General features: G+C 61.7%; 56 protein-coding genes. 34 read left to right on the top strand and 22 right to left on the bottom strand.

Going from position 1 to position 52,701, the window contains the following annotated elements:
• Positions 1-135 precede the first annotated feature (135 nt).
• The 5 genes from JZ00_RS27005 to JZ00_RS26985 form a co-directional block, all read right to left on the bottom strand.
• Positions 136-834, bottom strand: a complete 699-nt coding sequence (locus JZ00_RS27005) for an OmpW/AlkL family protein (RefSeq protein WP_039594278.1) — start codon at positions 832-834, stop codon at positions 136-138.
• Positions 835-1,018: 184 nt separating this feature from the next.
• Positions 1,019-1,537 carry a DUF3299 domain-containing protein gene (locus tag JZ00_RS27000; protein WP_039594277.1) on the bottom strand — a complete coding sequence of 173 codons (519 nt, stop codon included), beginning with the start codon at positions 1,535-1,537 and terminating at the stop codon, positions 1,019-1,021.
• An 11-nt stretch (positions 1,538-1,548) separates the two neighbouring features.
• Positions 1,549-2,814, bottom strand: a complete 1,266-nt coding sequence (locus tag JZ00_RS26995) for an ABC transporter permease (RefSeq protein WP_039594276.1) — start codon at positions 2,812-2,814, stop codon at positions 1,549-1,551.
• A 1-nt stretch (position 2,815) separates the two neighbouring features.
• Positions 2,816-3,526: an ABC transporter ATP-binding protein gene (locus JZ00_RS26990; RefSeq protein ID WP_039594275.1), complete on the bottom strand. Its 711-nt coding sequence runs from the start codon at positions 3,524-3,526 to the stop codon at positions 2,816-2,818.
• Between the two features lie 77 nt (positions 3,527-3,603).
• Positions 3,604-4,197 carry a DUF2796 domain-containing protein gene (locus JZ00_RS26985; protein ID WP_039594274.1) on the bottom strand — a complete coding sequence of 198 codons (594 nt, stop codon included), beginning with the start codon at positions 4,195-4,197 and terminating at the stop codon, positions 3,604-3,606.
• A gap of 120 nt (positions 4,198-4,317) precedes the next feature.
• Between JZ00_RS26985 and JZ00_RS26980 the strand changes: the two genes are divergently transcribed.
• Positions 4,318-4,665 (top strand): hypothetical protein, encoded by a 348-nt coding sequence (locus tag JZ00_RS26980; protein ID WP_039594273.1) that lies wholly within the window; start codon positions 4,318-4,320, stop codon positions 4,663-4,665.
• Here JZ00_RS26980 and trxA read toward each other — a convergent pair.
• From trxA to JZ00_RS26965, 3 genes are all read right to left on the bottom strand, one after another.
• The gene (gene trxA / locus JZ00_RS26975) at positions 4,659-5,531 is read right to left on the bottom strand and encodes a thioredoxin (protein WP_039594272.1); all 873 of its coding nucleotides are present in this window, start codon (positions 5,529-5,531) and stop codon (positions 4,659-4,661) included. The two genes, JZ00_RS26980 and trxA, sit on opposite strands and share 7 nt — an antisense overlap.
• A 115-nt stretch (positions 5,532-5,646) precedes the next feature.
• Entirely contained in the window at positions 5,647-6,303 is a 657-nt protein-coding gene (locus JZ00_RS26970) for a class I SAM-dependent methyltransferase (protein ID WP_039594271.1), read from the bottom strand.
• Positions 6,300-6,764, bottom strand: a complete 465-nt coding sequence (locus JZ00_RS26965; RefSeq protein WP_039594270.1) for a YbaY family lipoprotein — start codon at positions 6,762-6,764, stop codon at positions 6,300-6,302. The genes JZ00_RS26970 and JZ00_RS26965 overlap by 4 nt, the downstream gene beginning before the upstream one ends.
• A 127-nt stretch (positions 6,765-6,891) precedes the next feature.
• Here JZ00_RS26965 and nrdR point away from each other — a divergent pair, with 127 nt between their 5' ends.
• The 12 genes from nrdR to JZ00_RS26905 all read left to right on the top strand — a co-directional run bounded on the left by nrdR (position 6,892) and on the right by JZ00_RS26905 (position 15,718).
• Positions 6,892-7,356 carry a transcriptional regulator NrdR gene (gene nrdR / locus JZ00_RS26960; RefSeq protein ID WP_013694316.1) on the top strand — a complete coding sequence of 155 codons (465 nt, stop codon included), beginning with the start codon at positions 6,892-6,894 and terminating at the stop codon, positions 7,354-7,356.
• On the top strand, positions 7,353-8,486 hold the full coding sequence (ribD, locus tag JZ00_RS26955) for a bifunctional diaminohydroxyphosphoribosylaminopyrimidine deaminase/5-amino-6-(5-phosphoribosylamino)uracil reductase RibD (RefSeq protein WP_039594269.1): 1,134 nt from the start codon (positions 7,353-7,355) through the stop codon (positions 8,484-8,486). Before nrdR ends, ribD begins: the two co-directional genes overlap by 4 nt.
• A gap of 46 nt (positions 8,487-8,532) precedes the next feature.
• Complete coding sequence (locus JZ00_RS26950) at positions 8,533-9,207, top strand: riboflavin synthase (RefSeq protein WP_039594268.1); 675 nt, start codon at positions 8,533-8,535, stop codon at positions 9,205-9,207.
• A 16-nt stretch (positions 9,208-9,223) separates the two neighbouring features.
• Positions 9,224-10,315 (top strand): bifunctional 3,4-dihydroxy-2-butanone-4-phosphate synthase/GTP cyclohydrolase II, encoded by a 1,092-nt coding sequence (ribBA, locus tag JZ00_RS26945; protein ID WP_039594267.1) that lies wholly within the window; start codon positions 9,224-9,226, stop codon positions 10,313-10,315.
• Positions 10,316-10,558: 243 nt separating this feature from the next.
• Positions 10,559-11,035, top strand: a complete 477-nt coding sequence (gene ribH, locus JZ00_RS26940) for a 6,7-dimethyl-8-ribityllumazine synthase (protein WP_039594266.1) — start codon at positions 10,559-10,561, stop codon at positions 11,033-11,035.
• The gene (gene nusB / locus JZ00_RS26935; protein WP_039594265.1) at positions 11,032-11,532 is read left to right on the top strand and encodes a transcription antitermination factor NusB; all 501 of its coding nucleotides are present in this window, start codon (positions 11,032-11,034) and stop codon (positions 11,530-11,532) included. The genes ribH and nusB overlap by 4 nt, the downstream gene beginning before the upstream one ends.
• 22 nt (positions 11,533-11,554) lie before the next feature.
• Complete coding sequence (thiL, locus tag JZ00_RS26930) at positions 11,555-12,520, top strand: thiamine-phosphate kinase (RefSeq protein WP_039594264.1); 966 nt, start codon at positions 11,555-11,557, stop codon at positions 12,518-12,520.
• A complete protein-coding gene (locus JZ00_RS26925; RefSeq protein ID WP_039594263.1) occupies positions 12,517-13,020 on the top strand; it encodes a phosphatidylglycerophosphatase A family protein in 504 nt (167 codons plus the stop codon). Before thiL ends, JZ00_RS26925 begins: the two co-directional genes overlap by 4 nt.
• Positions 13,021-13,031: 11 nt before the next feature.
• On the top strand, positions 13,032-13,790 hold the full coding sequence (locus JZ00_RS26920) for a substrate-binding periplasmic protein (RefSeq protein WP_039594262.1): 759 nt from the start codon (positions 13,032-13,034) through the stop codon (positions 13,788-13,790).
• Between the two features lie 109 nt (positions 13,791-13,899).
• Positions 13,900-14,517, top strand: coding sequence for a GTP cyclohydrolase II (gene ribA / locus JZ00_RS26915; RefSeq protein ID WP_030140454.1), 618 nt, complete (start codon positions 13,900-13,902; stop codon positions 14,515-14,517).
• Positions 14,514-14,933, top strand: coding sequence for a hypothetical protein (locus JZ00_RS26910; RefSeq protein WP_039594261.1), 420 nt, complete (start codon positions 14,514-14,516; stop codon positions 14,931-14,933). Before ribA ends, JZ00_RS26910 begins: the two co-directional genes overlap by 4 nt.
• Complete coding sequence (locus JZ00_RS26905) at positions 14,933-15,718, top strand: cobalamin-binding protein (RefSeq protein ID WP_039594260.1); 786 nt, start codon at positions 14,933-14,935, stop codon at positions 15,716-15,718. Before JZ00_RS26910 ends, JZ00_RS26905 begins: the two co-directional genes overlap by 1 nt.
• Before the next feature lie 39 nt (positions 15,719-15,757).
• On the opposite strand, the gene JZ00_RS26900 is transcribed toward JZ00_RS26905, so the two are convergent.
• The 5 genes from JZ00_RS26900 to JZ00_RS26880 form a co-directional block, all read right to left on the bottom strand.
• Positions 15,758-17,638, bottom strand: a complete 1,881-nt coding sequence (locus tag JZ00_RS26900; protein ID WP_039594259.1) for a TonB-dependent receptor domain-containing protein — start codon at positions 17,636-17,638, stop codon at positions 15,758-15,760.
• Between the two features lie 81 nt (positions 17,639-17,719).
• The gene (gene dxs, locus JZ00_RS26895; protein ID WP_039594258.1) at positions 17,720-19,618 is read right to left on the bottom strand and encodes a 1-deoxy-D-xylulose-5-phosphate synthase; all 1,899 of its coding nucleotides are present in this window, start codon (positions 19,616-19,618) and stop codon (positions 17,720-17,722) included.
• A gap of 112 nt (positions 19,619-19,730) precedes the next feature.
• Positions 19,731-20,618 carry a (2E,6E)-farnesyl diphosphate synthase gene (gene ispA, locus JZ00_RS26890; protein ID WP_039594257.1) on the bottom strand — a complete coding sequence of 296 codons (888 nt, stop codon included), beginning with the start codon at positions 20,616-20,618 and terminating at the stop codon, positions 19,731-19,733.
• Positions 20,615-20,857, bottom strand: coding sequence for an exodeoxyribonuclease VII small subunit (locus tag JZ00_RS26885; protein WP_039594256.1), 243 nt, complete (start codon positions 20,855-20,857; stop codon positions 20,615-20,617). The genes ispA and JZ00_RS26885 overlap by 4 nt, the downstream gene beginning before the upstream one ends.
• Before the next feature lie 146 nt (positions 20,858-21,003).
• Entirely contained in the window at positions 21,004-21,681 is a 678-nt protein-coding gene (locus JZ00_RS26880) for a Fic family protein (protein WP_268794931.1), read from the bottom strand.
• 194 nt (positions 21,682-21,875) lie between these two features.
• Here JZ00_RS26880 and JZ00_RS26875 point away from each other — a divergent pair, with 194 nt between their 5' ends.
• From JZ00_RS26875 to cyoD, 19 genes are all read left to right on the top strand, one after another.
• On the top strand, positions 21,876-22,664 hold the full coding sequence (locus JZ00_RS26875) for a YfaP family protein (RefSeq protein ID WP_039594255.1): 789 nt from the start codon (positions 21,876-21,878) through the stop codon (positions 22,662-22,664).
• A gap of 36 nt (positions 22,665-22,700) precedes the next feature.
• Positions 22,701-24,410 (top strand): DUF2138 domain-containing protein, encoded by a 1,710-nt coding sequence (locus JZ00_RS26870; RefSeq protein ID WP_039594254.1) that lies wholly within the window; start codon positions 22,701-22,703, stop codon positions 24,408-24,410.
• Positions 24,395-25,054, top strand: coding sequence for a DUF1175 domain-containing protein (locus JZ00_RS26865; protein WP_039594253.1), 660 nt, complete (start codon positions 24,395-24,397; stop codon positions 25,052-25,054). The genes JZ00_RS26870 and JZ00_RS26865 overlap by 16 nt, the downstream gene beginning before the upstream one ends.
• Positions 25,051-29,619: an alpha-2-macroglobulin family protein gene (locus tag JZ00_RS26860; protein ID WP_082112133.1), complete on the top strand. Its 4,569-nt coding sequence runs from the start codon at positions 25,051-25,053 to the stop codon at positions 29,617-29,619. The genes JZ00_RS26865 and JZ00_RS26860 overlap by 4 nt, the downstream gene beginning before the upstream one ends.
• Before the next feature lies 1 nt (position 29,620).
• Positions 29,621-31,240 (top strand): DUF2300 domain-containing protein, encoded by a 1,620-nt coding sequence (locus JZ00_RS26855; protein ID WP_039594252.1) that lies wholly within the window; start codon positions 29,621-29,623, stop codon positions 31,238-31,240.
• Positions 31,241-31,243: 3 nt separating this feature from the next.
• Complete coding sequence (locus JZ00_RS26850) at positions 31,244-32,086, top strand: YfaP family protein (RefSeq protein ID WP_039594251.1); 843 nt, start codon at positions 31,244-31,246, stop codon at positions 32,084-32,086.
• Between the two features lie 222 nt (positions 32,087-32,308).
• The gene (locus JZ00_RS26845) at positions 32,309-32,890 is read left to right on the top strand and encodes a YjfI family protein (protein WP_152668475.1); all 582 of its coding nucleotides are present in this window, start codon (positions 32,309-32,311) and stop codon (positions 32,888-32,890) included.
• 22 nt (positions 32,891-32,912) lie between these two features.
• Positions 32,913-33,611 (top strand): PspA/IM30 family protein, encoded by a 699-nt coding sequence (locus JZ00_RS26840; protein ID WP_039594249.1) that lies wholly within the window; start codon positions 32,913-32,915, stop codon positions 33,609-33,611.
• Positions 33,612-33,822: 211 nt separating this feature from the next.
• Positions 33,823-34,857: an ion channel gene (locus JZ00_RS26835; RefSeq protein WP_039594248.1), complete on the top strand. Its 1,035-nt coding sequence runs from the start codon at positions 33,823-33,825 to the stop codon at positions 34,855-34,857.
• Complete coding sequence (locus JZ00_RS26830; RefSeq protein WP_039594247.1) at positions 34,844-35,506, top strand: DUF2491 family protein; 663 nt, start codon at positions 34,844-34,846, stop codon at positions 35,504-35,506. Before JZ00_RS26835 ends, JZ00_RS26830 begins: the two co-directional genes overlap by 14 nt.
• Positions 35,507-35,521: 15 nt before the next feature.
• The gene (locus JZ00_RS26825) at positions 35,522-35,950 is read left to right on the top strand and encodes a DUF350 domain-containing protein (RefSeq protein ID WP_039594246.1); all 429 of its coding nucleotides are present in this window, start codon (positions 35,522-35,524) and stop codon (positions 35,948-35,950) included.
• A 19-nt stretch (positions 35,951-35,969) separates the two neighbouring features.
• Positions 35,970-36,671, top strand: coding sequence for a DUF1190 domain-containing protein (locus JZ00_RS26820; protein ID WP_039594245.1), 702 nt, complete (start codon positions 35,970-35,972; stop codon positions 36,669-36,671).
• Positions 36,672-36,683: 12 nt separating this feature from the next.
• A complete protein-coding gene (locus tag JZ00_RS26815) occupies positions 36,684-37,841 on the top strand; it encodes a glutathionylspermidine synthase family protein (RefSeq protein WP_039594244.1) in 1,158 nt (385 codons plus the stop codon).
• Between the two features lie 163 nt (positions 37,842-38,004).
• A complete protein-coding gene (locus tag JZ00_RS26810; protein ID WP_039594243.1) occupies positions 38,005-38,892 on the top strand; it encodes an MBL fold metallo-hydrolase in 888 nt (295 codons plus the stop codon).
• Positions 38,893-39,053: 161 nt separating this feature from the next.
• A complete protein-coding gene (locus tag JZ00_RS26805) occupies positions 39,054-39,296 on the top strand; it encodes a YdcH family protein (protein ID WP_039594242.1) in 243 nt (80 codons plus the stop codon).
• Between the two features lie 14 nt (positions 39,297-39,310).
• Positions 39,311-40,243: a ubiquinol oxidase subunit II gene (gene cyoA / locus JZ00_RS26800; RefSeq protein WP_039594241.1), complete on the top strand. Its 933-nt coding sequence runs from the start codon at positions 39,311-39,313 to the stop codon at positions 40,241-40,243.
• Positions 40,244-40,246: 3 nt separating this feature from the next.
• A complete protein-coding gene (cyoB, locus tag JZ00_RS26795) occupies positions 40,247-42,220 on the top strand; it encodes a cytochrome o ubiquinol oxidase subunit I (protein ID WP_039594240.1) in 1,974 nt (657 codons plus the stop codon).
• 2 nt (positions 42,221-42,222) lie between these two features.
• Positions 42,223-42,837 carry a cytochrome o ubiquinol oxidase subunit III gene (cyoC, locus tag JZ00_RS26790; protein WP_039594239.1) on the top strand — a complete coding sequence of 205 codons (615 nt, stop codon included), beginning with the start codon at positions 42,223-42,225 and terminating at the stop codon, positions 42,835-42,837.
• The gene (gene cyoD / locus JZ00_RS26785) at positions 42,837-43,166 is read left to right on the top strand and encodes a cytochrome o ubiquinol oxidase subunit IV (protein WP_039594238.1); all 330 of its coding nucleotides are present in this window, start codon (positions 42,837-42,839) and stop codon (positions 43,164-43,166) included. Before cyoC ends, cyoD begins: the two co-directional genes overlap by 1 nt.
• Positions 43,167-43,237: 71 nt before the next feature.
• Here cyoD and JZ00_RS26780 read toward each other — a convergent pair whose 3' ends face one another.
• The 6 genes from JZ00_RS26780 to JZ00_RS26755 form a co-directional block, all read right to left on the bottom strand.
• Positions 43,238-44,170, bottom strand: coding sequence for a phosphatidate cytidylyltransferase (locus JZ00_RS26780; protein ID WP_039594237.1), 933 nt, complete (start codon positions 44,168-44,170; stop codon positions 43,238-43,240).
• A gap of 1 nt (position 44,171) precedes the next feature.
• Complete coding sequence (locus JZ00_RS26775) at positions 44,172-44,792, bottom strand: lysophospholipid acyltransferase family protein (RefSeq protein WP_039594236.1); 621 nt, start codon at positions 44,790-44,792, stop codon at positions 44,172-44,174.
• 197 nt (positions 44,793-44,989) lie between these two features.
• A complete protein-coding gene (locus JZ00_RS26770; protein ID WP_039594235.1) occupies positions 44,990-45,454 on the bottom strand; it encodes a hypothetical protein in 465 nt (154 codons plus the stop codon).
• Positions 45,451-46,788: a phosphatase PAP2/dual specificity phosphatase family protein gene (locus JZ00_RS26765; RefSeq protein WP_039594234.1), complete on the bottom strand. Its 1,338-nt coding sequence runs from the start codon at positions 46,786-46,788 to the stop codon at positions 45,451-45,453. The genes JZ00_RS26770 and JZ00_RS26765 overlap by 4 nt, the downstream gene beginning before the upstream one ends.
• Positions 46,788-48,545 (bottom strand): bifunctional alpha/beta hydrolase/class I SAM-dependent methyltransferase, encoded by a 1,758-nt coding sequence (locus JZ00_RS26760; RefSeq protein WP_039594233.1) that lies wholly within the window; start codon positions 48,543-48,545, stop codon positions 46,788-46,790. Before JZ00_RS26760 ends, JZ00_RS26765 begins: the two co-directional genes overlap by 1 nt.
• A gap of 10 nt (positions 48,546-48,555) precedes the next feature.
• A complete protein-coding gene (locus tag JZ00_RS26755) occupies positions 48,556-49,179 on the bottom strand; it encodes a CDP-alcohol phosphatidyltransferase family protein (protein WP_039594232.1) in 624 nt (207 codons plus the stop codon).
• 157 nt (positions 49,180-49,336) lie between these two features.
• On the opposite strand from JZ00_RS26755, the gene JZ00_RS26750 reads away from it, so the two are divergent.
• Complete coding sequence (locus JZ00_RS26750; RefSeq protein ID WP_039594231.1) at positions 49,337-49,795, top strand: GNAT family N-acetyltransferase; 459 nt, start codon at positions 49,337-49,339, stop codon at positions 49,793-49,795.
• A gap of 15 nt (positions 49,796-49,810) precedes the next feature.
• Here JZ00_RS26750 and JZ00_RS26745 read toward each other — a convergent pair whose 3' ends face one another.
• On the bottom strand, positions 49,811-50,047 hold the full coding sequence (locus JZ00_RS26745; RefSeq protein WP_039594230.1) for a hypothetical protein: 237 nt from the start codon (positions 50,045-50,047) through the stop codon (positions 49,811-49,813).
• A 416-nt stretch (positions 50,048-50,463) separates the two neighbouring features.
• Between JZ00_RS26745 and JZ00_RS26740 the strand changes: the two genes are divergently transcribed.
• Positions 50,464-50,823 (top strand): DUF6124 family protein, encoded by a 360-nt coding sequence (locus JZ00_RS26740; RefSeq protein ID WP_039594229.1) that lies wholly within the window; start codon positions 50,464-50,466, stop codon positions 50,821-50,823.
• Positions 50,824-52,033: 1,210 nt separating this feature from the next.
• Here JZ00_RS26740 and JZ00_RS32115 read toward each other — a convergent pair.
• Positions 52,034-52,210, bottom strand: a complete 177-nt coding sequence (locus JZ00_RS32115; RefSeq protein WP_160300884.1) for a contact-dependent growth inhibition system immunity protein — start codon at positions 52,208-52,210, stop codon at positions 52,034-52,036.
• Positions 52,200-52,701 (bottom strand): RNase A-like domain-containing protein (locus JZ00_RS31115; RefSeq protein ID WP_327184576.1); only part of this gene is annotated, 502 nt, incomplete at its 5' end. The genes JZ00_RS31115 and JZ00_RS32115, both read right to left, overlap by 11 nt.

Here is a 52,701-nt window from a genome sequence, read left to right as displayed (position 1 = left end):
GCCTCGACATAAAAAGGCGCCTTTCGGGGCGCCTTTTTATGAGTCATGCATCGCTTTTGCGGCAAGTGAAACCTGTGGCAAGGGAGCTTGCTCCCTCGCCACGGGGTGTGTAGTCATCTCACTATCGTGCAGGGCTTAGAACTTGTAACCCAACCCCACCATATAGACGAACGGATCAACATCGACATCCACCTTGGCGCGGGTACCGGCGGCCACGGCGTTGTTGTCGACATAGGCCGTGGTGTCGATGTCGATGTAGCGGATCTGGCCGTTGATCATGATGTTGTCGGTCAGCATGTAGTCGGCGCCGACTTGCCACGCCATGCCCCAGCTGTTCTTCGCGCGGAAGTTGCTGAAACCGTTGGCGCTGGCTTCACTGCCGACATGCTCGTCATAGATCCAGGTGTAGTTGATGCCCGCGCCGACATAAGGCTGGAAAGCCGATTTGGCGTCGAGCGGGTAGTAGACCACGCTCAGGGTTGGCGGCAGGTGCTTGAGGGTGCCGAGCTTGTTGTTCGCGGCGCCGAGGGCGGTGCCTTTGATTTTTACGTCATGCTCGAACGGCGAGGCCGCCAGCAGCTCGATCCCCCAGTTGTTGGTGAGCATGTAGGCGAAGTTCAGGCCCAGCTGGGTGTCGCTGCTCATGGTCGCCTTGCCGCCCAGGTCGGCGCCGGCCAGTGGGCCACGGTCGACCTTGACGCTGGAACTGTCGGCGTCCGGGTTGACGGTGATGGCGCCAGCGCGAACGATGATGTCGCCAGCTGTGTGGGCCTGGGCGAGTGGGGCGGCGAGTGCGAGCGCGATAAGGGAAGCGCTGAGCAAGGACTTGTTCATAGGGGCTCCAGAGGGCATCGAAAATTGATGTCCCATGGTACGAAGCCGTCTGGTCCGGTCTTTTGACTCAGCTCAATGAGTCAGGGGGTGTTTAATTGACTCAGCTCAATGAAATGATGATGAGCAAACCTTGAGGGGCCCTTCGCGAGCAAGCTATCTAACAGGCAATACCTAATAGCCGGATTCACTCCGGCAGTTCATACACATAAATCTTCTGCGCCTCCATCTGATACCCGGCATCGGCCAGTTCACTGGTGGACGGCCTGACCTGCATCGGCCCTTCGACCCAGTACGGTTGGTACAGCTCGTCGAGCTTGACCCCGAGTTCGCTTTTTACATGCACGATCTGGTTCGACGGCGGTGGCGGCACATGGATGCAGGCGCCGAAATACGGCACCAGCAGGAAATCCGTGGTGCGGCCTTCCTCGCTGACTTCCAGCGGCACGATATAACCGGGCAAGCGAATCTGCTGGCCGTCGAGGGCCTTGACCACCGGGGCGTTGGGCATGTCCTGCTTGGCCGCAGGGGCGGATTCTGCGGCCAGGGCATCGCTCATCTTCGACAGGTCGTGCAGTGGCGTCATGTTCGGCACTTCCGGCGGCGCGTCCGGCGGGATCATTTCCGACCAGGCCAGGTCCCTCGGCTCGGCGGCCCACAGCGGCAGGGCGACCATCATCAGCAGTGCAAGCAGGGCGCGGGGCATCTTCAAGGTCCTCATAGACGGATCGACAGGCCGTCGGCCAACGATTGGCGATAGGCGCGCCAGGCCGGCACGCTGCCCATCAGCAGGGCGGCGACCAGAATGCCAGCCAGCAGCGTCCATTCATATTCGCTTGGCCAGCCCAGCGGCAAATACAAGCCATAGGCGGACTGCACATACCCCTGTGCGGCGGCGATGCCGATGTACAGCAAGGCCAGCCCGGCGGTGACGCCGGCCAGCGCCAGGGCGAAAGCTTCAAGCACCAGCAGGCTTGCGATATGCCACGGCCGCGCGCCCACCGAACGCAGGATCGCCATCTCTCGGCGGCGTTCGTTGAGGCTGGTGAGAATGGCCGTGAGCATGCCGATCAATCCGGTCAACACGACGAACAGCGAAATCACGAACAAGGCTTTCTCCGCCGTGCCCATCAGGCTCCACAGTTCCTGCAGCGCCACCCCCGGCAGGATCGCCAGCAGCGGCTCGCCACGGAACTCGTTGATCTCGCGTTGCAAGGCGAAGGTCGAGATCTTGCTGTTGAGGCCAAGCATGAACGCGGTGATCGCTTTCGGCGTAAGGTCCATGTTGCGCGCCTGGTCAGCGCTGATACGGCCGTTGCCCTGGGCCGGCACACCATTCTTCCAATCGATATGGATGGCTTCCATGCCGCCGAGGCTGATGTGCAACGTGCGGTCCACCGGCGTGCCGGTGCGCTTGAGAATCCCGACCACGGTAAAAGGCTTGTCGTCATGCTTGACCAGGCTGATCGCTGCCACGCCGTGGGCCAGCACCAGCTTTTCCCCCAGCTTGTAATGCAGCGCCTCGGCCACTTCCGCGCCAAGCACCACTTCGAACGGATCGGTGGCGAACGCCCGGCCATCGGCCAATTCCAGATGTTGCTGGCGGCCGTACTGGTAATGCTCGAAATAGGCTTCGGTGGTGCCCATCACCCGATAACCACGATGGGAATCGCCGAGGGACATGGGAATCGCCCATTTCACTTTCGGGTTGTTGGCGAACTGCTCGAAGCTGTCCCAGCGAATGTTGTTGGTCGCGTTGCCGATGCGAAACACCGAGTACAGCAGCAGGTTCACGGAACCGGAGCGGGCGCCGACGATCAGGTCGGTGCCGCTGATGGTACTGGCGAAACTGGCCCGCGCTTCGGTGCGCACCCGTTCTACCGCCAGCAGCAGGCAGACCGACAGCGCGATGGCAAACGCGGTGAGGATGGCGGTAAAGCGGCGGTTCGCCAGGCTGGCCATGGCTAGACGGAACAAATACATCTCAGACCTCGAGGTGCGTGGCGGCGCGATTGAGATCGGCCAGCGAGAGGTGGCGGTCGAACAGTGGGGCCAGGCTCTGGTCATGACTGACGAACAACAGGCTCGACCCGGCTTCGCGACATTCGGCGAACAACAGCCGCAAGAAGTTTTCCCGGGCGTCGTGGTCCAGCGCCGAGGTGGGTTCGTCGGCGATGACCAGTTCCGGTTGGCCGATCAAGGCGCGGGCGGCGGCGACCCGTTGTTGCTGGCCGATGGACAATGCATCGGCGCGACGCTCCAACAGGCTTGGATCGGTCAGGCCGAGGTGGGCCAGCAGCGTGGCCGCGGCTTGATCGACACTGCCGTGGCGCTGGATGGCCCGTTGCGCGCGCAGTTTGGAGAAATGGCAGGGCAGTTCGACGTTTTCGCGCACCGAGAGAAACGGCAGCAGGTTGAACTGCTGGAAGATGTAGCCGGTGTGGTCCACGCGAAAACGGTCGCGGCTGCCCGCGCCCAATTCGGTGAGCTCCTGGCCAAGCAGGCGAATGCTGCCGCGATCCGGCGTTTGCACCCCACCTAGAAGCCCCAGCAAGGTGGTCTTGCCGCTGCCGCTCGGCCCCTTGAGGAACAAGGTTTCCCCGGCCTCCAGGCGAAACGCCGGGATATCCAGCAGTGGCGGATGGCCGGGCCAGCTGAAGCCCAGGTCGGCCAATTCGATGAGTGCTTGGGTCATAGCGCCGATTTTTCAGGTTAACGGGAATTCCTGTGGGAGCGAGCAGGCCCGCTCCCACATTTGGGTCTTGCGCAGAATCAGAATTTCAGGGCTGGCGCCTTGGCCGTCACTTCCACGCCTTGCTGGCCACTCGGGCTGATCAGTTGTACCTGAATTTTCTGGGTGGCTGGGAAGGTTTTGAACAGAGTCGCCAGATCCAGGTTCTTCAGTGCACCCGGGGCGGCGCAGGTGAGTTGGTAGTGGGCATGGATCTCGCTGTGCTCGCCGTTGTGCTCGTCGCCATCGGCGTCTTCGTCATGGTCGTGATCGTGGTCCGGTTCATCACCAAACAACGGGCTTTCCAGCTCTTGCTGCGCCACGGTGCATTTGGCAGCGGCGGGCAGATTGAACAACGCCAGGGGCTTTTCAAGCTGCGCCCGTACGGCAGCGACCTTGGCCTTGTCGGCATCGCTGGTGGCGGCGTGTTCGAAGCCCACCAGGTTCATCGCCGGGCTTTGCAGCTCCAGTTCCAGGGTCTGGGCGTCCAGTGCCGCGTTCAACCGGGCGACGCCGTGTTCATGGGCGCCCAGGCTGCCGTGCTCGTGATCATGATCGTGGTCATGCTCCGCCGCCGCATGGGCGACAGCCAACGGTAGCAGGGCGAACGGCAAGGCAAGCAGCAAACGACGCATGACGAATCTCCGGAAAGGTTATGTAATCTTATAACGAAAACGCGGAGAGTTTGACCGTCTGCTTGGCGTCGCGCAAGGCCCATGGGAGCATGGGCAGATGAAATCTTCAGGAGCACGCTGATGTTGCGGATACGCGGGACGGTCGGTGAGTGGCCGGTGGACTTGACGATCGAGATGGATGAAGGCGACTGGGCGCAGCTCGGCGCACAGTTGCAAGTCGCCAAAACAGAGGGGGCGACGACGGCTCCCGCCAAATCGACGAATCAGGACGACGCCCAGTGGCAGATCGCCCGGGAGCTGCTGCGCAAGGCCGGGCAGTTGAGCGGCCCGGACTTGCTGGAACAACTCGAAGGCCTGACCGGTAGCGCCTCGTCAGGCAAGCGCCTGTTGGTGCGCCTGCGCCATAGCGCCGAGGTCAAGGTATTGAGCGGCGGGGATACGCCGCTCTACAGCTGGGTCGGTCAGTAAAGCGCGGCGAACAGCTTGCGACGGTAGGTCGTCACCAGCGGATGGTCGTTGCCCAGCAGTTCGAACACTTGCAGCAGCGTCTTGTGGGGCAGGCCTTCGCTGTAGCTGCGATTGCGGATGAACAGCTTGAGCAGCGCCTCGAGCGCCGGTTCGTACTGCTGGCGCGCCAGTTGCTGGATCGCCAGTTGGTACACCGCCTCATTGTCCTGTGGATCTTTCGCCAGACGCGCCTTGAGGTCGGCGGCGTCCGGTAGATCCTTGGCCAGGCCGAGGAACTGGATCTGCGCCTTGGCGCCGGCCAGCGCGGCCTTGTGTTCATCGCTTTTCACCGCGTCGAGCACCGTCTGCGCCTCGCCCAGCTCGCCGCGCTCGGTCAGGCAACGCGCATAGAGAATCAGCGCCTTGGCGTTGGTGTTGTCTTCGCCCAGCAGCACCGTTAGCACGGCCTCGGCGTCGGCGAAACGGCCGTCATCGAACAGCGCCTGGGCCTGTTCGAACGGATCGGCGGCGGCGGGAGGCGGCATCTGCACATGGGGTTCGAGCATCGCCCGCACCGCGGATTCCGGCTGGGCCCCGGCAAAACCGTCGACCGGCTGACCATCCTTGAACAGCACCACCGTCGGCAGGCTGCGAATGCCGAAGCGGGCAACGATGTCTTGCTCGATGTCGCAGTTGACCTTGGCCAGCAGCAGTTCACCCCGATAACTCTCGGCGATGCCTTGCAACATTGGCATCAGCGCCTTGCAGGGCGCGCACCACTCGGCCCAGAAGTCCACCAGCACCGGTTTGTGGAAAGAGTTGGCGATCACCGACTGGTCGAAATCGGCCGTGGTGGCGTCGAAGATGTAAGGCGTGTCCTGGGTCATGGGGAGTCTCGTAGAACGCTTGAATGGGGCAACTATACGGCTTGGTGGGGGGTGGCCGAAAGTCAGGGCTTGCGGCGCATGGTAGGCTGCGTTCGCGAGCCGGCGCGTGAGGCTTTTAGCCACGCCGCGCGTGGTACAGGCTTACATGCCGAAACTCCTCCGGCTCGGCCAGGTCCGGCAGGGTCATGGCCTCGAGCATTTCGATGCGCCGATACAGCGGATGCTGGAAATCCCGCACCCGGGAGTCGGCCACCAGCGCTTCACGGCCACGGCTGAGGAATTGATCGAGCAGCGGCAGGTTGGCCCGGTCATAAAGCACATCGGCAACCAGGATCAGATCGAAGCGATCTGCCTCGGCGAAAAAATCCGTCGAATAGCTCAACGTTACGCCATTAAGCAATGCATTCGCCTGGCACGCGGCAATCGCCAGCGGATCCAGATCGCAAGCCACCACTTCCAGCGCCCCTGCCTTGATCGCCGCGATCCCCGCCACGCCGGAGCCGGCGCCGAAGTCCAGCACTCGCTTGCCCTCGACCCACTGTGGCTGTTCGACCAGGTAACGGGCCATCGCCAGGCCGCTGGCCCAGCAAAAACTCCAATAGGGCGGCTCGTGGAGGATGCGTCGGGTTTCCTCCGGGCTGAAGGCGCGGTCCATGTTGTCGCCGTCGATCAGCCACAACTTCAGGTCAGTGCCGGGCAACGGACATGTCACCAGGCGCGCATCACCAAGCAACTCGCCCAACGCATCCTGCAGGTGCTGCGGTGCCTTCATGGGGCTTTGACAAATTGCAGGTCGCCCAGCGCCTGGGTGGTCGGCTGTGCAATGCGTTGTTCCGGCAAGTGCAGGATCAGTTGCCCCGACTGGCTGGCGCGGCCGCGCAGTTCCACACGGGCGCCGACCGGGAACGCTTCGGGGTTGAAGCGCAGGTGGAAGGGCAGGGCACGGTTGTTGCCGATCAGGCTGGAACTGGCGAGCAGTTGCTGCGGACGATCCTTGTCATCGATCACCAACAGCGCCAGCTCGACCTCGGCCCCGGCCGGAACGCCTTGCAACGTGCCGCTCAACTCGCGTTGGTGCGCCGGCAGCGGGCCCAGCTCCGTGGCCTGCCGAGCCTTTTCCTGGGCCTGCTTCGGCGCGGGCGCCGGGGCTGGCGGGGTGGGCTTGGGGGCGTCGCTGCTGCACGCCATCAGCAGGCTGAAAAGACTGAGCAAAACAATGGATCGTAGCGGCATGGGTAGCTCCAGCAAGGTGAATTCCATGGATCTGGCGATAAGCCCGTCTGTATACCGTAAACCCTATGGCTTGTCTTGCCAGTGGGATGCGCTACCATGGCCCTCCCTTTTTTTGTTGCCTGCCACCATGCACTGTCCCTTCTGCGGTGCCAACGACACCAAAGTCATCGATTCGCGACTGGTCGCCGAGGGCGAACAAGTCCGCCGCCGCCGCGAATGCCTGGCCTGCGGCGAGCGCTTCACGACGTTCGAGACCGCTGAACTGGTGTTGCCGCGCCTGATCAAGACCGACGGCAGTCGCCAGCCGTTCGATGAAGAAAAACTGCGCGCCGGCATGCAGCGCGCCCTGGAAAAACGCCCGGTGAGCGTCGAGCGCCTGGAAGCGGCGCTGGTGCACATCAAGCACAAGCTGCGGGCCACCGGTGAACGCGAGGTCAAGTCCCTCGTCGTCGGCGAGCTGGTGATGGCCGAGTTGCAAAAGCTCGATGAAGTGGCCTACATCCGCTTCGCCTCGGTATACCGGCGCTTTCAGGATCTCAACGAGTTCCGCGAGGAAATCGACCGCCTGGCCCGCGAGCCGGTAAAAGAATGACCGCCTCGGCGCAGCAGGCCATCCTCGACGCCCACTACATGGCTCGCGCCCTGGAGTTGGCGCGGCGCGGTCACTACACCACCCACCCCAATCCCCGGGTCGGTTGCGTGATCGTGCGGGACGGCGAGGTCGTCGGCGAAGGCTGGCACATCCGCGCCGGCGAGCCCCACGCCGAAGTCCATGCCCTGCGCGCCGCCGGCGACAATGCCCGGGGCGCCACGGCCTACGTGACCCTCGAACCGTGCAGCCACCATGGGCGTACGCCGCCGTGCGCCGATGCGTTGGTCAATGCCGGCGTGGCGCGGGTGGTGGCCGCGATGCAGGACCCCAATCCCGAAGTCGCCGGGCGCGGCTTGCAGCGGTTGGCCCAGGCCGGCATCGCCACCGAAAGCGGTGTGCTGGAAGGCGAAGCGCGCAAGCTCAACGAAGGTTTTCTCAAGCGCATGGAGCACGGCCTGCCGTTCGTGCGGGTCAAGCTCGCCATGAGCCTCGATGGCCGCACCGCCATGGAAAGCGGTGAGAGCCAATGGATCACCGGCCCCGCCGCACGCGCGGCAGTCCAGCGCCTGCGCGCCCAGGCCAGCGTGGTGCTGACCGGCGCCGATACGGTGCTGGCGGACAACGCCCGGCTGACCGTGCGCGCCGATGAGTTGGGGCTCGATGCCGAGCAGACCGCGTTGGTCATGAGCCGTCCGCCATTGCGGGTGCTGGTGGACGGGCGCCTGCGGGTGCCGCTGGATGCGCCGTTCTTCAAGGCCGGCCCGGCGCTCGTCGCTACTTGCATGGCGGTGGAAGAACAGTACGCCAACGGTCCCGAATGCATGATCGTGGCGGATGAAGACGGTCAGGTCGATCTGCGGCGCCTGTTGGTTGAATTGGCGGCCCGAGGCGTGAACGAAGTGCTGGTGGAGGCCGGCCCGCGCCTGGCGGGAGCCTTTGCCCGGCAAGGCCTGGTGGATGAGTTCCAGATCTTTGTTGCCGGCAAGTTCCTCGGCTCTTCAGCGCGACCGCTGCTGGACTGGCCACTGGCGCACATGAAGGACGCGCCACAGCTGAAAATCATCGACATTCGCGCCGTGGGCGATGACTGGCGAGTCATTGCCGTCCCCGTTGCGCTGGCGAGCGTATAATTTCCGGCTTTCGCTCAAGCGGCGGCCCGTTCTCGAGGAGGACTCCATGTTTACCGGCATCATCGAATCCATCGGCAGCATTCGCGCACTCACCCCCAAGGGTGGGGATGTGCGGGTCCATGTCGAAACCGGCAAGCTCGACCTGAGCGACGTCAAGTTGGGCGACAGCATCGCCGTGAATGGCGTCTGCCTGACCGCCGTCGAGCTGCCGGGCAACGGTTTCCTGGCGGATGTCAGCCGCGAAACCCTCGACTGCACCGCGATGAACGACCTCAAGAGTGGCAGCCCGGTCAACCTGGAAAAAGCCCTCACGCCCACTACGCGCCTGGGCGGGCACCTGGTCAGCGGCCACGTCGACGGTGTCGGTGAAGTGGTCTCGCGTACCGATAATGCCCGGGCCGTCGAGTTTCGCATTCGCGCCCCGAAAGAACTTGCCAAATACATCGCCCATAAAGGCTCGATCACCGTCGACGGCACCAGCCTGACGGTCAACGCGGTGGATGGCGCCGAGTTCATGCTGACGATCATTCCGCACACGCTGAGCGAAACCATCATGGCTTCGTACCGGCCAGGTCGCCGGGTCAACCTGGAAGTCGACCTGCTGGCCCGTTACCTGGAGCGCCTGTTGTTGGGCGATAAGGCCGCAGAGCCTGGCTCCCCACAAAAGCCGGGTAACATCACTGAAAGTTTTCTGGCCGCCAATGGCTACCTCAAATCCTGACGCAAGGGGGTGCCGCGTGGCGCTCAATAACATCGAAGAACTGGTTGAAGACATCCGCCAAGGCAAGATGGTCATCCTCATGGATGACGAAGACCGCGAGAATGAAGGCGACCTGATCATGGCCGCCGAATGCTGCAAGGCCGAACACATCAATTTCATGGCCAAGCACGCCCGCGGGCTGATCTGCATGCCGATGACCCGCGAGCGCTGCGAGCTGCTGAAGCTGCCGCTGATGGCGCCGCGCAACGGCTCGGGCTTCGGCACCAAGTTCACCGTGTCGATTGAGGCTGCCGAGGGCGTGACCACCGGTATCTCCGCCGCTGACCGCGCGCGCACCGTGCAAGCTGCTGCGGCCGCCGACGCCAAGGCCGAAGACATCGTCAGCCCCGGCCACATCTTCCCGCTGATGGCCCAGGCCGGCGGCACCCTGGCCCGCGCCGGCCACACCGAAGCGGCGTGCGACCTGGCGCGCATGGCCGGTTTCGAGCCCGCCGGGGTCATCTGCGAGGTGATGAACGACGACGGCACCATGTCCCGTCGCGCCGAGCTGGAAGCTTTCGCTGCCGAACACGACATCAAGATCGGCACCATCGCCGACCTGATCCACTACCGGATGATCCACGAACGTACCGTTCAGCGGATTGCCGAGCAACCGCTGGACAGCGAGCTGGGCCAGTTCAACCTGGTGACCTACCGTGATTCGGTGGAAGGCGACGTGCACATGGCGCTGACCCTGGGCACTGTTTGCGCTGAAGAACCGACCCTGGTTCGCGTGCATAACATGGACCCGCTGCGCGACCTGCTGATGGTCAAGCAGCCGGGCCGCTGGAGCCTGCGCGCCGCCATGGCCGCGGTGGCCGAGGCTGGCAGCGGCGTGGTGCTGCTGCTCGGACACCCGCTCGATGGCGACGTGCTGCTGGCGCATATCCGCGAAACCACCGAGCAACAACCGGTGAAAAAACCGACCACCTACAGCATTGTCGGTGCCGGTTCGCAGATCCTGCGTGACCTGGGCGTACGCAAGATGCGCCTGATGAGCGCGCCGATGAAGTTCAATGCGATATCCGGTTTCGATCTGGAAGTTGTAGAATACGTGCCCTCCGAATAATGGCCCGTGATTTCGGCATTATCGTTAAGGCTTGTTAGATCCATCTGTGGCGAGGGAGCTTGCTCCCGCTGGGCTGCGTAGCGGCCCCATTGTGGGGGTTGCACACCCAAGCGGGAGCAAGCTCCCTCGCCACAGAAGGTGTGCAAGTGAACGAGATGACGGGATCCACAGCCCTGTATTCGTGGCTAATATCATTGAGGAGCGCGTATAGAACGTGCTCCGGCTCTTTAAGAGATCTGACGAATGACCCTGAAGACCATCGAAGGTACCTTCATCGCCCCCAAGGGCCGCTACGCGCTGGTAGTCGGCCGTTTCAACAGCTTTGTGGTTGAAAGCCTGGTCGACGGCGCGGTCGATGCCCTGGTTCGCCATGGCGTGAGCGAAGGCGACATCACCATCATCCGTGCGCCTGGCGCCTTCGAAATTCCGCTGGTTGCGCAAAAAGTCGCGCAAAAGGGCGAGTTTGCGGCGATCATCGCCTTGGGCGCGGTCATTCGTGGCGGTACTCCGCACTTCGAATACGTAGCTGGCGAATGCACCAAGGGCCTGGCCCAAGTGTCCATGGAATTCGGCGTGCCGGTTGCCTTCGGCGTACTGACCGTCGATTCCATCGAGCAAGCCATCGAACGTTCCGGCACCAAGGCCGGTAACAAAGGTGCCGAAGCTGCCCTGTCCGCCCTGGAAATGGTCAGCCTGCTGGCACAGTTGGAGGCCAAGTGATTAGCGACGAAAGTGATCGTTTCAACCCGCGCGATCCAAAGCCCGCGGACGCCGGCAAGCCTTCGAAGAGCGTCAAGCGCCGCGAAGCGCGTCAGCTGGCGACCCAGGCCCTGTACCAATGGCACATGGCCAAGCAATCGCTGAACGAGATCGAAGCGCAGTTTCGGGTCGATAACGATTTCAGTGATGTCGATGGCGCGTACTTCCGCGAAATCCTGCACGGCGTCCCGGCCCACAAGACCGAAATCGACAACGCCCTGGCACCTTGCCTGGACCTGACCATCGATGAGCTGGATCCGGTCGAGCTGGCGGTGTTGCGCCTGTCCACCTGGGAACTGATGCAGCGTGTCGACGTACCGTACCGCGTGGTGATCAACGAAGGGATCGAGTTGGCGAAAGTCTTCGGTTCCACCGATGGTCACAAGTTCGTCAACGGTGTGCTCGACAAGCTCGCCCCGCGCCTGCGTGAAGCTGAAGTGAAGGCGTTCAAGCGCTGACTGGCGCTTGTAACGACTGACTATGGGCGAGTTTGAGCTGATCCGTAACTACTTCGCTGCCGCGCCTTGCGCGCAGGGCGGCGAGGGCGTTGCGCTCGGGATCGGTGATGACTGCGCCTTGCTGGCCGTTCCTCCCGGGGAACAGCTGGCGGTGTCCACCGACACGCTGGTCGCCGGTGTGCATTTCCCGGATCCCTGCGATCCGTTCCTGCTCGGCCAGCGCTCGCTGGCCGTGGCGGTCAGTGACTTGGCCGCCATGGGTGCCAGCCCTTTCGCCTTTACCCTTGCCCTGACCCTGCCGACGGTAACCGCCGATTGGCTACAGGCGTATGCCCACGGGTTGAGCGAGATGGCCCGGGCATGCGGCGTGGCGTTGGTGGGGGGCGATACCACCCGGGGCCCGCTGAGCCTGACCTTGACCGTGTTCGGCCACGTGCCGTGCGGCCAGGCCTTGACCCGCAGCGGCGCGCAGCCCGGCGATCTGCTCTGTGTCGGCGGTGAACTGGGTAATGCCGCAGGTGCGTTACCGCTGGTGCTCGGCCAGCGCAGCGCCGAACCTGCGGTGGCCGAGCCGTTGTTGGCGCATTACTGGTCACCGCGACCGCAAATCGGCCTCGGCTTGGCACTGCGGGGCAAGGCCAGCGCGGCGATGGACATTTCCGATGGCCTGCTGGCGGATTGTGGGCATATTGCCCTGGCGTCCGGCGTCGCGTTGAGGGTTGAACGTGACCGGCTGCCGTTGTCCAACGCTCTGCTGGCGTTGCTTGGCGAGTCTGACGCGCAACACGCCGCCCTGAGCGGCGGGGACGACTACGTATTGCTGTTCACCGTGCCGTCGGTCCGATTGTCGGCGCTTCTGGCCGAAGGCTGGCCGATCCATGTGGTCGGCAATGTCACGGCGGGGCAGGGCGTCATGCTGGTCGACAGCCTTGGACGCGACATCACCCCGCAGATACGGGGCTATCAACATTTTCGGGAGACACCGTGACAGATCATCCCAACCAGGTTCCGGCGGAATTCGTTCCGCCCTCGGTCTGGCGCAATCCCTGGCATTTTTTGGCGTTTGGCTTCGGTTCGGGCACCTTGCCCAAGGCTCCGGGCACCTGGGGCTCACTGGTTGCGCTACCCTTTATACCGTTGTGGCAGATGTTACCGGATTGGGGCTACTGGCTGATGCTGGGCATCACCATGCTGTTTGGCTTCTGGCTGTGCGGCAAAGTGGCGGATGACCTGCGGGTCCATGACCATGAAGGTATCGTCTGGGACGAAATGGTCGGCATGTGGATCACCTTGTGGCTGGTGCCTGAAGGCTGGCACTGGTTGTTGATGGGTTTCCTGGTGTTCCGCTTCTTCGATATCCTCAAGCCATGGCCGATCCGCTGGATCGACCGGAAGGTACACGGGGGTGTCGGCATCATGCTCGACGACGTGCTGGCCGGCGTTTTTGCCTGGCTTGCAATGCAAGGGTTGGTGTGGTGTTTCACCTGAGGGAACCAGGCATGGGCGTAAGCCGCGCATTTTTGCTATTGCTGTGTATCGGAGTGTTGTTCGGCGTGCGTGTGGCCGAGTCTGCGCCGCTGCCCGGCAAGATTCGCGCCGCCAGTGAAGAATGGGCCGATTACACCCAGGCCGACGGGCAGGGCATGGCGTGGGACATACTGCGTGAAGTGTTCGAGCCCGAGGGCGTCCAGCTGGAAACCCGTAGCGTGCCCTATACCCGTTCGATCGGGTTGGTGCAGCGTGGCGAAGTCGACGCCCAGGTGGGCGCCTATCGCGATGAATCCGAAGGCGTGCTTTATCCTCATTGGCACTACGACATTGATCACATCTATGCCTTGGGGCTCGCCTCCAAGCCCTCGCCGACGTTGGCGACGGTCGGTAATTATCGGCTCGTGTGGATGCGCGGCTACGAGTACAACCACTACCTGCCCAACATACGGCGTTTCAACGAGATTCATCGGTCCGTAGGTATCCTGCCGATGCTCGATCATGATCGTGCCGATTTTTATATCGATGCGTTGATGGAAATCCAGGATGTGCTCGCCAAGGCCAGCGATCCCCAGCAATACAAGCTCTCGCCGCTGATCAACCTGCCGTTGTACCTGGGTTTTGCCAACAACGAGAATGGACGTGCGTTGCGTGCGTTGTTCGACCGACGCATGGAAGTGCTGGTGAAGAACGGCCGGTTGAAGCCGATCTTCGAGCGGTGGAAACAACCCTATCCCTTTGACGAGAGCGGCAAGCCACCGAAGCCGTGATCAAACTTTTCGATGCTAATAGGCAGTAATTCAGCCTAAGCGTCCGTCGGATCGTGCTGTTACAATGCCCGCCTCTGCGAATCTCCAGTACTAGATCAGGAGCACACCGGTGCCTGTCGTTTTTGTTGCCGCTTCCAAGCTGCCAACGCCCTTTGCGCAATTCACCATGCATGGTTTTCTCGATGAAGCCACCGGTCGCGAGCACGTCGTGCTGAGCCTGGGTGATTTCGCCGATGGCGCTCCGGTACTTGGTCGCCTGCATTCCGAATGCCTGACGGGCGATGCCTTGTTCAGCCAGCGCTGCGATTGCGGCTCGCAACTGGAAGCCGCGTTGCAAGCCATTGCCCGGGAAGGTCGCGGCGTGCTGCTGTACCTGCGCCAGGAAGGGCGTGGCATTGGCCTGTTGAACAAGATCCGCGCCTACGAACTGCAAGACGGCGGTGCCGACACCGTGGAAGCCAACGAACGTCTTGGATTCGCCGCCGACTTGCGCGACTACAGCATCTGCCTGCCAATGCTGGAGCACCTGGGTATCAAGTCCTTGCGGCTGATGACCAACAACCCGCGCAAGGTCAAGGCGCTGACCGACATGGGCATCGTGGTGGCCGAGCGCGTGCCGCTTCATACCGGCCATAATCCCCACAACAAGCTCTACCTGGCAACCAAGGCCAGCAAGCTCGATCACATGATGGGCAACGAGCACCAGGGCGAGGTCGACCGGGCGTGACGCGCGGCCAGGTCCGGCGGCGGTTGGCCGTCAGTTGGTGGCAGTACCTTGCGCTGGCCTTGCTGCCGCTGTTCGTGATCAACGCCGTGTTTGGCCAGGGCGAGGCGATCCTGCCGGTGCTGGCGATGCCGTTGTTTATCGCCGGCATGGCGTCGATGTTTGTCAGCCTGCGGTTTTTCGGCGGCTATAAAAACGCCCTGATCGCCACGCAAAAATCCCTCGATACACCTGAAGAACCCCAGGCCTGGATCACCTTGGCGGCGCGGCGCCGCGCCGCCTTCCTGGTGGCCGGCCTGCCGGCCTGGATTGGCGCGTTGGCGGTGTTCGTCGGCCTTGAGGCGGTGCCGCTGGTGCTGCTGGCGTTATCCACCGCCGTGCTGTTCTACCTTTATCGCATTCCGCGTCAGCTCGGTTGATGCGTTTCTGGCTGGCGGTCCTCTTGCTGGCCGCCAGCGCCTCGACGGTGGCCGCTTCCCGCGTCGTCAGCCTAGCGCCCTCGCTCTCTGAAATCGTCGTTGAACTGGACTCCGCTGATTTGCTGGTGGGCGTGTTGGATGGCGGTGAGCGTCCGCCGATCCTCAAAGACCTGCCTTCCGTTGGCCGTTACGGCCAATTGGATATCGAGCGCCTGTTGAGCCTGAAACCCGATCTGCTCCTGCTCTGGCCCGGCAGTATCGGACCGGCCCAGCGTGAGCAGCTCAAGGCACTCGGCATCCCGATCTACGTCGCCGAGCCTCACGGCCTCGATCAGCTCATCACGCAAATTCAGGACATCGCCACCCAACTCGGCCGCCCGGAGCGGGGCGTGCAACGCGCGGCGCAGTTGCGCCTGCGCCTTGAGGCACTGCGCCAACGCTATAGGAGGGAGACGCCAGTACCGGTGTTCTATCAGGTCTGGGATCGACCGCTGTATACCGTCGGCGGCAGGCAGATCATCAGTGACGCCCTGGCGGTATGCGGCGCGCGCAATGTGTTTGCTGACCTGAGCGTACCGGCGCCGCAGGTGAGTGTGGAGTCGGTGTTACAGCGTCAACCGCAGATGATCCTGGCCACGGATCAGGCACAGCTCGACGCCTGGAAAGCCTGGCCGGTGGCGCAGGGGCGACTTTTGCGGGTCGATGACAAAGGGCTGGAGCGGCCGAGCGGGCAGATGATCGAGGCGACGGCGCGGTTGTGCGGGTTGATCGCACCGGACAGGTAAAACCGCGGTGCCTCCTTCGCGAGCTCTACGAGGTGTGGATTAGAGAGAGGGCGTCCAAGTCACCCCAAACAACCAGGCCCGACCCTCTTCCCGATACCCATACTGCCCACCGTCATGGCTATACAGCGCCCGGCTATAGCTCTTGTCCAACAGGTTATCCACCTTCATCTCCAGCTTCACTTCCCGGCTTGGAGCCCAGCTGCCACGCAACCCGAACAGGGCATAGCCGCCCAACGCATTGCGGTTGTTCTCATCGTCATAGCTGCTGCTCACCGCTTGCCAGGTGGCACCGAGGCCCAGGCGATCGAATTGTCGGTCCAGGTCCAGGCTCAACGTGCGGCGGGCGCGGCGGGCCAGGGTGTGGCCGCTGTCGCGGTCGCGTGGATCGATGATGGCCAGGCCCAGGTTGCCCTGCCAACCGAACAATTCCTGTCGCAGGGTCGTCTCAAAGCCGTTGATCCTCGCCGACGCAACGTTTTGCGGACGAGAGTTGCTGCCGAAGATGATCGCGTCTTCCAGGTCCGTGCGGTAGAGGGAAGCCTCCAGGCGCGCGCTGTCGCTCAGTTGGCTGCGCCATTGCAGTTCGTAGCTCTTGGCCGTTTCGGGTTTCAGGCCCGGGTTGCTGTAGTCCGGGTAGTACAGGTCGTTGAATGTGGGCGCGCGGAAGCTTTCGCTGTAGGTCAGCAACACATCGTTGTCCGGGTTGACCGGCAGGGTCAGGGTGCCGCTCCAACTGTTCTGGCCACCAAACTGCTGGTTCTGGTCGCGGCGCAGGCCCAGCTCTGTCGAAAAGGTATCGGCCTGGAAACGATGTTGGACAAACGCCGCGCGGTTCCAGCGGCTGTCTTCGTCGAAGGGTGTGCTGCTGTTGACCCGATCCTCATACCAGTCGCCGCCCAGGACCAGGCTGTTGCGCTCGTCCAGCGTCACATCGTTCTGCCAGGTCACCGAATCACGGTAAGTGTTGAAGACTTCGCGAACTTCACTGAGCTTGTCGAAGGTTTTCTCGCGGTTCTCGCTGTGGCTCAGTTCGAGGCGGGACTTCCAGGCCTCGTTGACCCGCCCGTCTACATAGCTGCTGAAGCTGCTCACGGCGAATTCGCTATAGGGTTGCTGGGGCAAGGATTCGAAGGTGTTGGGATCGAAGCGGCCGAACGGGTTGTCGTATTCACTTTTGCCACGGTTATCCAGCAGGTTGAGGCCGACTTCCAGGTCGTCGCTGGCGGCGTGGCTCAAGCTCAGGCTGAAGGACTGGTTGCGGTTGGCGTCGTCGTCTCGATCGCTGGCGTAAGACTCATGGGTCCGGTTGGTGCCCTCGGTTTCGTCCAGGCTGGCGCCCAGGTTGAAACGGGTTTGCTCGTCGCCTCCGGACAGGCCCACGCTGCGCTCCCAGGTTTGGTGACTGCCGGCGCCCAGGTGCAGGCGCGGTTGCAGGCCTTGATCGTTGCCGCGTCGCGTGAATATCTGGATCACACCGCCCACCGCATCGGCGCCGTAGATCACCGAGCGCGAGCCACGCAGCACTTCCACGCGCTCGATCTGGTTGATATTCAGGCGTTGCAGGTTGCTGTCGCCGGAGGTGGCGTTGCCGATGCGCTGGCCGTCCACCAGCACCAGGCTCTGGGCCGATTTGGTGCCGCGGATGTAGATCCCCGGCAGGCTGCCACGCCCTCCGAGCGGTGCCACTTGCACGCCCGGCACGCGGCTGAGCAGGTCGGTGACACTGGCCGGTTGCAGGCGGTCGATGTCGTCGCGGGTAAAGATTGTATTGGCGGCGCTGCTGTCGTTGCGGGCCTCGACCTGGCGGTTCGCGCTGATCAGGATGTCGGGCAGCTTCAGGGCCTGGTCGCGTTCGAAGGTGTCGGCCAGCAGGTCGGGAGCAGGGAACAGGGCGAGGGTGAGGGCGAGGCGGCGTTTCATGGGGTTCCGGATATCAGATATGCACAAGGCCCCTGTGGGAGCGAGAAAGCTCGCTCCCACAGGGGCTAGCGTTGGCTGGGCTTACAGGCCCAACAGCTGCAACCGCAGCCGCACCGCCGCTTCGATCCCCACTTCGTCCAGCCCGCATTCGGCCAGCATCTGCGCTGGCTTGGCGTGTTCGACGTAGATATCCGGCAGCCCAAGGTGCAGCACTGACCTGAGGATGTTCTCCCGCGCCAGGAATTCGCTGACCGCTGCGCCGGCACCGCCCATGATGGCGTTTTCTTCGACGGTCACCAGCAGCTCATGGCTGCCGGCGATCTCGCGTACCAGGGCTTCGTCCAGGGGTTTGACGAAGCGCATGTCGACCACGGTGGCATCGAGTTTCTCGGCGACTTTCAGGGCTTCGGCCAGTTGCACGCCGAACACCAGCAAGGCGGTTTGCTTGCCTTGGCGGCGGATCACGCCCTTGCCGATCTCGATGGGTTCGAGGCCAGCCTCGATCGTCGCGTTCGGGCCGGTGCCGCGCGGGTAGCGCACCGCCGCCGGACCATCGAACAGGTGGCCGGTGGTGAGCATCTTGCGCAGTTCGTTTTCATCGCTTGGCGTCATCACCAGCATGCCGGGAATGCAACGCAGGTAAGACAAATCGAAGCTGCCGGCGTGGGTCGGGCCGTCTTCGCCCACCAGGCCGGCACGGTCGATGGCGAACAGCACATCGAGGTTCTGCACCGCCACGTCATGAATCAATTGGTCGTAGGCGCGTTGCAGGAACGTCGAATAGATCGCCACCACGGGCTTGGCGCCTTCGCAGGCCATGCCGGCCGCAAGCGTCACGGCATGTTGTTCGGCAATCGCCACGTCGAAATAGCGCTGCGGATAGCGTTCACTGAACGCCACCAGGTCCGAGCCTTCCTTCATCGCCGGGGTGATGCCCACCAGGCGCGGGTCGGCGGCGGCCATGTCGCACAGCCATTGGCCGAACACGCCGGAATACTTCGGCCCGCCGGCCTTTTTCGGCGCGGCGGCCGGGGCGTCCAGGGGTTCGAGCTTGGTGATGGCGTGGTAGCCGATCGGGTCGACTTCCGCCGGGGCGAAGCCTTTGCCTTTCTTGGTGACCACGTGCAGGAACTGCGGGCCCTTGAGGTCGCGCATGTTGCGCAGGGTGGCGATCAGCGTGGGCAGGTCATGGCCGTCGATGGGGCCGATGTAGTTCCAGCCCAGTTCCTCGAACAGCGTGCCGGGGACCAGCATGCCCTTGGCATATTCTTCGGTGCGGCGGGCGATTTCCCAGGCGCCGGGCAAGCGCGACAGCACTTTCTTGCTGCCTTCGCGCATGCTGGCGTAGGTGCGGCTGGAGAGGATCTTCGCCAGGTAGTTGGACAGCCCGCCAACGTTGCGCGAGATCGACATGTCGTTGTCGTTGAGGATCACCAGCATGTTGGCATCGACTTCCGGCGCGTGATTGAGCGCCTCGAAGGCCATGCCAGCGGTCAGTGCGCCGTCGCCGATCACGGCAATCGCCTTGCGCTCGCTGTTTTGCAGCCGGGCGGCAATCGCCATGCCCAGGGCGGCGCTGATGGAGGTGCTGGAGTGGCCGACGCCAAAGGTGTCGTATTCACTCTCGGAGCGGCGCGGGAAGGCAGCGATGCCGTCCTTCTGGCGCAACGTGCCCATGCGGTCGCGACGACCGGTGAGGATTTTATGCGGATACGCCTGGTGGCCGACGTCCCACACCAGCCGGTCGTCAGGGGTGTCGAACACATAATGCAGCGCGATGGTCAGCTCGATGACGCCCAGGCCCGCGCCGAAATGCCCACCGGTCTGGCCGACCGTGTAGAGCAGTTCCAGGCGCAACTCATCGGCCAGGGTCTCCAGCTCGGCTTCACCCAGGCGACGCAGGCCGTCCGGCGTGTTGGCGCGGTCCAGCAGGGGCGTGGCCGGGCGTGTGCGGGGAATCTCTTGGAACGTCGTGGGCATCAGGCGAATCGTTATAGGTATAAAAGAGGCGGCAGTTTACCTTATGCATCGCAAGCTGCCCACGCGTCGGCCGGAAGTTGGCCGATACGCACTTAAATGGGTTGACCGTGTATCAACTGCGTCGTTCGACGATATACCGCGCCAGGTCGCGCAACGGCTCGGCTGCCGCGTCAAACGGTCGCAGCGCGTCCAGCGCCTGGTCGCGCAATTCCAGGGCGTAGGCCTTGGCGGCGTCAAGACCCAGCAGGGCCGGATAGGTCGGCTTGTCGCGGGCGACGTCGGCGCCCTGGCGCTTGCCCAGGGTCTGGGTATCGCTTTCGACGTCGAGGATGTCGTCCTGCACCTGGAATGCCAGGCCGATGGCCCGGGCATAGGTCTGCAAGGCTTGCAGTTGTGCGGGCGTGGCCCGGCCGCTGGCCAGGGCGCCGAGCCGGACGCTGGCTTCGATCAAGGCGCCGGTCTTGTGCCGGTGCATGTATTCCAGCGCATCTTGATCAAGCTTCAAACCCACCGAGCCGAGGTCGATGGCCTGGCCGCCGACCATTCCGGCCGGGCCTGCCGCCAATGCCAGGGCGTTGACCATATCCAGGCGAACCTGTGCTGGGCAATCGCTCAGGGCCGGGTCCAGCAGGGCGCTGAAAGCCAGGCTCTGCAAGCCGTCGCCGGCCAGGATCGCGCAGGCTTCGTCGAATTTCTTGTGGGTCGTTGGCTGGCCGCGACGCAGGTCGTCGTCATCCATGGCCGGCAGATCGTCATGCACCAAAGAGTAAGCATGGATCAGCTCGACCGCGCAGGCTGCGCCGTTGGCCTGTTCGGCCTGGCCGCCCAAGGCTTCGCACGCGGCATAGGCCAGCAGCGGGCGCACGCGTTTGCCTCCGTTCATCACGCTGTAGCGCATGGCTTCGTACAGGCGCGCCAGTTCCGGGCCCGGGGCGCTGAACAAGGTATCCAGGGCAGCATTGACCCGGGCCTGGCTGCTGGCCTGATACGCGCCGATCATTCAGGCTGTTCCGCATCGAAAGGCTCTTCGGTCAGCTCGCCGTCGCGTTCGAGCAACAACTGCACCTTCTGTTCGGCCTGGGCCAGCGCTGCCTGGCAGTCGCGAGTCAAGCCGATACCCTGCTCGAAGGCGGTCAGCGAGTCTTCCAGCGACAATTCGCCGTTCTCCAGGCGCTCGACCAGCGTTTGCAGGTCGGCCAGAGATTGTTCGAAATCCATTGCAGCTTTTTTGCGGGCCATGGCGGCTATTCCGGTTGACTGTTAAACCGGCGCGACACTAGCAGACATGGGGTGTTCGGGCAAATCAGGACCGCCGGGCGTCACCCCGATCAGCAAGGATGTCGGAACCTGTGGCAAGGGGATAAATCCCCTCGCCGCAGATGATCTCAATCAGCGGGATAGTTGATTCTGTACCGGGTACTGCGTCCGCCACCGGGCATCCGCGCCAGGCAGCCTTTTTCCAGCAACTCCGCCAGGTGTCGCGTTGCCGTCGCCTTTGAGACCTTGGCCACGGCCTGGTATTGAGCGGCACTGATCCCCTGTTCGAACCCTTTTTCACCTCTATCGAGTAGCCGGTTAAGCACTTTGGTCTGTTCAGAGGTGAAAGCTGAGGCGCGATGGGCCTGCCAGAACCGTGTCTTGCCCAGCACGCTTTCGATTTGCGCCATCGCTGTATGCAGGCTGCGCAACAGCGTTTGCAGAAACCAGGTCAGCCAGGCGGTGATATCCAGCGTGGCCTTCTGGCTGTTTTCAAGGATTCGGTAATAACCGGCGCGGTCATCCAGGATGCTTACGGACATGGCGTAGAAGCGGATCGCCTGGGCCTCGCCCTGGGCCAGTGCCAGGTCGGTCAGGGTGCGGGTCAGGCGACCATTGCCATCGTCGAATGGGTGCAGGGTGACAAACCAGAAATGAGTGATGCCGGCTCGCAACAACGGGTCGAGGTCGGTCTGATGACGGCTCGCCTCGAACCAGTCGACAAACCGCTGCAACTGCTCTTCAAGACGAATGAGCCGAATAATAGCGCTATTCGGCTCATTTCGTGAGCCGAATAAATCCTCTATTCGGCTCACGCCCCCCTCAGTACGTGATTTCCCACACAGAATCGCGCGTTCCCCGATTGTGAAAAAACTGTCAAATCGATACTCTTCGCGCCATCTACGGCCCCCTTGCGACGGGGCCTTCAGACGAAACCTGAATAATGACAAGCGCGCTGAGGATCAGCGCCGGGTTGCGTCGTGCATGGCAGGAGGCATACGTGCGTTTTCTTTCTTTATTGATCGTGTTGCTCGGCGCGCCGCAGGCGTGGGCCGGGCCTTCCGCTGAAATGTCGGAGCCGGTCGGCGGCTGGCGTTACCACGGCTTGCTCGATCGCACGGAAAACCCCCAGGTCGCCTACCCGACGCCGCCCATCGATCGCGGCATCCAGCGCAACCGCACCATGATCGAAGGCCGGCTCAAGGCCATGGGCACGGCGCGCCAGCCCCACAGCCTGGCGGTCAACGGCAATCCGCTGAATCTCTACACCGATGACGAGGGGCGTTTCGCCCGGCCGTATGCATTTGGCGCCGGCTCCAACAGCGTCGAGGTGCGCAGCTCCGAAGGCCAATCCCTCAAGCGAGTGCAATTCTACGAAGCCAACAACCTGCGCACCCCGGCTCAGATCCGCGTGGTGCTGGGCTGGGACGACCCCAAGGCCGAACTCGACCTGCATATCGTCACACCCGACGGCCAACATGCCTTTTTCGGCCAGCCTGCCCTGAGTAACGGCGGTGGCCTCGACCCGGACGGCGTCGATGGTCCCGGCCCCGAGATGTTCACCATGACCGCGCCGATGCATGGCACCTACCTGGTCTACGTGAATTATTGGGGCAACTACGGCAGCGGCGGCTACAACTTCGATGAAACCAGCAACCAGAACGAGGTGATCACCTCGCAGATCAACCTGGTGCTCAACGAAAACACAGTCGATGAAAAACGCGAGACCTTTGTCGTGCCCCTGCGCGCCATTGGCGATCTGTTGCTGGTCAAGACGTTCAACTATTAAGTACTCCGCTCCACGGATGAATAGGCCCTTGTGAATATGAGCGACAACACTGCTTCCCCGACCACGCCGACACCTGTCGCCAAACCTGCACGCCGCTGGCCGGTGATTCTGCTCGGGCTGTGCCTGGTGGCCGGGGCGGCCGGCGGGTTGGGCTGGTTCATGACCAAGCCCAAGGCGCCGCCCATGGCGCTGGCGTTGGAAAAACTCGGCGTGAGTCGTCCCGACGGCTTGATCGAGGCCCATTCCCTGAGCCAGTTGCCGAAGGATCTGTTGGCGGTGCCGTTCCTCAAGGCCACGCTCACCGAAGACTTCGTTTTCTATTACGAAGCCCATGCCGACCGCCTGGGCTTGATCGGCAGCCTGCGCCGGATCATCTACGAGCATGACCTCAAGCTGCAGGACAGCCTGATCGAGCAACTTTTCGACCAGCCGGCGGACGTGGCGTTGTGGCGCGGGGCGGACGGCCGTCTCAAGGATTTTTTGCTGGTGATGGATCGCGGCGGGTTGGCAAAGGTGCTGGAGCCGCTGGCGAAAGTCGCGCTGGATGACACCCAGTTGAGCAAGCTGGGTGACTTGAAGGTGAGCGGCGATGAAGTTGCGCTCTACCAGCTCAGCTATAACGCCAGCAAATCCCTGGTTTTCGCCTCCCATGGCGACAAGCTGGTCGTGCTGTCCAACCCGACCAAGCTCTACGACCCAGGCCATGGCCCTACCGACGAACGTGGCATGGTCTCGACCCAGGCCCTGGAGGCGCTGCTGGCCGGGGAAAAGCTGTTCCCCGAAGCGTTCGGCCTGACGGCCAAGGCGCCAGAGGTCAAGCAACGCATCTCGGTCAACGCCAGCGTGCTTGCCATGGGTTACCAGCGGTTCATCCCGAACTTCGCCGGCTTGCGCTTCGACATGGATGACAAGGGCTGGCACAGCTTCCTGGCCATGGACGAAGTGGAGAACCAGCCTGACTTTGACTTCAAGCCCATCTGGCAAGCCATGCCCATGGGCGCCAGCGCCTGCGTAGCGTTGCCCCTGGCCGCTGAACAGCAGAAACCGTTGCTGGTGAAACTCGGCGCCGAGGAAAAAGCCGCCCAGGCCATGGTCGATCATGTGGCGGGCGCGGCGGGCCTGTGCTGGTACGCTGATTCGCGGCTGTATACGCCGCTGTTGGTAGCGAGCCTGAACGAAGACGACGGCAAGCTCGACGCCGACCTGGGCAACCTGTTCGGTTCGATGGTCGGCGCCTATGAAAACAACGTTGCCGAACACGCCTTCCCGGTAGTGGAGAAGCAAGAAGGTTCGATGCACCAGTGGCAACGCCAGGTCAGCTCCAACTTCGGTGCGTATCCGGCCAAGGAAGCCGAGCAACCCGAGGCGATCACCGGCAAGGCGTTCATGCGCGTCAGCCTGGCGCGCCACGGTTCCACCTTGCTGTTCTCCCTCGACGACAAGTTGGTGGACAAGGCCCTCGGCACGCTCGACAAACGTTTCCCGCCCATGGCCGACGTGGTGCCCAAGGACCTGCTGATGCCGGTCTACTTCGGCCCGGAGTCCATGGCGCAACTGATGCAGCGCGAAACCCTCGACAGCCTGCCCCAGGACATGGAGCCGGTGTTCTACAACGCCGCGCAAACCTACCTGATCCCCAAGCTGCGCACCCTCGGCGGCTACGGCAAGTACGCCCTGACATTGCCTGAAGGCAGCGAGCCGGACGGCCACTGGCAGTGGCTGCCGCTGGAATGGAAAGCGCTGTGACAGGACTGATCGGCAAGCGCGCGTGTGGGTTGCTGCTGGCGCTGCTGCTCGTCGGGCCGGCGCTTGCCGTCGAGGCGCCGGCGCTGGATGCACAGCAATCCCAGGTCTTTCGCGCCTGGTTCGTGCGCATTGCCCAGGAACAACTGACCAAAGGCCCGAGCCCGCGCTGGTACCAGCAGGACTGTGCCGGCCTTGTGCGTTTCGCGGCCAATGAAGCGCTGAAGGTCCATGACGAAAAATGGTTGCGCAGCAATGGCCTGTCCAATCGCTACCTGCCGCCGGAACTGCCGCTGAGCGATGAGCAACGACGCCTTGCCCAGCAATGGCAACAGGGCGGCGGCAAGGTCGGCCCCTACGTCAACGCGATCAAGCTGATCCAGTTCAACAGCCGCCTGGTGGGCCGGGATGTCACCCAGGCCCGCCCCGGCGACCTGATGTTCTTCGATCAGGGCGATGACCAGCATCTGATGATCTGGATGGGCCGCTACATCGCTTATCACACCGGCACCACCACCCCAACCGACAACGGCATGCGCTCCGCAAGCCTGCAACAACTCATGAACTGGAAGGACACCCGATGGATACCCGACGCAGCCAACCCCAACTTCATCGGCGTCTATCGACTCAACTTTCTCACCCAATGACCGGTGCCCGCATGCTGCGCTTGTGTTCGAAACTGCCCCTGCTGTTCGCTCTGTTGCTGGCGCCCCTGGTGAATGCTGAAGACACGGTGGAGGCCAGCGGCTACACGCCGGTGTCCGGTGAAAGCTTTTTCCTGCTGGCCGACAGCAGCTTTGCCAGCGACGAGCAGGCCATGGTCCGCCTTGAAGCCCCGGGTCGCGATTACCGTCGGTTCCGGATGGAGCCCTACGGCGGTGCCGATATCCGCGTCTATCGCATCGAAAAACCGCTGGAGTTCCTCAAGCGCCAGAAGAACCTGCATCGCGTGGTCAGCGATGGCCAGTTCAAGGGTGAAGGCTTGTCCAACACCCTCGCGTACCTGTGGGACAACTGGTACCGCAAGTCCCGTCGAGTGATGCAGCGGGCGTTCTCCTACGAGTCGCGCCAGCAGGTCACCGAGGAAGTGCCGGAGCTGAAGATCGGCAACGCCCTGGTTGCGCCGACGCCGTACGACGCACCGGCGCAATTCGCGTTGATCCCGGGCCTGCCGGTGGTGAGTCAGTTCCGCTATCCGTTGTGGCAGGCCAAGCCGATCCAGCCGCCAGCCGGGGTCAACCTGGCCGGTTCGTCCAGTCAGTTCGTCAGCGTCGCGCCGGGCAACGTCTATGTGCCGCTGGGCCAGTTGAAGCCAGGGCTGTACCTGGTGGAAGCGCTGATCGGCAAGTACCGCGCGACCACCATGGTCTTCGTCTCCAACACCGTGGCCGTGAGCAAGATTGCCGGTGACGAATTGCTGGTCTGGGCCGCGCGCAAGCATGAAGGGCGTTCGGTGCCCAAGGTCAACGTGTTGTGGACCGACGGCCTGGGCGTGATGAGCAGCGGTGCCACCGACGAAGACGGCTTGCTGCGCCTCAAGCACGTCAGCCCGGAGCGTTCGTTCGTCATTGGTGAAGACGAGGAGGGCGGGGTATTCGTCTCCGAGAACTTCTATTACGACAGCGAAATCTACGACACCAAGCTCTATGCCTTCACCGATCGCCCGCTGTATCGGCCGGGGGATTGGGTGTCGTTGAAAATCGTCGGTCGTGAGTTCAAGAACGCCCGCGATTCGGTGCAACCGACCGCCGCCGACGTCAACGTCAGCGTGCTCGACGCCACCGGCACGGCGCTGCAAACCCTGGCCCTGAAGCTCGATTCCAAGGCTGGTACACAAGGCCGTTTCCAACTGCCGGAAAATGCCGTGGCCGGTGGCTATGAGCTGCGCTTGCGCTACAAGGACCAGCTCTACAGCAGCGCCTTCCGCGTCGCCGAATACATCAAGCCGCACTTCGAGATCGCGCTGAACCTGGCCAAGCAGGATTACCGCACCGGCGAGCCGGTCAAGGGCAACCTGGTGCTGCTCTACCCGGACGGCAAACCGGTGGTGAACGCTAAGGTCAGCCTGAGCCTGCGGGCCCAGCAACTGTCGATGGTCGATAACGAGCTGCAATACCTCGGGCAATTCCCGGTGGAGCTGACCAGCAGCGAAGTGACCACCGATGACAAGGGCAACGCCACGCTCGATCTGCCGGCCGCCGACAAGCCGAGCCGCTACACCCTCACCGTGTTCGCCAGCGATGGCGCGGCGTACCGGGTCAAGACCACCAAGGAAATCCTCATCGACCGCGGCGCGGCGAATTTCCGCCTGGGCGCACCTCGACGTTTCAGCGCAGCGGGTGAGAAAGTCGCGTTCAGCTACGCCAACGAAGGCGGCAACGAACAAAGCAAAGCCGTGACGCCGGGCAGCTATGCCTGGGTGCGCCTGGAAGACCAGACCACCGGCGAAGGCAAGCTCGCCGCCAAGGACAATGGCTTCAGCCTGACCTTCGACCGCCCCGGCACCTACAACCTGACGCTCAAGGACGATCATGGCCGGGTCATCGGCGCGGCGAGCCACGCAGTGACGGGCGAAGGCATCAAGGCTGTTCCGGGCACGGTCGAAATCGTCCTCGATAAAACCGAATACAAGACCGGTGACGAAGCCTTGGCATTGATCACCTTCCCGGAACCGGTCAACGATGCACTGTTGTCCCTGGAGCGGGACAAGGTCGAGGCCACGGCGATGCTCTCCAAAGGCGCTGACTGGCTGAAAATGGAGAAGCTCAGCGATACCCAGTACCGCGCACGCATCGCCGTGAAGGATAACTTCGCGCCGAACCTGACCTTCTCCGTGCTGTACACCAAGGGCGGCCAATACAGCTTCCAGAACGCCGGCATCAAGGTCGTTGCGCCGCAGATCGACGTAGCGATCACCACCGACAAAGCCACCTATCGTCCTGGCGACACGGTGACCGTCGACCTGGGTACCCAGTTCGCCGGCAAGGCGATCCCGGCGCACCTGACGGTCAGCGTCGTCGATGAAATGGTCTACGCGCTGCAACCGGAAGTCGCGCCGACCATCGATCAGTTCTTCTACCACCCGCGCCGTAACAACGTGCGCACCAGCGCCAGCCTGTCGTTCATCAGCTACGACGTGGCGTTGCCGGGCAGCCCTGGCGCACCGGGCAAGGCCAACCGCAGCGAGCGCGGGGTCAAGGTGCTGGAGCGGCCGCGTCGTGAAGACGTCGACACGGCCGCCTGGCAGCCGGAGCTGGTGACCGACGCCAGCGGCAAGGCGCGCTTTACCTTCAAGATGCCGGACTCGCTGACTCGCTGGCGCATCACCGCGAAAGCGATTGCGGACGACGGCCAGGTGGGCCAGAAGAAGCAATTCATCGCCTCGGAGAAACCGCTGTACCTGAAGTGGAGCGGCCCGACTCGCTTCCGCATGGGCGACAAGCCGCAACTGGGCCTGTTCGCTTTCAGCCAATCCGAGAAGCCGTTGAAAGCCGAGTTGCTGATCCGCTACGCCGGCGCTGAACAGCGTGTGGTGGCGGAGTTGAAAAATGGCATCAACTACGTGGCGTTGCCGGCGCTGGAACTGAGCAGCGGCGACTTGAGCGTCCAATTGCAACTGAACGGTGAAACCCAGGACAGCCTGGCCCTGCACCTCAATGCCAGCGGCAACGGTTGGCAAGTCACCCAGAGCCAGCGCCTCGACGTGGCCAGCGGCGACACGCCGCTGAACCTGCCGGCGGACGCCAGCGATATCCGCTTGCGCCTGGATGACAGCCCGCAAGCGCTGTTCCGTTCGGCCCTGGATGAGTTGCTGAGCTATCCCTATGGCGGCGTCGAGCAGACCGCCAGCCGCTTGCTGCCGTTGAGCATCGCGTATCCGACCCTGGCGTCGAACCCGCAGATCCGCGATCGCTTGCGGTTGATCATGCAAAACAGCCGCTTGCGCCTGGTTCAGATGGCCGGGCCTTCGGCGAGTTTCACCTGGTGGGGCCAGGACGGTGAGCCTGACGCGTTCCTCACCGCCTACGCCTATTACGCCGACTGGCACGCCAGCAAGGCCCTGGACCTGAACCTGCCGCCGGAACATTGGCAGCGGGTGTTGGAGGTCTATGCCAAGCAGGCCGGTGATACGCCGCTGCTGCAGCGAGCGCTGATCCTGTCGTTCGCCAAGCAGATGCAGTTGCCGGTCAATACCTTGCTCGGCGGGCTGATGGATGATCTGGCGAAAGCCAGTGAAGACAGCACCGAAAGCGTGCTGGACAGCGGTGAAGACAGCCTGGTCATGTACGCGCCGGATTCGGCCCTTGGCCTGGCCAGCGCCCGCGTGCTGACGGCGTCCCTCGCCAAGCAGGCGAAGGTGCCGTTGCCCACGGCCTTCAGCCGCCAGGCCGACGCCGCGCAACAGCAACTGGAGCTGAGCTCGCAGCCGTTCGTCGAGGCTTTGCTGCTGTCGCTTCAGGGCTTCGATCAGGCCCGCGCCACGGCTCTGTTGGAACGTGTGCTGCCGCAACAGTCCACCTTGGAGCGCGCCCTGGCCCTGACATGGTTGCAACGCAGCATCGAACAGGCCGCGCCGGCCGTGGCCCTGGCGCCGGGCGAAGGCTGGGTCGCCAAGCAAGGTGCGACCGGTGAAACCTACTGGCAATGGCAGGGCGCGCAGCTTCCAACGCAGCTGACCCTGACCGGCGCCCAGGAGCGTCCGTTGCAAGCGGCACTGAGCTTCCAGAGCCAGCAAGCACCCGCGGCGCCGATGGCCGTGTCCATTACCCGTCGCTTGTCGCGCCTGGTACCGGGCGACGAGGCCTTCATCTTCAAGCTCGAAGCCGTGGGCAACAAGCCGTTGTCCAGCGACGCTCTCTACCTGGATGAGGTGATCATCAACAGCAAGGCCGCGACGCCGCTGCGCTACGGCATGCTCGAAGTACCGTTGCCGCCGGGCGCCGATGTGGAGCGCACCACGTGGGGCATCCAATTGATGGGCAAGGCCGACAGCGAGCCGACGTCCCTGGAAAAGGCGCGCTTCGAGCCGGGCCATATGGCTTACGCAGTGCCCGTGGACGCCCTCAGTGGCGAGCTGCGCCTGCGGCACTTGGTGCGCTTCTCCCAGAAGGGGCAGTTCACCTTGCCGCCGGTGCGTTTCACTCAGGTCTACGCGCCACAGAACCAGGCGCGCGAACAGAAACCGGCGCTGGGTCAGGTGACGGTCAACTGACATGCGCAGGCCTTGGGGCTGGTGGTTGTTGTGCTTGATTCCTGCGCTGGCGACAGCGCAGGAGGAGCCATTGCGCCTGGCTTTCGACGGTCAACTGGTGCGCGTGAGCCAGACCCAGGTACTGGATCGCCAGCCGTTGCCCGATTCCTTGCAAGCACCGTTGGGCAGCCTGTGGAAGCTGTTTGTCTACGCCTGGCTGGTGGACACCAATGCTCGTGAACCTGTCTATGAATGTCGCGGCGAGTCGAAAGAAGAAGTCTATTGCTGCAGCGCCGGGCAGAGCATTGGCCGCGACCAGGCATTGGTGAAGTCCTGCGGTCTGTATTTCGAACCGCAGCGGCTCGGGCTGTCGGCCTCGAACTGGCGGGATTACTGGCAGGCGCGTCAGGCGCCGAAATGGCTGTCGGACCTGCCGGCCTTGCAGCCGCAAACGCAGGTGCCGGTGGCCGAGCTGCTCAAGGCGTTGGCGACGCTGCCGGCCCAGGAGCAGGCCCGACGGGTTCTGCTCGATGTGGTGCTTGGCGCGGCGGATGGCCGCTTGGTCGGCCAGTTGGGCAGTCGCCTGCGGGTCAAGACCTGGAGCTGGCTGGGTGATCAGGGACCTTCGTCGCGCCAGGGCGGTTTCGCCGGTTGGCTGGTCGATGGTACGCCGGTGTGGGCCGGTGGGCGCGGCACCAGCCAGCAGGTCCTGAAGAAATATGGCGATGGCCTGGCCACGGCGCTGCCGTCCCGCTGGCCGGCGGAAACCGGGCGCTGCGTGGAAGTCGACCTGTTTGCCCGCTATCCGTTGCAGCGAGTGATGGCCGGCGAGCGCCCAGCCACGCCGGGTCAATTACGCGGGGACTACCGCGTCGAATTCACCAACGGCAACCAACTGGACATCCACAGCGACGGCGAACTGTTCCTGTTGCCCGGCAAGCTGGTGGCGCGACTGGACCGGGAGGAATACGTCGCCCGGGTGTTGCAGCGCGAAGCCAAGGCCGAACCCGCCGAAGCGGCCAAGGCATTGGCGGTGGCAATTCGCACCTACCTGCTGCAGAACGCCCAGCGCAATGGCGATTGCCTGAGCATCGACGACAGCAGCCATCGCCAGCGCGTCGCGCCACGTCCGGCGGCGCCTGAAAACCGTGCCATCGCGGCGTGGACCAGCGACCTGGTCCTGGCTGGCACCGATGTCACCTACCACTCCGATCAACCCGGTCCGGACAAATTGTCCTGGGCCCAGGCTGTCGAGCAGGCCAAGAGCGGCCAACGCTACGACGCGATCCTGCTGCATGCGTACCCGCGCGCCAGCCTCAGTCGTTGGGACAACCCCGTGGCTTCCTGCGAAGCATTGCCCGCCGCGCAGGATTGGCTGTTGAAGCAGCGACGTGGCTGGCGCCAACGGCTGGAAAGCGAAGTGGGCTACAACGAAATCAGTGCCTTCGCGGTGTGCCGCGTCGCCTTCGGCCGGCCGTATGTCGACCGCGAGCGCCAACGCATCTACGTGCGCGGCGTGCTGTCGCTGCAAGACCGCCTCGACCTGACCCATGAATATCTGCACCTGGCCTTTGAAGCTCACCCCAATGGCCAGGACGAAAACTACATCGAAGGGCTCGCCCGTCACCTCTTGCTGGAATAGACCATGACACTCCGTTATCCACAGGTCTTGCTGTTGCTATGCGCCCTGACCGCGTTGCCACCGGCCATGGCCGCCGACCCCGACAAGCTCGATACTCTCAAGCTAGAAACCCCTGTCGGCGGCTGGCGCAGCGGCGCGCCGGGGGGCGAGGGCGAACGCTTCAGCCAGACCGTCAACTACCCGGCCTCGTCGGTCAACACGCCCCAGGGCCAGGCCAATACCGCCCGCATCACCGGCCAGATCAAAGGCACGCCGAAGAGCAATGAGCCGGGCCAACTCATTGTCAACGGCGTGAGCTTGCCATTGAAGCTCGACGAGGAAGGGCGCTTCGACCGGCCATTCTCGTTTCCCAATGGCAGCAACAGCGTTGAGGTGCGCAGCGCCGATGGCCAGCAGCGCCACCGCACGCAATTTCTCAACACCAGCGGCGGCGCCACCCCGGCCAAGTTGCGGGTGTTGCTGACCTGGGACAGCGACGGCACCGACCTGGATCTGCATCTGGTCACGCCCGATGGCGGGCACGTCTGGTACGGCGACCGCGCCATCGCCAACGGCGCCGCCCTGGATGTCGACGTCACCACCGGCTACGGCCCGGAAATCGTTGCCATGCCGGCACCGATCAAAGGGCAGTACCTGGTGTATGTGAACTACTACGGCGGCGGGTACGGCAGTGAAGAAGACGGCGAAGAGGGCGGAACAGTGGCGCAGGCGCAACAAGCCCTGACCACGGCGAAAGTCACCGTCATCACCGAAGAGGGCACGCCCAGCGAGAAGATGGAAACCTTCGTGGTGCCGATGCGGGCGGTGGGCGAGCTGACGTTGGTCAAGAGTTTCAGCTATCCGTAGACCTGTGGGATCAGCATTTGTGACAAGAAAAATCTCACGCGTGAGCTATTGTGAGGTCGTGAAGTTGCCTGTAGTGTTTCTCACGCGTGAGTTTTTCACAGTGGGGTCCGTACCATGCCAACCAGCTCTCCATCAGATCCGCGTGACGGGTCTGTGACCGATTCAGCGAGCCGCACGGGAGAGCGCGCCAAACCCTCCGCGAAAAAGCCGTCGAGCTTCTACATGAAGCAGATGCGCGCGGGCCTGAGTGCCGCCGGGTATGTGAAACACGAGACTTGGGTGCTTCCTGAAAACCGAAGCCTGCTCAAGCAAATGGAGAAACAGCTACGCCAACCGATTCTGGCTGGCCCATTCATGTCGGAGGATTACATGAGCGCAGGTAACAACTGGAACATCGATCGCCTCTACAGCGCCCTTCAGGCCCTGGACGAAGTGATCGCGAACGACATCACCCTCTCCCTCGTCCAAGGCTCCGAGTCCAGCATCAAGCTGGAAATGAATGACTTCGGTGGCTTGCCAATCTACATCGCCGTGGTCGGCGACCAGATCATCGTCGATACCGTGCTGGTGGACGTCGAGTCGATCAACGATGTCGCGGCATTCAACGACGCCGTATTGCGCAGTCGGGAGATGTTCCCGCTGTCGTCCATCGGCATCGAGACCATGCCCAACGGACAGGTCGTCTACAACATGTTCGGTGCCTTGAGCTCCGACTCCAGCCTGACCAACGTCGTCACCGAGGTCAAAACCCTCGTCGACAACGTCCAGCGCGCCAGCGAAGCCTTCGAACGCTTCTTCATTTAATTCGCCGAACAGGAACCATCCAATGACTCAGTCCATCTGGAGCAAGTTGTTCACCGCACTGCGTGGCGGTGCCAACGAAGTCGGCGAATCGATCGTCGACCAACAGGCCCTGCGCATCCTCGACCAGGAAATCCGCGACGCCGACACCGCGCTGGCCAATGCCAAGCGCGAGCTGGTCACCATCATGGCCAAGCACAAGCTGGCGACCGATCGCGTCGCTGAATACAACGCCAAGATCAAGGACCTGGAAGCCAAGGCCCTGGCCGCGATCCAGGCCAACCGCGAAGACCTGGCGCTGGAAGTGGCCGAAGCCATTTCGACCCTGACCAACGAACTGGACGCCGAGCAAAAGCACGCGACCGAATTCGGCGGTTACGCGGACAACATGCGCAAGGACATCACCAAGGCCGAAAGCCGCATCAAGAGCCTGCGCCAGCAGGTGGACATGGCCAAGGCCCGGGAAAGCGTGCAGAAGGCCCAGGTCAGTGCCTCGATCGCCAGCGGCGGCGCCAACGGCAAGCTGGAAACCGCCGTCGGGACCCTCAACCGCCTGCAAGCCAAGCAGCAGCAACGTGCCGCTGAACTGCAAGCCCAAGACGAGCTGGCCGAGGCTTCGACCGGCTCCGACCTGGAGCGCAAGCTGCGTGATGCCGGCATCACGCCGAACGAAGGCAGCGCCAATGCGATCCTGGAACGCCTGAAGAAAAAATCGGCTGAGTAAAATCGAGGCAGGCCGAACACAAAACCTGTGGCGAGGGGATAAATCCCCTCGCCACAAGGATTGAGCCAGGCCCGCCTGCTCATCGGATTTATTGTTACACAGGTACTTCTATCCAAGCCCCGCAACAGGTTTAATGCTGTCCGGCCACTACGCTCAGGCACTCAGAGCGATTATCCCGCCAGGAACCACGCCCCACGGAGTCAGGGACGAAATGTCGATTTTCCTTCTGTTGCGCACGTACGCTTCGTCCTTCTTCCATCGCTTCGGTTGGGCAGGGCTGGCCATTGCGTTGGGCGTGCACCTGTCCATCGCCTGGATCGGCCTGGTGCTGCTGGGCGAGCAGCACCTCATCACCGCCGCCACGTTTATCTACTTCTATCTCACCACCACGCTGACCGTCGGCTATGGCGATCTGTTGCCACAGACATCCGCCGGGCGAATTTTCGTGGCGACCTGGATCATGCTCGGGGGCATTGCCCTGTTGACGACGGTCATCGGCAAAACCACCAGCAGCGTCATCGATGTATGGAGAAAAGGCATGAAGGGCAAAGGCGATTTCACCGGCAAGGCCGGCCACACGGTGCTCATCGGCTGGGAGGGCGCCTCCAGCGAGCGAGTCATCGAATTGCTGCTACAGGACGAAACGTCCAATGACAACCTGATCGTCATCTGCGATTGCGATCTCGAAGAAAACCCCATGCCCGGCAAGGCCACGTACATCAAGGGCGACAGCCTGTCCTCCGTCGCGCTGCTGCAGCGTGCCGGCGTGCCTGGTGCCGAACGCGTGCTCGTGCGCACTCATTCCGACGACCTGACCCTGGCCACCGTGCTGGCGGTCAATCGACTGGAGCCTGTCGGGCATGTCGTCGCCCATTTCAATGACAGCGAAGTGGCCGCCCTCGCCAGCGCCTATGCGCCGAGCCTGGAATGCACCTCCAGCATGGCGATCGAGATGCTGGTGCGTGCCTCCCAGGACCCGGGCTCGTCAGTGGTCATCAATGAATTGCTCTGTGTCGGCGAAGGCGCCACCCAGTACCTGATGAAACTGCCCGAGGCGTTTGAAGCGACTTTCGGCGATCTCTACACCCGCTTGAAAGAACAGCACAACGCCACGCTGATCGGCTACCGCGCCCAGGGCGCCCGCCAACCGTCGATCAACCCGCCCGGCGCCACCCGTGTGGTGGGCGGCGAACTCTTCTACATCGCCTCGGCGCGTCTCAAGGAAATTTCCCATGGGGTGGTTTAAGCAGTTGATGGGGCTCGAGGCCCCGAATGCGAACAGGACAGCCAGCAACCACGCGCCTGTCACCGGGCCGCTGGGCCTGTCCTCCGGCAAGCAAGTCATGTTCGACACCACGCTCAAGTTGCTGCTCGACGGCAACAGCAGCGTGGTCATCCCGGGCAACCAGCAGATCTGGAGCCTGGGCATCGTCGACCTCGGGCAGTCGAACTGGCTGTCGCGCTGCTACATGAACGATGAGGACTATTGGTTGCAGGTGCACACCAGCGGCGACGTCGCCGGGCAGGTCGAGTCGGTGATCCTGTTCAACTACCTCAGCTACGTCACGATCAACAGTGAAGCGGAGTTGCGTCGCCTCGCCGGCCCCGAAAGCCTGATCGGCCTGCCGACCTACAACCATGACGGCGTCGAGTACACCCGCGAATGGGGCACCGAGGCGGGCCAGACAGAACTGGTGGCGTTGAGCGAGCGCGTAAGCAATCCGGACGAGTCCTACAACGTCGAACATCGTTCGATGCTGTACGCCCGCGACACCGGCCTGACGGATCGCCGGGAGTTCCTGTTGTTCTCCGTCGAAGAAGACGCCGAGGGCAGCGTCAGCCTGAGCACTTCGCTGGGTATTTCCCTGTACACCACTGACCTGAACACTTTTTGAATAAGGAAGAAGTCCATGCTTGAAGCGCTCTCCATTTCCCTGAACAAAGCCGCCGTGCTTGGCTTTGTCATGTACATCCTCGGCGCCGCCGTGCTGTTCGCGCTGTTCCAGTTCATCTACACCCGCGTCACACCGCACCGGGAATTCGAACTGATTCGTTCGGGCAACGTGGCGGCGGCCATCGCCCTGGGCGGCGCCGTCATCGGTTTCGCCATTCCGGCCAGCAATGTGATTGCCTACTCGATCAACATGCTGGACTTCATCGTCTGGGCAGTGATCGCAGCTGTCGTTCAGTTGCTGGCGTTCCTGATGACCAGCCTGGTCCTCAAGGGGGCTTCGGCGCGCATCAAGAACGGTGAAATCGCCGCCGGTATCTATATCGCCGCCGTGGCCATCAGCGTCGGCATGTTGAACGCCGCGTGCATGACGCCTTCCACGAACTGATCGCGCCACGGAGATCCCGATGAAACGAAGCAAGTACGTCCAGCTTTCGCTGGCTGCGTCGGTCGCCCTGGCGATATCTGGCTGCGGGCCAACGGAAAAAACCTACAAGTTGCAGAAGAAGTACAACTTCCAATCCGTCCAGCAATGTGTCGATGAAAAGCTGCCGGTGGACATTTGCGCCGACGCCTACATGACCGCCATGGCCGAGCACCGTCGCATCGCGCCGACGTACGCCAGCCAGGCGGATTGCGATGCCGACTTTGTCCCGGACTGGTGCCAGCAGGACTCGAGTGGCCAGTTCATCCCCAAGCTCGGTGGTTTCGAGCTCAGCGCCGACGGCGAAGTTACGCAATCGCAGGTCGATGCGGCCCGGGCCCAATTGCCGGCGTCGGAAGCGAACGTCGGTGGTTCAGGCTTCGGCAACCTGCTGACCGGCATGCTGATCGGCAACATGCTGAGCGGCAACCGCAACAGCTATTACTCCGAGCCGGTCTACCGCTACCGCGACGATCGGGGCAACTTCGGGTCCTCGACGCTCAGCCAGCGGGTTTCCAGGGGCTCGACCTTCAACAAGTCCAACCAGGCGCGGTACGGCAGCTACACCGACTCCATCAAGACCAGCAAGCCAATGTCCGTCGCGTCCTCTACGTCTCGCGGTGGTTTCGGTAGCAAGTCCAGCGCCCGCAGCGGTTGGGGCGGTTCGAGCAGCTCCGGCGGTTGAGGAACCAGCGTCATGAAGAAGATCCAGTGCGCAGAGCGTCCTGACTGGAAGCAGACCGCCGAGCAGCTCGGCTTTCTGTTCCACACCATCGACGACGAACCCTATTGGGACGAAAGCGCGTACTACCAATTCACCCTCAAGCAAATCGAGGATGACCTGGAAGACCCGACCACCGAGATCCATGAGATGTGCATGGACCTCGTGGCCCGCGTTGTCCAAAGCGAAGAATTGCTGGAGCGCCTGAGTATTCCGGCGCCGTTCTTCGACCTGGTTCGCACGTCATGGCTGGAAGGCCACCCGCACCTGTATGGGCGTATGGATTTCTCCTACAACGGCAGCGGTCCCGCCAAATTGCTGGAGCTCAACTACGACACGCCGACCAGCCTCTACGAGGCGGCGGCGTTCCAGTGGGGCTGGCTGGAGCAATGCATCGAGCGCGGTGTGCTGCCGGCCCATGCCGACCAGTTCAACAGCATCGATACCAAGCTGCACCAGGCCTTTGCCCAGTTGCAGCTCAAGGAGCCGTTCTATTTCGCCTCGATGAAAGGCTCGGTGGAAGACAAGGGCACCACGGATTACTTGCGCCTGATCGCGGAAAAAGTCGGCATCGAATCGCGGCACATCGATATCGAAGACATCGGCCTCAACAGTGAAGGACGTTTCGTCGATCTGCAAGAGCGCTGGATTCCGCACCTGTTCAAGCTGCATGCCTGGGAGTTCATTTTCCACGAGCCGTTTGGCGCTGCGATAGCCCAATGCGATACGCAGTTTTTCGAACCGGCGTGGAAGTCGATCATCTCCAACAAAGGCATCCTGCCGCTGTTGTGGGAGTTCAACAAAGGCCACCCGAACCTGCTCGCCGCCCACCTGGATACCGACACGAGCAAAGCGGTGCCCAAGGGCTGGGTACGCAAGCCGTTCTTTTCCCGGGAAGGCGCCAATATCGAGCTGCAGACTACTGATGGTTTGATCGTCAAAGAGGACGGCCCGTATACCGATGCGCCGTTCATCCTCCAGGAGTTCGCGCCACTGCCACGCTTTGGCGACAGCTACACCCTGATCGGTTCCTGGGTCATCGGCGACCAGGCCGCCGGTATCGGGGTGCGGGAAGACAATAGCCTGATCACCAAGGATTCCAGTCGGTTCCTGCCGCACCTGATCCTCGATTGATCCCCCTGCGTGGCAGCGAGCAAGCTCCCACCCAGGGCATCTTTGCCTGGACATAGCCACCGCCTGTCGCCTTTGCGGAATTGCGCCTGTCGCGTTCCTGTCGATTTCAAAAGAGTTCATGAAAAAACGGAAATCGACGCGCCATTCGTGACAGGAGGCCCACATGCATATCCACCACCTGAACTGCGGTTGCATGTGCCCGGTGGGCGGGAAGTTGTTCGATGGCTACAGTCGAGGACTGACGGCGTGCCTGGTGTGCCATTGCCTGTTGATTGAAACCGACAGCAACGGCCTGGTCCTCGTGGACACCGGTTTTGGCCAGCGCGATGTGCAGACCCCCGAGCGGTTGAGCCGATTTTTCCGGGCGTTCAACAACATCAAGTTCGAACATCGCCTTACCGCGTTGGAACAAGTGCGGCGGCTAGGCTTCGATGCCAATGACGTTCGGCATATTCTCCTGACCCATCTGGATTTCGATCACGCCGGTGGGCTCCAGGATTTTCCCCAGGCCCGGGTTCACGTGATGCGCGACGAAATGGCGGCGGCGCGCTCCGCCGACAGTTGGATCAGCCGGCGGCGGTTCCAGGCACGTCAGTGGCAGGGCATCGACAATTGGGAGTTCTATGCCCCGGACGGCGACACCTGGTTCGGTTTCGACTCGGTGCGCGCGCTCATCGGGGCCGAAGAAGAGGACATTTTCCTGGTGCCGCTCCAAGGCCATACGGCCGGGCACGCCGGCATTGCCGTGCGCACGCCCGACGGTTGGCTGCTGCATGCCGGCGATGCCTATTTCTTCCACGATGAAGTCCATCAAGCCGAGCGCCACCGTCCGCCGGGGCTGAAATTCTATCAATACATGATGGACACCTACCGTTCGGCACGGATGCACAACCAGGATCGCCTGCGGGAACTGGCGCGGGTTCAAAACGGGCACGTCGAAATCTTTTGCAGCCACGATGCCACGGAGTGGGAGAAGGCAATGCTTCGATCACGCACGGTCCGGGTTGATTCCACGGCGATGCCTTCGGCCGCAGGTAAGCAATCCTCCTGACTCGGCCTGCGACATAACCGCTTTCCCTTTGCCCACGTCTCGTGGGCTTTTTTTTGTGCGCGATGCCGTTCGTCACCGTTTCCAGATGTTTCTCTCAACTTAGCCGAGGGGGCCAATTCTAAAAATCGTGTACCCCAACAACACTGTAAAAGGAGAAGGCCATGCCTGCTTCTCATGATCTTTATCAGGATTTGAATTGCAGTAAAGAGGCGGTCCAACAACGTCGCCAGCAGGATCCGGAACTTGATCGCCTGCTGGATGAGTACATGGATCTGGATAACCAAGTATTGGCCGCCGAATCCATTTCAGCGGGCAACGTCGAGGATGACGACCTGCGCAAACTCAAGGAACAGCGCCTGTCGATCAAAGACAAGATCACTCGGCAACTGGCAAGCAACCCATAAACGAAGCGTAAGAGATGCGAACTCGACTGCCTTGTTACTTATCAAGGTTGTTGCTGGTCGGCGGGCTGCTGTTGCTCGGTGGTTGCGACATGGTGTTGTTCAATCCCAAGGGACAGGTCGGCGTCGATCAACGCAACTTGATCATTCTCTCGACATTGTTGATGTTGCTGGTGGTGGTGCCGGTCATCGTCATGGCGTTCGTCTTTTCCGTGAAATACCGCGCTTCCAACACAAAGGCGAAGTACACGCCGGAGTGGGCGCATTCGCGCAAGATCGAAGCGGTAGTCTGGGGCGTGCCGCTGGTGATCATCATCATTCTCGGCGTGGTCACCTGGAAGTCCACCCATGCGCTGGACCCTTACCGGCCGCTGGATTCCGACGTAAAGCCGCTGGTGGTGCAGGTCATCGCTGCGGACTGGAAATGGGTCTTCATCTATCCGGAACTGGGCATCGCTTCGGTCAATGAGCTGGCAATGCCTTTGGACACACCGGTGAACTTTCGCGTGACCTCCGATGGCGCGATGACCTCGTTTTTCATTCCGGCGCTGGGCGGGCAGATCTACGCCATGGCTGGCATGCAGACTCAACTGCACCTGATCGCCAACGAGGCCGGGCAATACCGAGGCATCGCCGCCAACTACAACGGCCCGGGCTTTTCCGACATGCATTTCCAAACCCTGGCCACCGATGCGGCGGGTTTCGAGAAGTGGGTTGCCAGCGTGCGCGCAGGACAAGGGCGGTTGGATAAGGACAGCTACGCCCGACTGGCCCGACCCACGGTCAAGCACCCGGTGGAGCACTACGCCTCGGTCCAGCCGGACTTGTTCCAGAGCATCATCGATAAATACGAAGGCATGAACCGTTCCCGTGAAGTCGAGCATCGCATGGAGCACATGCAGGGCAGCATCGATTCACCCGTCGGGGCTCAACGCAAAGCGCAGGAGTAAGGAATGTTTGGAAAACTGACGCTGGAGGCGATCCCGACGGATGAGCCGATCATCATGTGGACCCTTGCAGTGGTGGGGCTGATCGCCCTGGCCGGCATGGGTGCCATCACCTACTACCGCAAATGGACCTACCTGTGGAAAGAGTGGTTTACCTCGGTCGATCACAAACGCATCGGCGTGATGTACATCGCCGTCGGCCTGGTGATGCTGCTGCGTGGCTTTTCCGACGCAATCATGATGCGCACGCAACAGGCGATGGCGTCCGACGGTTCGCCCGGCTATCTGCCACCGGAACACTATGACCAGATCTTCACCGCCCATGGCGTGATCATGATCTTCTTCATGGCGATGCCATTGGTGGTGGGGCTGATGAACATCGTCGTGCCCTTGCAGATCGGTGCCCGGGACGTGGCGTTTCCGTTCCTCAATGCATTGAGTTTCTGGCTGTTCGTCGCCGGGGCGATGTTGGTGAACATTTCCCTGGCGGTCGGTGAGTTCGCCCGCACCGGTTGGGTCGCTTATCCGCCGCTATCGGGGCTTTCCTACAGCCCCGGGGTCGGGGTTGACTATTACATCTGGTCATTGCAGATATCCGGGGTCGGGACGCTGCTCACCGGGGTGAATTTCTTCGTCACGATCCTGAAAATGCGTACACCCGGCATGACGCTTTTCCGCATGCCGGTGTTCACCTGGACGGTGCTGTGCACGGCGGTGCTGATCCTGGCGTCGTTTCCGATCCTTACCGCGACGCTGTTCATGCTCAGCCTCGACCGTTACTTGGACATGCACTTCTTTACCAACGAGCTGGGCGGCAACCCGATGATGTACGTCAACCTCATCTGGGCGTGGGGCCACCCGGAGGTGTACATCCTGATCCTGCCGGCGTTCGGGATCTTTTCCGAGGTGGCGTCGACCTTCAGCCGCAAGCGCCTGTTCGGCTATCACTCGCTGGTATGGGCGACGATTGTCATTACCATCCTGTCGTTCATCGTCTGGGTGCACCACTTCTTCACCATGGGCTCGGGGGCGAACGTCAACGCCTTCTTCGGCATCATGACCATGATCATCGCCGTGCCCACCGGGGTGAAGATATTCACCTGGCTGTTCACCATGTACCGCGGGCGGGTGCGCTTTGAAACGCCAATGCTGTGGACGGTGGGCTTTATCGTCACGTTCAGCATTGGTGGCATGACCGGTGTCTTGCTGGCGGTGCCCGGCGCGGATTTCCTGCTGCACAACAGCCTGTTTCTGATCGCCCATTTCCATAACGTGATCATCGGCGGCGCCGTGTTCGGCTATCTCTGCGGCCTGACCTACTGGTTTCCCAAGGCCTTTGGTTTCAAACTTCACGACCGCTTGGGCCGGGCGGCGTTCTGGTGCTGGATCATCGGCTTCTACTTCGCCTTCATGCCGTCGTACTTCCTTGGCTTCATGGGCATGACCCGGCGTTTGAACCACTTCAACGTGCCCGAATGGGAACCGTGGCTGCTGGCGGAGTTGCTGGGCGTGGGCATCATTCTTTGCGGTGTGGTCTGCCAGATCCTGCAGATCTACTTCAGCATCCGCCAGCGTCACCAGAACCGCGACCTGACGGGCGACCCCTGGGACGGTCGCACGCTGGAATGGTCCACTGCCTCGCCACCGCCGTTCTACAACTTCGCCCAACAACCGGTGGTGGAGGGCATCGACGCCTATTGGGGCATGAAGGAGCGTGGCCAAAAGACCGCCGTCGAAGCGGATTTCCAAGCCATCCACATGCCGCGCAACACCGCGATGGGGCTGGTCATAAGCCTGTTCAGCCTGATCATGTGCTTTGCCCTGGTGTGGCATATCTGGTGGCTGGCGATCGTCGGGCTGGTGGCGACCATCGGCGGGGTGATCTGGCGCAGCGCCGATGACGACATCGATTACTACGTGCCTGCCGAGGAGGTGGCACATATTGAAAACCAGCGCATCAAGATGTTGGCGGAGGCTTGATCATGTCCAATCTCGTCCAGCCAAACGCCACTGCGCCGGAATCCGAACACGGGCACTCGGACGCCAGCTCCATGACCCTGTTCGGGTTCTGGATCTACTTGATGACCGACTGCATTTTGTTCGCAACGCTGTTCGCGACCTATGCGGTGCTTGGGCAAAGCGTTGCCGGTGGCCCTGGCGCCGCCGACATTTTCGAGCTGCCCTACGTCCTCGCGGAAACCTTCATCCTGCTGTTCAGCAGCATTACCTACGGCTTCGCCATGCTCGCCCTGGGTGCCGGCCAGAAGCAGAAGGTGCTGGCCTGGCTCGGCCTGACGTTCGTCCTCGGCCTGGCGTTTATCGGCATGGAAATCCATGAGTTCCAGAAGCTCATCGCCGAAGGCTACGGCCCGAACCGCAGTGCCTTTCTCACGGGTTTCTTCACGTTGGTGGGCACTCACGGCCTGCACGTCGCCACCGGCCTGCTGTGGATGGCGGTCGTGATGTTCCAGGTCCAACGCAAAGGCCTGACCACCGTCAACGCCACCCGCATGGGCTGCCTGAGCCTGTTCTGGCACTTCCTCGACGTGGTGTGGATCTGCGTGTTTACCGTGGTCTATCTGTTTGGAGTGATGTAATGAGCAGTCATCAGAGCAGCGTCGATGCCAGCCATGGCAGCGCAAAATCCTACCTCACCGGGTTCGTTCTGTCGGTCATCCTCACCGTCATTCCCTTCGCCCTGGTGATGTATCCCACATTGCCCAAGCCGATGACGGCGGCGATCGTGGCGATCTTTGCGGTGATCCAGATCGTCGTGCACCTGATCTACTTCCTGCACCTGGATTTCTCGCCGCAGCAGCGCTGGAACGTGACGGCGCTGGCGTTCTCGGCGGTGGTGATTGCGCTGCTGGTGGGGCTGTCGCTGTGGATCATGTACAGCGTGCACCACAATATGTTGGCGCACTAAATCGTCCGGCGAACCGCCTTTGTGGCGAGGAAATTTGCTCCCTTGCCACAGGTAAGCGGTGTGTCAGTACCTCAAGTCCACCAATACCGAACCAGGTGAAAGAAGATCGGCGCGGCGAAGCACACCGAGTCCAGCCGGTCGAGCATGCCGCCGTGGCCTTCGATCATGTGGCCCCAGTCCTTGACGCCACGGTCGCGCTTGATCGCCGACATGACGATGCCACCGGCAAAGCCCAGCAGGTTAATCAGCAAGGCGATGAGGAACGACTGCCACGGATTGAACGGTGTGATCCACCACAGCGCGCCGCCGATCAGCGAGGCCAGGAAAATGCCGCCGACAAAACCTTCCACCGTCTTCGACGGTGACAGGTTCGGCGCGATCTTGTGCTTGCCGAACAGCTTGCCGCAGACGTACTGCAACACATCCGAGAGCTGCACCACGATCACCAGATAAGCGATCAGCAACAGGTTGCGCCCTTCAAAACCAGCGATGTCCAGCGTCAGCAGGGCGGGCACGAAGGAGATGCAGAACACCGCGATCATCAACCCCCACTGCACTTTCGAAGCGCGCTCGAGGAAGTGCGTGCTGTCGCCGCCCAGCGACGCCAGGATCGGCAACAGCAAGAACACGTACACCGGAATGAAGATCGAGAACAGGCCGTACCAGTCGTAGTAGATCAGCAGGTATTGCAGCGGCAGCGCCAGGTAGAACGCCGCCACGAGGGCAGGGTAGTCACTGCGCCGGGTCGGGGTCAGCGTCAGGAATTCGCGCAAGGCATAGAACGACACGGCGTAGAACAGCAGGATCACCGCCGCGTTGCCGAGCCAGAACGCAATACCGATCACCAGCACCATGATCCACCAGGCGTTGATCCGCGCGTTGAGGTTCTCGATCACCGAGTTCGGCGCGCCTTTGGTCCGCAGCTTGAGAATGAAACCGATCAACGAAGCCAGCAGCAGAATCGCGCCGATCCCGCCAAACAACATCAAGGTATATCTATCCATGTCAGACGTGCTCCGGGGCCAGGGCCAGCAGCGCGGCGCGGCTGCGTTCTAGAAATTGCTCTTTGCTTTCGCCTTCTTCGATGCACAGCGGCGCGCCGAAACTGGTGGTGCACAGCAGCGGCAAGGGCAACACGCGGCCCTTGGGCATGACGCGGTTGAGGTTGGCGATCCACACCGGGATCACCTCCACCTCGGGATGGCTTTTCATCAGGTGGTAGATCCCGCTCTTGAACGGCAACAGGCCTTCATCCGGATTGCGCGTGCCCTCGGGGAAGATGATCAGCGAGTCGCCGTTTTCCAGCGCGTCGAGCATCGGCTGCAATGGGTTGCAGGAAGGATCCTTGCGCTCGCGATCCACCAGCACGCCGTTGAACACCCGGTTGATGATGTAGCGGCGCATCGGGCTGGTTTGCCAATAATCGGCCCCGGCGACCGGACGGGTGAGCTTGCGCAGCGCTGGCGGCAGCGAGGCCCAGAGCAACACGAAGTCACCGTGGCTGCTGTGGTTGGCGAAGTAGATCCGCTGCACCGGCGTCGGCGCGCAGCCGAGCCACAGGCTACGCGCGCCGGTGACCATCCGCGCGGCGGAGGTGATGAGGTTGGCGACCACGGGTTCGAACATGAGGATTCCTTGTCCTGAAAGCTTGAAGTTATGCGACATCTATCGCAGGCAAACAATGTGGCGAGGGAGCTTGCTCCCGCTGGGCTACGAAGTCGCCCTAACACTGAGGTCGCGGTTTATCAGGCAGATCATAGGGGAGGGCTTCGCCCCCCAGCGGGAGCAAGCTCCCTCGCCACAGAAGCCATTCATCTTCCTGTTTAAGTTCCAAGACCCGAGTAAACCAGCCAGGGACTCGCCAGGACAAAGCTCACCGTCAACAGCGCTTGGATAGTCACCAGCCAGGCTTGGCGGCGCAGCAGTCGCATCGAACCATGGCTGCGCTCAGGCCAGGACCGCCCGCCACGCTCGACCGGTTGCAGGCCGAGATTGGCAAGAGCCTCGTCCAATGCCTGGGTGCGTTCGGTCAGCGGCTTGCTGGCATCCGCGACGATCTGAAACAGATCGGCATCAAGGGCCACGCGAAACGCCAGGTATTTTTCCTGCATGCCGAGGACGAACACGCCAAAGCTCAGCAACAGCAGCCACGGATCGACGCTACCCACCAGCCATTGGCCCAGGCCGATCAGCGCCGCCAGCAGCGTCAGTCCGGTGGACAAATGGTCCAGCGATTGACCGCGGCGCAACAGGCTCGCCACGGTGTGCAGTTCGATGTCACTGCTCATGACCATTCCCCGAAGCCCGCGGATATTTGCCCCAACGCCTGGCGATGGGCCTTGTGCAGGACGACACGTGGGCGCACACGCTGGATCTGCGCAATGGCAGCGTCCACGCTGTCAGCGCGGCCCGTGCTCAACAACCAAGCCGCCACGGCGGTGGCGCTGCGCGAGTAACCCAAGGCGCAGCAGACCAGCACCGGCCCATGCTGGCGCAGGTGCTCGATTTTCTGCGCGGCGTCCAGGCATTGCTCGACAGTCGGTGCCGTCAGGTCGAGTACCGGCACGGTGCGATAGGCGATTGCCGTGCTGTCCATGGACAACTCGGCGCAGAGGTCGAGCACCGCGCTGAACCGACTGTCCTTCAGGGCAGCCGATGTAGGAATCCGCCCGAGCCAGACGTCATCCATGATCTGATCCGGCTGTGGGTGCTTGCGCGTCCACAGGCGGGAATTGATCCACGCCGCCGCCAGATAAGGTGCCAGCAACCAGCGCACCGCCGGGCTCAGTCGACCGTCTTCACGCTTCTGGAACCCGCTCGCGCCGAACAGCAGGTAATTCAGCGCCACCATCAGCACCGCCACCGCCGGCCAGATCAGCCAGAGCCACGCGCCACCGAAGGCAAACGCCAACGTGAACAACGCGGCGGCACCCACGCCATAACGCAGGGCCAGGCGCCGACGGGCCGGATCTGTCGTCAGTCGTGCACTGAACAGCGGGCTCGGCCGGTCCAGCGGCCACAACCAGACACACAACCACCCGGCCAGCGCACCGGTCGGCACGTCGACAAAATGGTGTTGGTAAGTGGTCAGCACCGACACGCCAATCAAGGCGAACCAGCCGTGCATCAACCAACGCCAGACGCCTTGCAGGTGGCGCTCATAACAGACCCAGAGCACCACCAGCAACGCGATGTGCAGCGACGGCGCCTGGTTGAACGGCTTGTCGAAGCCGGCCAGCACGTCGAACATCCAACCGAACACCCCATCCATTTCCGGTCGCGGGAAGGTGAACGTCAGCGGCCAGAGCAGGAAGCAACTGACCGCAATCGCCTGGGCCGTGAGCAGACGCAGCGCGTGGCGCTTGAGTTCGTCGCGGCTGTTGGGCAGCAGCAACGACAAGCCGTACAACAAGTCGATCGACCAGTACGGCACGATGGTCCAGGCCATGAACGGCATGTGGCTTTCCCAGTCGAACACCAGGCTGCCGACGTCGTCACGCTGGGCCGTGACCCAGGTGGCGAAGCCGTACGTGGTGAAGAACAGCGGCGCCAACAACAGCAGCCACAGCACCGCCGGTTTCAGCAGCGCGGGTTCGCGGGCCGGAGCGATGACGGCGCTCATTACTGAACCCGCTGCGCCAGCGAAACGCTGAAAATGCCCCACTCATCGACCCGCAGGGTGATCTTGCGGAAACCTGCCGCCTCGACCAATTGGTCCATTTCCGCCTGGGTGCGCCGACGCATCACCCAGGCCTGGCCGGCGCGGTGGCTGGTAAGGGCGCGGGCGATCAGTTCCAGTTGCGGGTGCCATGGCTGGCCGGTGTAGACCAGGAAACCGCCAGGCTCCACCGCTTCGGCCAGGCCGGCGAGGGACCCACCGACCATCTGGTTATCGGCGAACAGTTCGTACAGGCCCGACACCACGGCGAGGGTTGGTTTCGGTTCGAGCGCCGCCAGATCCTGGCGGTCGAACGCATCACCCTTGACGAAACGCGCGATGTCGCCGAGGCCTTTCTCAAGGATTAGCGCACTGCCGTCACGCACGTTGATGTCGCTGTAGTCGCGCAGCAGGATCGACTCCGGCAACGGGCTGACGCCTTGCAGCGCTTCGAGAATGTAGCGGCCATGACCGGCGGCGATATCGACGATACGCACCTCGCGGTCCTGGGCGCGCAACTCGGCCATCGCCAGGCGCAGCAGCTCTTCGACGTGCACCTTGCGCTGGCGAATGCCGCGCCAGCCGATGGAGTTCAGGTAGTTCTGGTCGATCATCTTGCCCAGGGCCGAGGTGCCGGTTGGGCGGTTGCGGTACACGTAATCCAGGGTGCTGCCGGAGTCGAAGCCGGTGTCGAAGCCCAGTTTCACCCCGGCCGACAATTTGCTGCCAAAGCGCATGCTGGCGCGGGTCATGCGCCAGTAAAGATCACGCAACGAGTTGTGCGGCAGCGGCGTCGCCAGGGTTTCGGCTTCGGCGCAGGTCACGCCCAGGCGATCGGCGTCCAGCAGGGAAGGGCGCTCCAGCGGACGGGCGAAGTTTTGCAGGATGAAGCGGCGGGCGCTGGCGATGGCTGGCGCACGGTTTTTCTCGCCGAGGGTGTCGTGGAAGAAGCCCGGCAGGATGTGCTTCTCTTTGTGCAGGCTGCCCAGCCGCTCGAAGAACTGTTCCTGGGGTTTACGATGCACGACGAAGTCGGAACCGGAAATCAACAACTGTGTCGGCACCTGGATCGCCTGGGCATCGGCTACAACCCGGTCGGCGGCTTCGTACAGGCCCAGCAGCACGTTCACCGAAATGGCCTTGGTGATCAGCGGATCGCTGTCGTAGGACGCGACTCGCTCCGGGTCATGGCTGAGGAACCTGGCCTTGACGTAACTGTTGACGAAGAAATTGCCACGGAACTTGCGCATCAGCGCCAGGCCCGGACGGGCGAACGGTACGTAGAGCTTGACCTTGAACGCCGGCGACGCCAGCACCAGCGAGCGAATGCGCGGCGCATAGTCGTGGACCCAGGTGGAAGCGATCACCGCGCCGACGCTTTGTGCGACTACGGCAATGTTCTGTTCGTCGATCTGGTGTGCCGCGCCGATGTGATCGCAGAAGGTCTGCACGTCCCGCGCGCTGGTGGCGAAACTCGGGCTGTCGCCCCGCTCGCCGGGCGACTGGCCGTGGCCGCGGGCGTCCCAGGCGAAAAACTCGAACCCGGGCAAATCCAGCTCATCCACCAAATGCGCGATGCGCCCGGAGTGCTCATGGCCGCGGTGAAACAACAATACGGCCTGGCGGGGTTCACCCGCCGTGGCCTCGACAGCCGGCCAGTGCCGGTAGAACAACTCCACGCCGTCGTGGGTGGTGAACGTCAGTTCCTGGGCTTCACGCATTGCAACTTCCTTATGCTGAGGGAGCGTTTTCCGTCACTTGGCTCAGGCCATGGCGGACCCGATTGACCAAGGTATAAACCAGCAGGGCGGCAACCACCGCCATCACACCATCAACCCACAGCGCCCCGAGCCAACCCAGGGCAATACCGGTCGCCAGCACGCCAAACACAAAGGCGCGATCACTCTTGCCCATCGGCCCGTCATAGCGCCGCGAAGCGCCGACCATCGTCCCCAACACACCGGCGTATTCGCTGAACAACGCCAACAGCGTGACCAACAACACGAGCAACAGGCTGGTATCGGGAAACAGGGCAAAAGGCAGGATCAAGGCAGCGTCGGCGATGATATCGCATAGCTCATTGAGGTAGGCGCCCAGATTCGACTGCTGGCCAAACTCCCGCGCCAGCATGCCATCCACCGCATTCAACGCCATGCGCAGGAACATCCACACCGGCACCAGGATGAACACCCACGGATGACTGGCGAACCACGCGATCACCGCCCCCACCAGCACGGAAACGACGCCCGCGAGCAAGGTCACCTGGTTGGCGGTGACGCCCTTGTCGTAAAGGCGCTGGACGGCGGGGCGAAGCAGATTCTGGAAGGCGGGCTTGAGTTGATAGATGGAAGGCATATGGACTGGGATCTCGGCCGAATTCGGGGCAGGGCTTGTGCAGATGCGAGATTACGATAGGTTGAGACTTTGCTGGTGGGTATTTGCTGGGAATGCGCGCGGGTAGGCATCTGCGCCCGTATACGCGGTGGAAAAGGACTACAGAAGGACGGTAAAAATGCTGCGAGTGGATTGGCTCCTCAACCACATGGATAAATGCAACCTGATGGCCGAATGGCTGTATCGGGAATTCACCTACGAATTCGCCCACCAATCACTCGGTCATTGGCAGGAGGAATTCTCGGCAGGGCAGCGCGATGGTCGCTGGAAATGCCTTATCGCCTTGGAACACGACCAGCTACTGGGCGGCGCCTCGCTGGCAAACGACGACCTGCCCGACCGCCCTGACCTCGGCCCCTGGCTCGCCTGCGTATTCGTCCACCCGGACGCCCGCCGCCGAGGCCTCGCCGCGCGATTGATCGAAGGCATCTGCAACCATGCCAAAGAAGCTGGGTTCGCGACGTTGTACCTGCACACCCACAGTGAACGGGATTACTACGCCAAGCTTGGCTGGGAAGTGCTGGAGCCCTTCGAGGCGTGGGGCAGGGAGCAGTGGCTGATGTCGCGGCGTTTATAACGTCGATATTGAGCGCTAGCCTCCAGCCCGCAATGGACCGCCCACCGGGACGTACTCGACCGGTGCTTCCCCGGGCAGGTTTTTTATAGGGTCTTCGGCGTAACCGTAGCCTTCTTCCTTCAGATTGATCGAATGCACGCTGTGCTCACGGGCAGTGCTGTCGGTGAGCTTGGTAAATAAGCTGTGATCGGCGGGCAGGGTGAAGCGATCACCGGGGTGGAGTTGGGCGAAGGTGAGGGTTGGGTGGTTCATGGTGGCGGGCTCCGAGTGGAGGTTGGTCTCTTTGGAGTTGAGCTCGGGTACCTGGATTGGGTTCCGTTTTCTTACAGTCGTCGCCCTGAAATCCGCAGCATTGATAGCTTGCCGACACCGCCTTGCGCCTTTGCCTACAACTACGCCAGAATCCGCCGGCTTGTGCTCCTGGGGCCATGCCGGTAGCTTGAATCTTGTCACTGCTCATCAGTGATCGGGTTTAGCAGCTCGTGGTGAAACAGGTTTTGCAAGACGTCATCCAGTCAGGAGTTCTTCATCCTGCACTTGATGGTGGCTGTGCGCAGGGCGTCCCCGGACGCGCCGGTTTCTTGTTTCCCCGGTCTGCTAACCTGCGTACGGCCGCCTCCCTCGTTTAGCAGCGAGTGGGTGATGGCTCCAGAACAGGAAGCAAGATAATGGCAAAAGTTACTCCCAATCCTCCGGACGCAGATGAACACGTCTCTCGTGCACAGTCCGCTCGCAACAAAAAAATCGACGATGCTGCCACTCGCGCTTTGGATTTCTATCTGAAACCCAAGCCCAAAAACGAAACTCCCGACAAATCCAACACCATTTTTCGTATCGATCCGGACGTTGACTCTGAGTGTTTGCTTGCGAATCTGAGTGAAAACTTGGCTTCGGCTAAGGCAATGATCAGTGATTTGGCGTTTGATCTGGATGGATCAAGGCGACATGTTGCGCTGGGGATTTTGCAGGTGATTGAGGTGAGTGAATTGTTGGCGAATCGGGCGTTGGATATTGTTGAGGTGAGCTAGGGGCGGGGACGTACCTACCCTTCAAATGAAAAAAGGTCTTGCTTGGCAAGGCCTTTTTTCATTCAGTACATGTTTAACGGGGTGCTGTTGACTTTGGCCCTCAATGGCAATCTTTTTCAGTTTGAGATACTTAAACTATAAGAACATCCATCTGGCCAGGGAAAACATGAGAGGGATGTACCACCAAGAAAAATAAAAATTATGATGATCCAGAGCAGTAGTCCGAACCCTAGTGACGAAATCCATATGCAGTTGGGTATGGTGATATTGGCGTTTTGCTGTCCCTCTGGGTCATTTTCCACGTGGTTTATTGCTGACTGCACTTGTATTAAGCAATAAAAGCATAGGGCTTTGGCTATGAGTGGGAATAAGTATTGTGCTCCTATGCTGTAGGGGAGTAGAGAAGAGTAAATCGTTAAGATAAAAGCAAGCATTAGTCCGCTAGCGAGCAGTCGCGGGCTCCATTTATATTGTTTTTGGAGGTTTTTTCCCTGATGATGAATTTTCATGAGTAAGGAGTGTATGAAAAATAGTCCCAGGAGTGTACGAGTCAGAGGGAACACCGTTGTGTTGGTGGCGGTTTGGTAAGTCTTCCAGTTCTTATATGTCCAGTAAAAAATATACAGGCCTAGCGTCAGCCAGAACATTACGAGCAGTTTATTTTTTGAGACTACGTAAAATGTTGTTTTTTTGGGCGAAGAGGGCTGGGCGTCTATATATGCTGCATCTTTCGGAAGGGGAGTCATTTCAAGAAGGCTCTGGTCGATTTTTTTAGGATAGAGAATGGAAGCGCCGCCAGAAGCGTTATCTAGCACCGTTCTAAATAATATTTTTTGTTTGGGCTTTTGTTGGGTCACCAAGGATGAACTGTTAGAGTCTATATTTTTTGAAGGGCAATTTTGTGACTGGCTTCCTAGTGGCACGGATTTTTAGGTTGAGGAAACGCAGCGGTTGTTCCAGACGGGGGCCGTTGCCGTGGCGCAGTCCGGTGAGTTTGCGGTAGCCGTTTTAGTGCGCCGCCCAAACGACTTCGCCTCGGCCTGCTAACCTACGTGCGGCTGTGTCCTCTTATGGGTGATCTGGAAGTGCATCGTCGTTATTCATAATGTCAAGGATATGAGTTAGCCAAATTTTTCCTGATTCCCAGTCTAGCCAATAGCAATAGTTACAAGGCATTTTGTCCATGATAAGTTCTCTAAGTTTTTCTTCGTCAAGACTGATTGCAAGTAGCGTTGAAATTTCTTCTTTGAGGGTTTTTAATGTTTTGAGGCGCCGAGTCCGCTATATAGGTTCTGATGATGTCATCAGGGTCCGATGAGTCGCACATCCAGTCTTGGTGGAAATAGCAGCCAAGAAATTGAAAGAGTTTAGGGTATTTATTTTTCATTTTTTTCGACGAATCCTGTGTGTAGGTTATATCCGGTAGGCGATTTGTTGGACTTCCTAAGGACCAAAGTCACAACCGAAAGGGGTTCCAATTTGCCAGTTTTACGTATAACGCCGACCCCGACGGGAGAGGGGAAGGATTGCTGTAGAAGAAGCGACTTTTCTAACGTGTCACTCAAAAAAATTTCTATTTCTTTTTTCTTCGTTTTCAAAACACTGGAGGCCGCTGACTCCGCCGTTGCTCTATCAGGAAATGTAGATGCGATAGGTACGTGAGGTTCGGAGTCAAGACGTTCTCTTAGTTGAGCTTCAGAGCGTCCTACGTGCTTTGCAATCAGGTGCCCACCGCGAGCCTCATGCGCAGCCAAACCTCCCCCGGGCACAATTTCGCTGTACGGCCCATCGGCCTCAGTATCGCCAGGGCAACATGACAACCCCAACGGATCCACCCACCCCGTCGGGTTCAGGGTGTACCGGTACCCGTTGAGCCCG

This window comes from Pseudomonas frederiksbergensis, from assembly GCF_000802155.2.
Lineage (GTDB): Bacteria > Pseudomonadota > Gammaproteobacteria > Pseudomonadales > Pseudomonadaceae > Aquipseudomonas > Aquipseudomonas frederiksbergensis_A.
Note: the sequence above shows the minus strand (reverse complement) of the source record. Positions and strands in the feature narration are given on the sequence as shown.

Excerpts from the sequence above, each read along its gene's own strand:
- JZ00_RS26855 (WP_039594252.1), top strand. The coding sequence starts at position 29,621 with ATGCGCAGGCCTTGGGGCTGGTGGTTGTTGTGCTTGATTCCTGCGCTG.
- JZ00_RS26965 (WP_039594270.1), bottom strand. The coding sequence starts at position 6,764 with ATGCCGCTACGATCCATTGTTTTGCTCAGTCTTTTCAGCCTGCTGATG.
- cyoB (WP_039594240.1), top strand. The coding sequence starts at position 40,247 with ATGTTTGGAAAACTGACGCTGGAGGCGATCCCGACGGATGAGCCGATC.
- JZ00_RS26810 (WP_039594243.1), top strand. The coding sequence starts at position 38,005 with ATGCATATCCACCACCTGAACTGCGGTTGCATGTGCCCGGTGGGCGGG.
- JZ00_RS26995 (WP_039594276.1), bottom strand. The coding sequence starts at position 2,814 with ATGTATTTGTTCCGTCTAGCCATGGCCAGCCTGGCGAACCGCCGCTTT.
- JZ00_RS26850 (WP_039594251.1), top strand. The coding sequence starts at position 31,244 with ATGACACTCCGTTATCCACAGGTCTTGCTGTTGCTATGCGCCCTGACC.
- JZ00_RS26840 (WP_039594249.1), top strand. The coding sequence starts at position 32,913 with ATGACTCAGTCCATCTGGAGCAAGTTGTTCACCGCACTGCGTGGCGGT.
- cyoC (WP_039594239.1), top strand. The coding sequence starts at position 42,223 with ATGTCCAATCTCGTCCAGCCAAACGCCACTGCGCCGGAATCCGAACAC.
- JZ00_RS26950 (WP_039594268.1), top strand. The coding sequence starts at position 8,533 with ATGTTTACCGGCATCATCGAATCCATCGGCAGCATTCGCGCACTCACC.
- nrdR (WP_013694316.1), top strand. The coding sequence starts at position 6,892 with ATGCACTGTCCCTTCTGCGGTGCCAACGACACCAAAGTCATCGATTCG.
- ispA (WP_039594257.1), bottom strand. The coding sequence starts at position 20,618 with ATGATCGGCGCGTATCAGGCCAGCAGCCAGGCCCGGGTCAATGCTGCC.
- JZ00_RS26845 (WP_152668475.1), top strand. The coding sequence starts at position 32,309 with ATGAAGCAGATGCGCGCGGGCCTGAGTGCCGCCGGGTATGTGAAACAC.
- JZ00_RS26835 (WP_039594248.1), top strand. The coding sequence starts at position 33,823 with ATGTCGATTTTCCTTCTGTTGCGCACGTACGCTTCGTCCTTCTTCCAT.
- JZ00_RS26900 (WP_039594259.1), bottom strand. The coding sequence starts at position 17,638 with ATGAAACGCCGCCTCGCCCTCACCCTCGCCCTGTTCCCTGCTCCCGAC.
- JZ00_RS26745 (WP_039594230.1), bottom strand. The coding sequence starts at position 50,047 with ATGAACCACCCAACCCTCACCTTCGCCCAACTCCACCCCGGTGATCGC.
- JZ00_RS26830 (WP_039594247.1), top strand. The coding sequence starts at position 34,844 with ATGGGGTGGTTTAAGCAGTTGATGGGGCTCGAGGCCCCGAATGCGAAC.
- JZ00_RS26805 (WP_039594242.1), top strand. The coding sequence starts at position 39,054 with ATGCCTGCTTCTCATGATCTTTATCAGGATTTGAATTGCAGTAAAGAG.
- JZ00_RS26825 (WP_039594246.1), top strand. The coding sequence starts at position 35,522 with ATGCTTGAAGCGCTCTCCATTTCCCTGAACAAAGCCGCCGTGCTTGGC.
- ribH (WP_039594266.1), top strand. The coding sequence starts at position 10,559 with ATGACCCTGAAGACCATCGAAGGTACCTTCATCGCCCCCAAGGGCCGC.
- JZ00_RS26980 (WP_039594273.1), top strand. The coding sequence starts at position 4,318 with ATGTTGCGGATACGCGGGACGGTCGGTGAGTGGCCGGTGGACTTGACG.
- JZ00_RS26750 (WP_039594231.1), top strand. The coding sequence starts at position 49,337 with ATGCTGCGAGTGGATTGGCTCCTCAACCACATGGATAAATGCAACCTG.
- JZ00_RS26870 (WP_039594254.1), top strand. The coding sequence starts at position 22,701 with ATGAGCGACAACACTGCTTCCCCGACCACGCCGACACCTGTCGCCAAA.
- JZ00_RS26970 (WP_039594271.1), bottom strand. The coding sequence starts at position 6,303 with ATGAAGGCACCGCAGCACCTGCAGGATGCGTTGGGCGAGTTGCTTGGT.
- JZ00_RS26815 (WP_039594244.1), top strand. The coding sequence starts at position 36,684 with ATGAAGAAGATCCAGTGCGCAGAGCGTCCTGACTGGAAGCAGACCGCC.
- JZ00_RS32115 (WP_160300884.1), bottom strand. The coding sequence starts at position 52,210 with ATGAAAAATAAATACCCTAAACTCTTTCAATTTCTTGGCTGCTATTTC.
- trxA (WP_039594272.1), bottom strand. The coding sequence starts at position 5,531 with ATGACCCAGGACACGCCTTACATCTTCGACGCCACCACGGCCGATTTC.
- JZ00_RS26770 (WP_039594235.1), bottom strand. The coding sequence starts at position 45,454 with ATGAGCAGTGACATCGAACTGCACACCGTGGCGAGCCTGTTGCGCCGC.
- JZ00_RS26765 (WP_039594234.1), bottom strand. The coding sequence starts at position 46,788 with ATGAGCGCCGTCATCGCTCCGGCCCGCGAACCCGCGCTGCTGAAACCG.
- cyoD (WP_039594238.1), top strand. The coding sequence starts at position 42,837 with ATGAGCAGTCATCAGAGCAGCGTCGATGCCAGCCATGGCAGCGCAAAA.
- JZ00_RS26860 (WP_082112133.1), top strand. The coding sequence starts at position 25,051 with ATGACCGGTGCCCGCATGCTGCGCTTGTGTTCGAAACTGCCCCTGCTG.
- cyoA (WP_039594241.1), top strand. The coding sequence starts at position 39,311 with ATGCGAACTCGACTGCCTTGTTACTTATCAAGGTTGTTGCTGGTCGGC.
- JZ00_RS26985 (WP_039594274.1), bottom strand. The coding sequence starts at position 4,197 with ATGCGTCGTTTGCTGCTTGCCTTGCCGTTCGCCCTGCTACCGTTGGCT.
- JZ00_RS27005 (WP_039594278.1), bottom strand. The coding sequence starts at position 834 with ATGAACAAGTCCTTGCTCAGCGCTTCCCTTATCGCGCTCGCACTCGCC.
- JZ00_RS26920 (WP_039594262.1), top strand. The coding sequence starts at position 13,032 with ATGGGCGTAAGCCGCGCATTTTTGCTATTGCTGTGTATCGGAGTGTTG.
- JZ00_RS26775 (WP_039594236.1), bottom strand. The coding sequence starts at position 44,792 with ATGTTCGAACCCGTGGTCGCCAACCTCATCACCTCCGCCGCGCGGATG.
- JZ00_RS26780 (WP_039594237.1), bottom strand. The coding sequence starts at position 44,170 with ATGGATAGATATACCTTGATGTTGTTTGGCGGGATCGGCGCGATTCTG.
- JZ00_RS26885 (WP_039594256.1), bottom strand. The coding sequence starts at position 20,857 with ATGGCCCGCAAAAAAGCTGCAATGGATTTCGAACAATCTCTGGCCGAC.
- JZ00_RS26990 (WP_039594275.1), bottom strand. The coding sequence starts at position 3,526 with ATGACCCAAGCACTCATCGAATTGGCCGACCTGGGCTTCAGCTGGCCC.
- JZ00_RS26755 (WP_039594232.1), bottom strand. The coding sequence starts at position 49,179 with ATGCCTTCCATCTATCAACTCAAGCCCGCCTTCCAGAATCTGCTTCGC.
- thiL (WP_039594264.1), top strand. The coding sequence starts at position 11,555 with ATGGGCGAGTTTGAGCTGATCCGTAACTACTTCGCTGCCGCGCCTTGC.
- JZ00_RS26905 (WP_039594260.1), top strand. The coding sequence starts at position 14,933 with ATGCGTTTCTGGCTGGCGGTCCTCTTGCTGGCCGCCAGCGCCTCGACG.
- JZ00_RS26865 (WP_039594253.1), top strand. The coding sequence starts at position 24,395 with ATGGAAAGCGCTGTGACAGGACTGATCGGCAAGCGCGCGTGTGGGTTG.
- JZ00_RS26740 (WP_039594229.1), top strand. The coding sequence starts at position 50,464 with ATGGCAAAAGTTACTCCCAATCCTCCGGACGCAGATGAACACGTCTCT.
- JZ00_RS26820 (WP_039594245.1), top strand. The coding sequence starts at position 35,970 with ATGAAACGAAGCAAGTACGTCCAGCTTTCGCTGGCTGCGTCGGTCGCC.
- ribD (WP_039594269.1), top strand. The coding sequence starts at position 7,353 with ATGACCGCCTCGGCGCAGCAGGCCATCCTCGACGCCCACTACATGGCT.
- dxs (WP_039594258.1), bottom strand. The coding sequence starts at position 19,618 with ATGCCCACGACGTTCCAAGAGATTCCCCGCACACGCCCGGCCACGCCC.
- JZ00_RS26760 (WP_039594233.1), bottom strand. The coding sequence starts at position 48,545 with ATGCGTGAAGCCCAGGAACTGACGTTCACCACCCACGACGGCGTGGAG.
- JZ00_RS27000 (WP_039594277.1), bottom strand. The coding sequence starts at position 1,537 with ATGCCCCGCGCCCTGCTTGCACTGCTGATGATGGTCGCCCTGCCGCTG.